Source organism: Nonomuraea sp. NPDC005501 (assembly GCF_040605905.1).
Taxonomy (GTDB): Bacteria; Actinomycetota; Actinomycetes; order Streptosporangiales; family Streptosporangiaceae; genus Nonomuraea.
The window spans coordinates 112,170-166,358 of record NZ_JBEXDT010000004.1 but is presented as its reverse complement, the minus strand read 5'-3'; the positions used below and the strand labels follow the sequence as shown (position 1 = coordinate 166,358).

The window sequence follows — 54,189 nt, the reverse complement described above, 5'->3', positions numbered from 1 at the left end:
AGCGGCTGCCCGACGGGGCGGGCGCGGGATGGGGCGACACGTGCCCGCCGGGCCGGTGGGTGGGGGGCGCGTCCGACGGCGCGTACGCGGCGGTCGGGCAGCACCTCAACGGGCTGGACAGCACGATGGAGGCGTTCAAGTCGTGGTTCTTCCTGGACGACGCGGTGCTGTGCCTGGGGGCGGGCATCAGGAGCGAGGACGGCGTCCCGGTCGAGACGGTCCTCGACAACCGCCGCACCGGCGCGCCTCTCACGGTCGACGGCACCCGGGTGGTCGCCGATGACCTTCCGGAAGACACGGGGGTCGCGCGCTGGGCGCACCTGGACGGGCACGGCGGCTACGTCCTGCCCGGTGGCGGTCCCCTGCGGGTCCTCCGCGAGCGGCGCGCCGGGGCAGCAGGGGCGGACGCGGCGGGCGCTGTGGCGCGCGACTACGTGACGCTCTGGCTGGACCACGGCGCCGACCCGCGCGACGCCGCGTACGTCTACCTGCTCCTCCCCGGCGCCACTCAGGAACGCACCCGGGCCCGCGCCGCCGACCCGGGCTGGGCCCGCGTCCTCGCCAACACCTCCCGCGTGCAGGGCGTCCACGTCCCGTCACTCGGGCTGACCGGTGTCAACTTCTGGAACCCGGGCACGGCCGGCCCCCTGACCGCCTCCGCGCCCTGCGCCGTCCTGCTCCGCGAGCTGCCGGACGGCACCGCGACCCTCACCGTGGCGGACCCCCGCTGCGACCTGGACGAGCTGACCGTCACCTGGCGCCGGCCGGTGACGGCCCTGGTCCAGGGTCACCCCCGGCTGGCCGGGGCCACGACGGGCCCGGCGCTCACCGCCCGCTTCGACGGCCTCGCCGGCCACCTCGGCGCCTCCTGCACGATCACCCTCCGCCCCGCTTCGACCTGAAGCTATTCATGGCATGTATACATTCCATGTATAGTCGCGGCCATGTCGACAGGACATGTCATGCTCGGGCTGCTGACCGAACGCCCGAAGCATGGATACGAGCTCAAGCGCGAGCACGACCGGCGCCTGCCCGGCGCCAAGCCGCTCGCGTACGGCCAGGTGTACGCGACGTTGCAGCGCCTCCAGCGCGACGGGCTCGCCGAGGTGGCGGAGACGGCGCAGGAGGCCGGCCCTGAGCGGACGGTCTACGCGATCACCGAGCGGGGCCGCGCCGAGCTGGCGCGCTGGCTCGAACAGACGGAGCCGCCCGCCCCGTACGTCTCCAGCCCGCTCTTCTCCCGCGTCGTCGTCGCCGGCCTGGCCGGTGGCGCCGCCGACGGCTACCTGCTCAGGCAGCGGGCCGCGCACCTGGCCCGCATGCGGGAGCTGACCGCCGAGAAGGCCGCGGGCTCACCCGCCGAGGCGCTGGCAGCCGACTACGCGCTCCAGCACCTCGACGCCGATCTGCGCTGGATCGAGACGGCCCTCGGCCGCCTCACGGACCTGAAGGAGGGCGGCGATGCTTGAGGCACGCGCGCTGCGTAAGACGTTCGGCCGGACCGTCGCGCTGAACGAGGTGTCCCTGACGATCGGCGACGGCGAGATCGTCGCGATCACCGGGCCGAGCGGGTCCGGCAAGTCCACGCTGCTGCACTGCCTGGCCGGGATCGTCCGGCCGGAGTCGGGAGAGGTCGTCTTCGACGGGCGGCGCGTCGACGCCCTGGACGAGGCGGGCCGCGCGAGGCTGCGCAGGGAGAGCTTCGGCGTCGTCTTCCAGTCCGGCCGGCTCGTGCCCGAGCTGACGGCGGCCGAGAACGTCTCCTTACCCCTGCTGTTCGGCCGCCATCCGCGCCAGGAGTCGCTGAACACGGCCCGGTCCTGGCTGGAGCGGCTGGGCGTGGCCGGCTGCGCCGACCACCGCCCCGGCGAGCTGTCCGGCGGCGAGGCTCAGCGGGTCGCGGTGGCCCGCGCGCTGGTCACCGGCCCGCGCGTGGTGTTCGCCGACGAGCCGACCGGCGCCCTCGACTCCCTCGGCGGAGAGCGGGTGCTGGACGAGCTGGTCCGTACGGCCCGCGGGAGCGGCGCCGCCCTGGTGCTCGTGACCCACGACAACCGCGTGGCCGCCTACGCCGACCGGGAGGTCGTCCTGCGTGACGGCACCGTCGCCGCGGAGGTGACCACGTGATCGCGCTGGCCCGGATGCTGGCCCGGGGTGGCTCCCCGAGGGAGCGGGCGCGCGGGCGCCTCATGGCCGCGGGGGCGGCGCTCGCGGTGCTCCTGCTCTGCTCGGCGGTCAGCCTGCTCACCTCGGCGGTGAGCGCGCTCGACCGGGGGACCCGGCTGGGACTGGCCGACGCCGGCTCCGGCGAGCCGGTGCAGGTGCATGGGGTGATGGCCGCGTTCGCCACCCCCGACCGGCGGGCGGTCACCGCCCTGGTCCTGGCGCTGCTGGCGGTGCCCGCGGCGGCCTTCGTCCACCAGGTGAGCCGCCTGGCCGCGGCCACCCGGGAGAGGCGGCTGGCCGCCCTGCGGCTGGCGGGGGCCACGCCGGGCGACGTCCGGCTGCTCGGTGCGTACGAAGGAGGCCGGCAGGCCCTGGTGGGAGGGGTGTGCGGCGCCGCGGTGTACCTGGCGGGGGCCTGGGCCCTCGGCGGCGCGTCACCGCTGACGGCGCTCGGCGTCCTGCTGGGGGTCGCGCTCTGGGGGATGCTGTCGGGGCTGCTGGCGGGGCGGCACGTGATCGCCTCACCGCTGGGCGTGACGCGGCGGTCCCGGCCGGCTCAAGCTCACGTCCGCGACCTGGTGATGGTCACGGTGGGTGGGGGGCTCATGGTGGCGATCCTGACCGGGAAGGGCCGGCTCCTGCGGCTGGACGCGTACGGGATGTCGGCGGTCCTCGTGACCGGAGCGGTGCTGCTGCTGTTCGGGCTGGTTCTCAGCGCGGCCTGGCTGATCGGGGCCGCCGCCCGCCGGGTGGGGCACCGCACCGGGGAGGCGGAGACGCTGCTCGCGGCCCGGATGCTGGAGGCGGACCCTCGGGGGTGGGCCCGCGCGCTGTCCGTGGTGGGGCTGACCGTGTTCTTCGGAGCCATGGTGGGCGCCCAGCAGGGGCCGGGGATCGTGAAAGGCTACGTGGCCGAGTCGCCGTTCGCCGTCACGGCGTACGCGCTCGTGGACCTGTCGTTGCTGTTCGCGCTCGTCGTCTCGGCCGCCGCCCTCGTGGCGCACCAGGCCGAGGCGCTGCTCGACCACCGCGGCTCGTTCGCCGCCCTCGCGGCCTCCGGCACCGAGGCGCCCTCGCTGGGCCGGGTGCTCGCCCGGCAGGCGCTCATCGCCTCCCTGCCGGTGTGCGCCGTCGCGGCCGTCGCCGGGGCGGCGGTCGTGATCGCGACGGTGCCGGAGGTGTACGCCGAGACGCCCGCGGCGCTGGCCGTGGCGGGCGGGCGGGCGGTGGTCATGGCCGGGATCGGGATCCTCGCCGCCCTGGTGGTGGCCCGGCTCTCCCGTCCCCTGCTGCGCCGGACCGCCGCTCCGGAGCGGCTCCGGGACGAGTGACCTCGCCGGAGTGTGAGCCCGAGCGCGGGAAGGCGCGGCGGTAGTCGCCGGGCGAGACGCCGACCTGCCTGAGGAAGTGGTGGCGCAGGTTGTTGGCGGTGCCGAGGCCGCTCAGCTCCCCCACCCTCTCGATCGGCAGGTCCGTCGACTCCAGCAGGCGCTGCGCCAGGCCGAGCCGCTGGTTGAGCAGCCACCGCAGCGGCGTTGTGCCGGTCGCGGCCCTGAGGCGCCGGTAGAAGGTGCGCGGGCTCATCGCGGCCCGGCGAGCCAGATCCTCGACCGTGAGCGGCTGGTCAAGCCTGGCCCGAGCCCACTCCAGCACCGGCTCCAGCCCCGCGTCGTCGGTCACCGGGACGGACAGGTCCACGAACTGCGCCTGCCCGCCGGGCCGGTGGGCGGGCACCACCATGCGCCGGGCGAGCTGGTTGGCGACGTGCGCGCCGAGGTCGCGGCGCACCAGGTGGAGGCAGAGGTCAAGGCCGGCGGTCACGCCGGCGCTGGTCAGCACGTCACCGTCGTCCACGTACAGCACGGAGTCGTCCACCAGCACCTCCGGGTAGCGGGCGGCGAGCTGGGCCGTGTGCATCCAGTGGGCGGTGGCGCGGCGGCCGTCGAGCAGCCCCGCCTCGGCCAGCGCGAAGGCACCGGTGCACAGCGACACCATGCGGGCGCCCGCCTCGTGTGCGCGGCGCAGCGCGTCGGCGAGGCCGGGGGGCAGCGGCTCACCGTCCTCGACGCACGGGTCGGGCACGGAGGTCACGATGACGGTGTCCGCGCCGGCGAGGCCGTCCAGGCCGTAGCGGGTCCGCACGCTCAGCTCGTACGGGGACCCGCCGCCGCCGGATCCGCCCGGGCCCACGGCGCACAGGCGCAGGTCGTACCAGGGGTCGGCCAGGTCGGGCTGTGGCTTGCCGAAAACCGTGCACGGGATGCTGAGCTCGTACAGATCCCAGGATGGGATCCCGATGCCCTCGGGCACGACCAGGGCGACGGTGCCGGCACTCACCCGACCGAGGATATGGCAGCTTTTTGTGGCAAACCGTCATTCCTGTCACTGTCCCCGTGCCTCTCCTCCTGTCAGCGTGTCGGTGGCCCAACGGCACCCGTACGAGGAGAGACCCATGAACCCCGCACCGACCCCCGCCGACCTCCTGGCCGCCACCGCGGAGGAATGCCTGGCGATTTTGGGCAAGGGGACCGGCCAGGACTGGTCGCGGCCCGCCGGCGACCTCGACTGGTCCTGCCGGACGACACTCGACCACCTCGCTCTCGGGCTGGTGGGGTACGCGGGTCTGCTCGTCGCCCGGCCGGCCGACCGCTACATCACCCTGTTCGCCTCGCTGGACCCGGCCGCGCCCGCCGACGCCTGCCTGGAGGGCGTCGGCATCGCCGCCACCCTTCTGGCCGCCACCGTGCGGACCACTCCGGCCGAGGCACGAGCGTGGCACCCGTGGGGACACTCCGACGCCACCGGCTTCGCCGCCATGGGCGTCGTCGAGCTGGCCGTCCACACGTACGACATCACCCGCACGCTCGGCCTGGACTGGACGCCGCCGGACGGCCCGAGCGCCGCGGTCGTCGCCCGGCTCTTCCCGGACGCGCCGGCGGGACACGGACCGGCGGAGACGCTGCTGTGGTGCACGGGCCGCACCACCCTCCCGGGGCTCTCCCGTCGCACGGCCTGGCAGTGGAACGGCTCCGTCCGGTGACCGGCCCCCGGTGTGGCGTGAGCGGTCAGGCGGGGGGTGAGGGGGTCGGGGACCAGAGGCCGGTGGCGGTGCCGTCCTCGACGTGCCGCTCGTAGGCGACCACCTTGCCGTGGATGACCTCCAGGCTCGCGGTCAGCTCGGCGATCCGGGCGCGGACGTCGCGCTCGTGCTCGCGCAGCAGCTCCAGGCGGTCGCGCTCGTTGCCGGGGCCTGAGCGCACCAGTCCGGCGAACCTCCTCAGCGTCGCGATCGGCATGCCCGACTCGCGCAGCCGGTTGCAGAGCAGCAGCCATTCCACGTCCGCCGGCTCGTAGACCCGGCGGCCCCCGGCGGAGCGCGGGATGAGGCGCAGGAGCAGGCCCTCCCGCTCGAAGAAGCGCAGCGCGTGCACGCTCAGGCCGGTGGCCGCCGCCGCGTCCCCGATGGACAGACCGTCCGCCACGCTTCCCTCCTCGGTTTGACCTAGAGCGAGCTCTAGATTCTAGCGTCGAGCCCATGATGAACAGGCAGCACAAGATCGGTAGTGGGTTCGGCGCGTGGAGCACGGCCGAGGAGGTGCTCGCCGGCCTCGACCTGACAGGACGGACCGCCCTGGTCACCGGTGGTTACTCCGGGCTGGGCCTTGAGATCACGCGGGCGCTGGCCGGGGCCGGCGCCCGGGTGGTGGTGGGCGCCCGCCGCCCGGACGCGGCCGGTGCGGCCCTGCGCGACGTGCCGCGTGCGGAGGTGGGCCCGCTCGACCTGATGGACCAGGCGGACGTGCGGCGCTTCTCCGGCGACCTCCTGGAGAAGGGCCGGGCGATCGACGTGGTCATCGCCAACGCGGGCGTCATGGCCTGCCCCGAGACCCGCGTGGGCCCCGGCTGGGAGGCCCACTTCGCCCTCCACCTCGGGCACCACGCGCTGGTCAACCACCTGCGCCCCGTCCTCGCCGCGGGCGGGGCGCGCGTGGTGGCGGTCTCCTCCTCCGGGCACTTCCTGTCCGGCATGCGGTGGGACGACGTCCACTTCCGGGGCGGGTACGACGGCTGGCTGGCCTACGCCCAGGCCAAAACCGCGGCCGCGCTGTTCGCGGTCCACCTCGACCGGCTGGGCGCCGCGGCCGGGGTGCACGCGTACGCCGTGCACCCCGGCAGCATCCTGACGCCGCTGCAACGACACGTACCTCTGGAGGAGCAGGCCGCGCTCGGCTGGATCACGCCGGACGGCACTCCGGCCGCCGGCTTCAAGACCCCGCGGCAGGGGGCGGCCACCGCCACGTGGGCGGCGACCTCGCCCCTGCTCGACGACCACGGCGGCGCCTACTGCCAGGACTGCGACGTCGCCGAGCCGGCCACGACCGACGACATGCTCGTCGGCGGGGTCAAGCCGTGGGCCGTCGACCCGGACGAGGCGGCCCGGCTCTGGGAGCTGTCCGGCGAGCTCACCGGGGTGGACGCCTTCTCCTGATCAGGCGCCCGGGGCGCCGGGAGCGCCGAGGGCGGCGTTGGCGGCCGACACGACGGCGTCCACGGCGGCGGTCAGGACCGAGGAGGCCAGGCCCACCCCCCACGCGGTCGCGTCGCCGGCCCGGCACTCCACGTACGCCGCCGCCACGCTCTCCGCGCCGCCGGGACCCACCGAGGCGGGGTGTGCGGAGGCGGGGACGGCGTGCTCGGTGTAGCCGGTGATCTCCACGTCGACCCCCAGCCCGCGCAGCGCCGCGGTGAGCGCCGCCAGCGGCCCCACACCCGTCCCCTCGCCCCGCGCCTCGCGCCCGCCGACGACGAAGTCCCCGGTGAACGCGTGCTCGCCGTCCGCGCCCTCCACCTTCCAGCGCAGCAGCTCCACGGGGCCGGTCCTGCCGGCGTACGTCGCCTGGAACAGCTCCCACAGCCGCTCCCCCGTCACCTCGCCGCCGCTCAGCTCGGCCTCGGCCTGCACCGCCCGGGAGAAGTCGGCCTGCAGCCCGCGCGGCAGGTCCAGGCCGTGCTCGGCGCGGAGCACGTACGCCACGCCGCCCTTGCCGGACTGGCTGTTGACGCGGATGACGGCCTCGTAGTCGCGTCCCACGTCGCGCGGGTCGATCGGCAGGTACGGGACCGCCCACGGCGCCCGGTCCGGCGTCACGCCCAGCTCCGCGGAGCGCCGTTCATGGTGGGCGAAGCCCTTCTTGATCGCGTCCTGGTGGGTGCCGGAGAAGGCCGTGTAGACGAGATCGCCCCCGTACGGGTGCCGGGGGTGGACGGGGATGCGGTTGCAGTGCTCGACCGTCTCGCGGATGACGTCGATGTCGGAGAAGTCGATCATCGGGTCTACGCCCTGGGCGTGCAGGTTGAGCGCCAGCGTGACCAGGTCCACGTTGCCGGTGCGCTCCCCGTTGCCGAACAGGCAGCCCTCCACCCGCTGCGCCCCCGCCAGCACGGCCAGCTCGGCGCAGGCGACGCCGGTGCCGCGGTCGTTGTGCGGGTGGACCGACAGGATGACGCCGTCGCGCCGGTCGAGGTGGCGGTCCATGTACTCGATCTGGTCGGCGTACACGTTGGGCGTGGCGACCTCGACGGTGGCCGGCAGGTTGTGGATCACCGGCCGGTCGGGGCTCGCGTCCCACAGCGCCGACAGCCCGTTGCAGACCTCCAGGACGTAGTCGGGCTCGGTGAGGTTGAACACCTCCGGCGAGAACTCGAACCGCACCCCGGGCCGGCCCTCGGCCGCGCGGGCGACGTCCTCGGCGGCCTCGGTGATGAGCGCGCGCAGCTCGTCGCGTCCGTGCCCGAGGACGACGTCCCGCCAGGTGGGAGCGGTGGCGGTGTAGAGGTGGACGACGGCGCGCGGCAGCCCCTCGATCGAGGCGTACGTCCGCTCGATCAGGTCGCGCCGGGCGGCCGTGAACACGACCGGGGTGACGTCGTCGGGCACCAGGTCGTGCTCGACGAGCAGGCGGACGAAGTCGAAGTCCGTCCGGCTGGCCGACGGGTAGCCGACCTCGATCTCCTTGAAGCCCATGGCGAGGAACAGCTCGAACATGCGGCGCTTGCGCTCCGGGTCCATGGGGTCGGCCAGGGCCTGGTTGCCGTCGCGCAGGTCGACCGGCACCCACAGGGGGGCGGCGGTGACGGTTCGCGAGGGCCACCGCCGGCCCTCCAGGGGAACGGCGACGCGGTCGTGGACGGGCCGGTAGCGGAAGGACGGCATCGCGCTGGGCCGCTGGGGGTTCCAGCGCGGCTGCGCGGCGGGCACCGCGCCGGAGGGGGTGCGCAGGCCGGGGAACGACGTGGACATGGAGGTCCTCTTCTCTGGGACGGCCCGTTCTCCGGGATGACCCGTTCTGTGGAACGGGCCTGGAACGGGCCTGGCGACGGGGAACGGCAGGCGACCGGCGGCACGGGGTCCCGCGGCGGGGCGCCGATCGCGTCAGGCCCCGCCGCGGCGGCCGAGAAGAAGACCGGGCAGCGTCATGGGCGCTACACTAACCACACCACAGCTCCTCAGACAACCTGAGAGGTACGGATGACGTCGCCCGGTCTCGCCCCGCTCAGCCGCAGCCCCCTCGTGGACCAGGCAACCCAGCGGCTGCGCGAGCAGATCACCGGCGGCCACTGGCCGGTCGGCACCAAGCTTCCCGGCGAGACCACCTTGGCCAGGGAGCTGGGCGTGGGCCGCTCGACGGTCCGCGAGGCGATCCGCGCGCTCAGCGGTGCCGGCCTGCTCGCCGCCCGTCAGGGCGCCGGCGTGTACGTGATCGCCACCGAGCCGGCGGAGGACTGGCCTGCCCGTCTGCGCCGTGCCGCCGTGGTGGACCTGTACGAGGTGCGGACCATGGTCGAGGTGCAGTCGGCCCGGATCGCGGCGGCCCGCCGCACCGAGGAGGACCTGGAGGCGATGGACCGGGCGCTGGAGGAGCGGCGGCGGGCGGCCGTGGAGGCGGACGACGCCGGGTTCGTGGACGCCGACATCGCGCTGCACACGGCCGTGGTGGCGGCGGGCCACAACCCGCTGCTCGCCGGCCTGTTCGCGGACTTCGTCCCGGTGCTACGACGGGGGCTGACCGACCTGATGGCCCTGGTGGACCTGCGCGCCCACGACCCGGCGCTGGGCGACGACTCCCACGCGGCGCTGGTGGAGGCCATCCGCGCCGGCGACTCCGAAGCGTCGGGGCGCATCATCGAACGCGAGCTGAGCGACACCCTCCGCCTCTTCCAGCGGGAGGCCCGTCACTCCGGATGAGCCGACGCCCGCCCGTCGGAGGCGGACGAGGCGAGGACGAGAGGACGGGCGACCGCAGGACATGATCCGCCGTTCGGCTCAGGACGAGATGGCCACCGTGGTGCGGAAGGTCGCCGGGTCGTCGAGCCGGTCGAGGATGAAGGCCGCCAGCTCGGCCCGGGACGTGCGGGTGCCGACGCGCTCCGTGGCGCCGACGCTCACGCGCGGACGGCCCGTGGCGGGCCGGTCGGTCAGGCCGGTGGGTCGCATCGCGGTCCAGTCGAGGTCCGTGGCGGTCAGCAGCCGCTCCATCAGCCGCATGTCGGCGTACGGGTGGCGCATGACGCGGTGCAGCAGCCGGCCGGCGAGCCTGGTCACGGGGCCCGCGCCGGGCGGCGTCCCCAGCCCGGCCGAGGACAGGACGACCAGCCGGCGGCTCGTGCCCATGGCGGCGACGATGGCCGCGGTCCCGGCGGAGTAGACGGTGGTGGGGCCGCGGCCGGTCGAGCCGAGGGCCGAGACGACGGCGTCGTGCCCGGACAGGGTCCCGGCGAGGTCGCCGGGGCGCAGCACGTCGGCGGCGTGCGGGGTGAGGCGGGGGTGCCGCAGGCCCAGGGTCTCGGGGCGGCGGGCGATCGCGGTGACGTCGTGACCGGAGGCCAGCGCCCGCTCCACGAGGACGCGCCCGGTGCGGCCGGTGGCGCCGATGACGGCGATGGTCGCCATGTGTGTGTCCTGCTCCCGGGGGTCGGCGGGGTCGGGGTCAGCGGGGCTTGGTGGCGGGCTGGAACTTGAAGGAGACGGCCTCCATCAGGCGCTGCCGCTTGGTCTTCTGGATGGCCGCGATGCGCCAGCGGCCGTCCTCGCCGCGGACCAGCGTGTAGGTCTGGACCTTGCCGAGCTTTCCCGGCCTGCCCTTGTGGACGTCGCCGCGGCTGACGACCACGGCCGTGTCCGCGCCGTAGAAGCGGATGTCGAGGATCTCCATGGCGAGGCGGGTGTCCTTGAGGAAGCTGTCGAACAGGGCCTGGTGCGCGCGGCCGATCTCCTCGCCGCCCTGGTAGACGGTGCCGACGAAGGTGACGTCGGTGGCGTCGTCGGTGAACAGCTCGCCGTAGGCGGCGCCGTCGCCGCGGCCCCACGCCTCGCAGGACCGCTCCAGCAGGTGCCGGACGGCGGCGGTGTCGGCCTCGGTGGTGCGCTGGTGGTTCATGCCCCTGCTCCTCCATGGTAGCTTCACAGAAGAAGTTTCTTCTCCGAAGATTTCTCTTCTCTGAGGAAGAGATTAGACATGGAGGCGTGACGGTGTCAACACAGGGGATGCGACCGGACGCGGGCGCGGTCTACCGCCGCTACCTGAGCGCGGTGCTGCTGCACGGCCAGGCCGGCGCGCGGGCCTGCGACCTCGGGGCCACCGACCTGTACGCGCTCAACATCCTGGAGCTCAACGGCCCGATGACCCCCGGCGAGCTGGGCGAGCGCGCCGGGCTGACGACGGGGCCGACCACGCGCCTCATCGACCGGCTGGAGCAGGCGGGGTACGTACGGCGAACCCCGTCGCCGGACGACCGCCGCAAGGTCATCGTGGAGACGGTCGGCAAGCCCGCCCGGCTGGACGAGGTCATGGCGCCGGCCCGCGAGAAGGTGGGCGAGATCCTCCGCGGATACTCGCCCGAGCAGCTCGACGTGCTGTTCGACTACTTCACCCGGGCCGCCGCGGCGTACCAGGAAGCCACGGACGACCTGCGCGCGTGACCGGGCTCATCGCGAGATCGCATGCCTCGGCGCCCGGTGCCGGGACACCGGGACGCTGAGGCGTCACATCCGGCCGGGGTGGACGAGCGGTCAGCGGCGCCGTACGCACCTGTCCCAGCGGTCGCTCCAGTACCAGCCCTCCCCACACCGAGGACCGGCGCGGTCTCCGGCCGACGGTCCACTGATCGTCTGCTGCGTCGTGTCGGTGGTCTGCGCGCCGGCTGCGCCCGCCGACGCGACGAGCGTGGCGGCCAGGCTCAGGGAGCCCAGCAGGACGGCGCATGCCTTGCGGATGCATGTTCTCTCCATGGCCTCATCATCGAGGGCGTGCCGTGACCGCAGCGTGACGTCCGAAAACCGCCGGGATTCCGGGGCCCTCCGGTGTTGAAGAGAGGGAAAGGAGAGACGCCATGCACACATCACAGCTCACCTCACAGCTCACCTCACCCGAACGGGTCGGGCGGGCCGACTGGGGACGGCTGGCCGGGGAGATGGACGCCCACGGCTGCGCGCTGACCGGCCCGCTCCTCACGGCCGAGGAGTGCCGGGGGATCGCGGAGCTGTACGAGGAGGCCGCGCTGTTCCGCTCGACCGTCGACATGGAGCGGCTGCGCTTCGGGCGCGGGCAGTACCGGTACTTCGCCCGGCCGTTCCCCGCTCTGGTCGAGGAGCTGCGCCAGGCGCTGTACCCACGCCTGCTGCCGATCGCCCGGGACTGGGCGGCCCGGCTCGGCAGGCCCGCGCCCTGGCCGGACACCCTCGACGCGTGGCTGGCGATGTGCCACGAGGCCGGCCAGACCAAGTCCACGCAGATCCTGCTGCGCTACCGCGAGGGCGACTGGAACGCCCTGCACCGCGACCTGTACGGGGACCTGGTGTTCCCGTTGCAGGTGGTGATCGGCCTGGACGAGCCCGGATCCGGCTACGGCGGAGGGGAGTTCCTGCTGGTCGAGCAGCGGCCCCGCGCCCAGTCGCGCGGCACGGTGACGCTGCTGCCGCAGGGCCACGGCCTCGTGTTCACCACCCGGGACCGGCCCGTCGCCTCGGCGCGGGGCTGTTCGGCCGCCCCGGTACGGCACGGCGTCAGCACGGTGCGGCACGGTCTGCGGCGCACGCTCGGCCTGGTCTTCCACGACGCCGCCTGACGCCCGATCGGTGACACAATGCCCGGCATGACCAGCTACGACCCCAAAGCGGACCTCCACCGTTACCTCCAGACCGCCCGCGAGGCCGTGCTGTGGAAGCTCGACGGGCTCTCCGAGTACGACGCCCGCCGCCCCCTGACCCCGACCGGCACGAACCTGCTGGGCCTGGTCAAGCACCTGGCGAGCGTCGAGCTCGGGTACTTCGGCGAGGTCTTCGGACGGCCGTCGGCCGAGCCGCAGCCGTGGTTCGAGGAGGGCGCCGAGCCCAACGCCGACCTGTGGGCCACCGCCGACGAGTCCCGCGAGCAGATCATCGCGCTGTACCACCGCGCGTGGGAGCACACGGACGCCACGGTCGGCGCGCTCACGCTGGAGTCGACCGGGCGCGTGCCGTGGTGGCCGGAGCACCGGAACGAGGTCACGCTGCACAAGATCCTCATCCACGTGACCGCCGAGACCAACCGGCACGCCGGCCACGCCGACATCGTGCGCGAGCTGATCGACGGCGCCGCCGGCCTGCGCGCCGACGCCGGCAACCTGCCGGAGGCCGGCCCGGAGTGGTGGGAAGAGTACCGGAGCCGCCTGGAGCGCGTGGCCCAGGAGGCGGCCGGAGAATGAGCCACATGCCAGACTCCTGACCATGGACGCTCCTGTACGGGTCACGCTGGCGGGGGCCGGTAACGCGTTCGGCGACGGCGGCATGCTGCAGACGTGCGTGCACGTCCAGGCCGCGGGGAGTGACGGGGCGCTGCTCGTCGACTGCGGCGCCACGGCTCTGACCGGGCTGAAGCGGCTCGGGCTGCAGCCGGGCGACGTCTCGGTCGTGGCGGTGTCGCACCTGCACGGCGACCACTTCGGCGGGCTGCCGTTCCTCATCCTGGACGGCCAGTTCACGCGGCGGGTGCGGCCGCTGCACCTGGTGGGGCCGCCCGGCCTCCAGGCGCGGCTGGAGCGGGCGATGGAGGTGCTGTTCCCGGGCTCTGCGTCGGTGAGCAGGCGGTTCCCGGTGCACGTCCACGAGGTGGCGCCCGGCTCGTCCGCGCTGGTCGAGGACGTCGAGGTACGGGCGTACGAGGCGGACCACGCCGCCGGGGCGGCCGCGCTGGCGCTGCGCGTGAAGGTGGGCGGCCGCACGATCGCCTACAGCGGCGACAGCGCCTGGACCGACACCCTGATCGACGTCGCCGACGGGGCCGACCTGTTCCTCTGCGAGGGCTACACGTTCGACCGGGCCGTGCGCCACCACCTGCACGTGCCGGAGCTGATCGCCCGGCTCGACCGGCTGCGATGCCGGCGGCTGCTGCTCACCCACGCGGGGCCGCAGGTCCTGGCGCGGCGGGCGGAGCTGGACCTCGAACTCGCCGAGGACGGCATGGTCCTGGAGGTCTGACGGACCGCGCCGGCGGGCGAACAGCTCAGTGACGGCCCGCCGGCCCCGCCGGCTCGGCGACGGCCAGCGGCGACTCCTCGCATGCGATCAGGCGCACGCCCATGCCGCCGCACGCGCAGCGGACGGGGAGGACGTCGGCGCTGCGCGTCCACGGGATGGAGGACTCGCTCCTCGGGATCTACGTCACCTTCGGCGTCTTCGCCGTCGGCGGCCTCGGCAACTACACCGGCGGCCTGCTCGGCGACCGCTTCGGCCGCGAGCGCACCGCGATCGGCATGATGGCCGTCTCGGCTGCCTGCGCCGCGTTCATCGGGCTGCTCATGGGGGCGCCGCTCTGGCTGCTGGTCGTGGTCGGTCTGGTGTGGGGGTACAGCGTCGTGGGCGACTCGGTGCAGTTCTCCGCGCTGGTCACCGAGCTGGCCGACCAGAGCTACGTGGGCACGGCGCTGACCCTGCAGATGGCGTTCGGCTTCCTGCTGACCGGCGCGACGATCTGGCTGGTCCCGGCCGCCGAGCAGGCCGTCGGCTGGCGGTGGGCGTTCGCCGTGCTCGCCGTGGGGCCGCTGGCGGGCATCGTGGCGATGCGCCGCCTGCTGCGCCTACGCCGCGAGCACGCTCCGGCGTCAGCCGGAGCGGCCCAGCCGTCCCAGTGACGCCGCCATGAGCAGCGCCGCCAGAGCGCCGCACACCATCACCGCCGAGACGGAGACCGCGTCCACGACGACCCCGCCGAGCAGCGCGCCGAGCGCGAACGTGGCCTGGAACGACGAGGTGAACACGACCGTGGCGGCCTCCGGAGCGTGGGGCGCGGCCCTGGCGAACCACGCCTGGGAGCAGACCGGCACGGCCCCGTAGGCCAGCCCCCAGAGCACGAGCAGCGCGAAGGCGCCGCCGGCCCGCGTACCCACTACGGGCAGCAGGAGCGTCACGGCGGCGATCAGGCAGCCGGCCGCGGCGAACGTGCCCCGCGGGGCCACGGCGACGGCCCGGCCGGCCACGAAGTTGCCCGCGATGCCCGCCACCCCGTACGCGAGGAGGGCGGCGCTGACGGAGGCCGGGTCGAGCCCGGTGACCTGCTCCAGGAACGGTGTGACGTAGGTGTAGGTGCCGAAGTGGGCCAGGACGACGAGGGCGGTGGCGAGCAGCGCCACCCTGGTGCCCCGCCCGCGCAGGAGGTCGCGCAGCACCCGGGCGCTGGTTACCTGCCGCGCGGGCAGCGGGGGCACCAGCACGAGCAGGGCCGCCAGGACGACGGCCGACAGTGCGGCCAGGGCCACGAAGGCCGTCCGCCAGCCCGCGACGTGCCCGATGAGGGTTCCGGCCGGCACGCCGAGCACCGACCCCAGCGGCACGGCGGAAAAGATCAGGGCCGTGGCCGTGCCGACCGACCGGGCCGGCACCAGCCGGGCGGCCAGCCCGGCGCCGATGGACCAGAAGCCGCCGATGGTGAGCCCCACGAGCACCCGGGAGACCAGCATCACCCAGTAGGCGGAGGCGACCGCCGCCAGCACGTCGGCCAGGGCCAGCACCACCATGAGCGCGCACAGCATCACCCGGCGGTCCAGGCGCGCGGTGGCCAGGGTGACGGCCGGGGCGGCGATCGCAGCGACGACGCCCGGCAGGGTCATGGTCAGGCCCGCGGTGCCCTCCGAGACGCCGAAGTCCGCCGCGATGGTGGTCAGCAGGCCGATGGGCAGGATCTCGCTGGTGACGATGGCGAAGATGCCGAGGGTGAGCGTGGTGACGGCGAGCCAGCCGACGACGGGCGGGCGCGAGCGGGTGAGGACTGCCGTGGACATGGGTTTCCGTTCGGACGTTGATGGCTGCTTCGGGGAACGACTCAGCCAAACAGTCACGACACGTCTGACACCGGCGGCTTTCAGACCTCACCGGCATCGCCGGAACCGGGGCGCCGCGGCGGGCGGGTGGTCAGGCGGGCGGGTGGTCAGCGGAAGTCGGCGGCGTGGTCGGCGGCCCACCGGGCGAACGTGCGTGCCGGCTCGCCGGTGAGCTGTTCGACCGTGGTGGTGACCACTCCTGACCGCGCTCGCGTCCCGGCGGCGGACAGCAGGGCCTCCACCAGTGCGGGAGGCCGGCCGTCGGCGAGCATCCGGGCCCGCGCCTCCTCCACGGGGACCTTCTCGAAGCGCAGCGGGCGCCCGACGGCCTCCCCGATCGCCCGTACCTGATCGGCCCGCCCGATCACCTCGGGGCCGGTCAGCACGTACGTCCGCCCCATGTGCCCCCCACCGGCCAGCACCAGCGCCGCCACGGCCGCGACGTCACGCGGATCGACCACCGCCGTGGGGGCGATCTCGGGACCGCGCACGACGCCCGCGTCGCGGATCTGGGCGGCCCAGCCGCGCGTGTTGGAGGCGATCGTGTCGGCCCGCAGGACGGTCCACTCCATACCGGACCCGGTGATCAGGCGCTCCATGTCGGCATGGAGCTGATTGATCGGGTCGGTCTGCCGCCCGGAGGCGCTGCCCACCCCTGACGCGTTCACCCCTGCCGCGTTCACCCCTGACGCGTTCACCCCTGCCGCGTTCACCCCTGCCGCGTTCACCCCTGCCGCGTTCACCCCTGCCGCGTTCACGCCTGACGAGGACAGGTAGACGACGCGCCGGATGTGGCGCTCCAGGACGTCGAGGACGGGTGGGGCGCCTTCGGCGGTGAGGAACGGCCAGATCAGGAACACCGCCTCCACCCCGGCCAGCGCCGGCTCCAGCGTGGCCGGGACGGCCAGGTCCCCCTCCACCGCATCGACGCCCTCCGGGGCCCGCCGCGCGTCCCTCACGAGCGTCCGGACGGAGACGCCGGCGGCCGCCAGCCGGGCGACGACCTCCCGGCCGACGTTGCCGGTGGCACCGGTCACGAGAATCGTGGTCACGCCACGGGTCAGCCGTGACACGGGGGGCGTTATTCCGCGCCGGTTCGTCGGAGGCCGTGCCGATCCGCCCAGGACGAGACGGCCGCGGCGATCAGGGCGGGCTGGTCCTCCGGCGTGTGGTGCCCGGCGACGGCCTCGGAGCGCTCGATCTCCAGGCCCGCCATGGTGGCGGCGCACCACGCGACCATGCCGTCGTGCATCATCGCCCCCGGCCCGGGCGCGAACGTGAGCAGCAGCTTGGGCACGTCGGGGCTGTCCGCCAGCCACCGGTCGTACGCCTCGATCCTGGCCACGACGTCGGCCGGCTCGCCGCCCAGCGGCATCGACCGCGGCCAGCGCAGGAGCGGCAGCCTGCTCTCGCGCGTCGGGTACGGCTTGCGGTAGACGTCCAGGTCCCCCTCGGAGAGCGGCGTCGCGACGGTGCCCGGCAGGGCCTGCTCGATGAAGGTGTTGTCGTCCAGGATCATGGCCTCGCCGACGCCCTCGGTCTTGATGGCCCGGAACAGCTCGCGGCCGCCCTCCGGGAACTCCTCCCAGGTCATCGGCTTGACGATGGTCTCCGTGAACGCGATGCCGCGTACCCGATCCGGGTGGCGGGCGGCCCAGTCGAAGGCCAGGGCGCCGCCCCAGTCGTGCCCGACCAGCACCACGTCCTGGAGGCCGAGCGCGTCGAACCAGGCGTCGAGGTAGCGGGCGTGGTCGGCGAAGGTGTACTCGATATCGGGTTTGCCCGACTCGCCCATGCCGATGAGGTCGGGTGCCAGGAGCCGTCCGGCGCCCACGGCCGGCATGACGTCCCGCCACAGGTAGGACGAGGTCGGGTTGCCGTGCAGGAAGACGATCGGCGTCCCTGCGCCGGACTCCCGGTGGTGCATGGTGGAGTCGAGGATGTGCTGAACGGGCATGATCTGGTGGTCCTTCGTGTGGAGTCCGGGTTCAGACGTTGAGCCGGGTGACGCGGTCGACCGCGATCTCGATGACCACGCGGCCGGGCGGGTTCGGCGGCGGCGCCCCGTAGCGGGCGGCGTAGCGGCGTACGCCCTCGGCCACCCGCTCGGGCGCGTCGTGCACCGTGGCGGCGCCTTCGAGCGTCACCCATCGGAACCCCACCGCCTGGCAGAGCGCCACACGCCCGCCCGGCCGGGCGAGGTTCCTGGACTTGCGGGTGGCGCCGGTGGTCAGGACCCGGGCCAGGCCCGCGGCACGGTCCCAGGTGAAACGCACCGCGACCACGTGCGGCGAGCCGTCCGGGCGCAGGGTGGTGAGGGTGGCCACGTGCGGCTCGGCGAGGAAACGCTCGACCGCGGCGCTCATCGGTCCGCGTACATCGGCCGCACTCATCGGTCCGCGCTCATCGGTCCGCGCCCATCGGTCCGCGCCCATCGGCCGGGCTCATCGGAAGGCAGGCAGGTTGCGGGCGGCCCAGTGGGCGAAGGTGCGGGGCGCGCGCCCGAGCACGAGCTCGACGTCGGGGCTGACGGCCCGCTCGGCCGCGGTGGGCTCGCCCAGGATGGTCAGCGTGCCCTCGACGACGGGCTCGGGCATCACCTGGAGCATCTGCGCCCGCGCCTCCTCGCGGGTCTGCTCCACGAACCGCACCGGCTCGCCGAGCGCCTCGCCGATCGCCGCCGCCCGCTCGCGCGGGGTGGTGAGCGCGGGCCCGGTCAGCTCGTACGTACGGCCGGCGTGCCCGGACTCGCGCAGCACCACGGCCGCGACCTCGGCGATGTCGGCCGGGTCGATGGTCGGCAGCCCGACGTCCCCGAAGGGTGCGGCGGCGGTGCGCGTGGTCCGGATCGACTCGGCCCAGGCGAAGGCGTTGGAGTCGAACCCGCCCGGCCGCAGGATCGTGAAGTCCAGCCCCGACTCGCGTACGGCCTGCTCGAACATGACCGGGTGCCGGTAGACCTCGGGCCGGGTGCCCGCACCCTGCGAGGACAGCAGCACGACGCGCTTGACGCCCGCGGCCTCCTTGAGGATCGCGTGCGGGTCGTCCCCGGCCACGAGCAGGAAGACCGCCTCGGCGCCGTCCAGCGCGGGGCGCAGGCTCACGGGGTCGTTCAGGTCGGCCCGGTGGTGCAGTGCTCCGTCGGGGACCTCGGCGGAGTTGCGGGACACGGCCGTGACCCGCTCGCCCGCGGCGACGAGGGTGTTGACGAGCTCGCGGCCGACGTTGCCGGTGGCTCCAGTGACGACGATCATGGCTGTTGCCCTTCACTAAGTTAGTTGGCTGACTTAAAAGGACTCTAGCGTGTCCCCGAGGGACATGTCCACTGGAAGCGTGCGCAGGAGAAGATCACCGGTCTTGGCGCCCCGGGGTTCGTTACGCTCGAAGATCCACAAGCAAGGGATGGACGTCGTGCTGATTCGACTGCTCGGACCTGTCGAGGTGGAGCGTGAGGGCCGGCTGCAGCCGGTGCGCCCTCCGCAGGTCGCGCTCACGCTGGCGGCGCTCGCGTGGGAGGCCGGCCGGGTCGTGCCGGTCGAGTCGCTCCTTGCCCGCGTGTGGGGCGAGCAGGTTCCGACCGGCGCGCGGCGCACCCTGTACACCGTCATCACCCGCATCCGCCGCGAGCTCCTGAAGGATGACGGCGCCGTGGTCCACCGGCCCGGTGGCTACCTGCTCGACGTGGACGAGTCCGCGGTGGACGTGTCGCGGTTCCGGGGCCTCACCTTCCAGGCGATGGCCGAGCCGGACCCGGCGCCGCTGCTGGGCGAGGCTCTCGCGCTGTGGCGCGGCGACCCGCTGACCGGGCTGCCGGGCGGATGGGCCGAACGGGCCCGCCACCGTCTGCGCGACGAGCGCAAGGAGACCACGCTGCGCTGGGCCCGGCTGGTGACCGGGCGCGACGCCGCGGCGGCCGTGGCGGCGCTGTCACCGCTGGCCGACGAGTACCCGCTGGACGAACTGCTGGCGAGCGCGCTGATCGAGGCCCTGCACGCCTGGGGAAGGACCGCCGAGGCCCTGGCGCACTTCGCCCGGGTACGGCAGACGCTCGCCGAGGAGCTGGGCGTCGAGCCGGGTACGGAGTTACGCCGCGTGCACCGGACACTGCTGCTGTCCGACGACGCGGCCGAGACCGTCCGCGGAGTGGTCCCCGCCCAGCTGCCGGTCGACCTCAGGTGCTTCGTCGGACGGGAGGCCGAGCTGGAACGGCTGGCGGCGGTCGCGACCGGCGACCCGGCCGGCACCGCGGCCGTCTGCGCCATCTCGGGACCGCCGGGCGTGGGCAAGTCGTCACTCGCGCTGCGCTGGGCGCACCTGCATCGCGGCCACTTCCCCGACGGGCAGCTGTACGCCGATCTCAGCACGGTCGGCTCCGTCGACGCGGCGATGATCCTGCCCCGTTTCCTCGTCGCGCTCGGGGTCCCGGAAGCGCAGGTGCCGTCGGGCGTGGAGGCCAGGATCGGGCTCTACCGCAGCGTGCTGGCCTGCCGGCGGGTCCTCGTCGTGCTCGACGACGCCCGCGGCGCCGACCAGGTACGCCCGCTGCTGGCCGCCGCGCCGGGATGCCTGACGCTGGTGACCAGCCGCTCGGAGCTGTCCGGTCTCGCGGTCGCCGCGGGCGCCTCCCTGGTCGGGCTGGACGTCCTCCCGGATGACGACGCCTACCACCTCCTGGCCGCGAGGCTGGGCGAGCAGCGCCTGATGGCCGAGCCGGAGGCCGCCGCGCTGATCATCCGCCAGTGCGGCCGGCTACCGCTCGCGCTGGCGATCGTCGCGGCGCAGCTCGCGCAGCGCACCGAGCTGCCGCTGGCCGAAGTCGCCGCGGACCTCTCGCGGGCCGGCGCGGATCTGGAGCCGTTCGCCCACAGCGACCCGGCGATCGACCTGCGCACCGTGTTCGGGCGGTCGTACCGGGACCTGCCCGAGCCCGCGATCCGGCTGTTCCGGCGCCTGGGGCGGCACCCCGGACCGCATGTGCCGCTCGCGGCGGCGGCGAGCCTGGCCGCCCTGCCGGTGGACCGGGCCAGGGAGCTGGCCGTACGGCTCGACCGCGCCAGCCTGGTCGACATGCGTACCCCCGGCCGCCTGCGGTTGCACGACCTGCTGCGCGTGTACGCGTCGGAGCAGGAGCGCGCCGCCGACAGCCGGGCGGTGCGGCGTGGGGCGACGCGGCGGCTGCTGGACTACTACCTGCATTCGGCGTGCGCCGCGAGCGAGGCGTGCTACCCCCATCGCGAGAAGCTGGACCTACGGCCCCGGGCGCGAGGGGCAGCGGTGGAGCGGTTCGCCGGGCAGGCGGACGCCCTGCGGTGGTACGCCGACGAATGCGTGGCGCTCCCGGCGCTGCTGGCGGAGGCGACCGAGGCCGGGCTGGACCGGTACGCGTACGAGCTGGCGTGGGCGTTCGCCGAGTTCATGCAGCGCCGCGGTCCGTGGGAGCAGATCCTGCGCGTGCAGGCCGTGGCGCTGGACGCGGCCGGCCGGGCCGGCGACCTGCTGGCCCAGGCCCGCTGCCACAACAGCATCGCGCGCGCCCATGCCAGGCTGGGCGGCCACAAGGAGGCGGTCGGGCACTTCGATCAGGCCGTCGGCCTGCACCGGCTCCTCGACGAGCCGGTCCTGGAGGCGCACGTCGAGCTGGGCCTGACGGTCTCGCTGGCCCAGATCCGCCCCGCCGAGGTGCTGGAGCACGCGGTGCGGGCGCGGGAGCTGTTCCGGCGGGCCGGCGACGTCATCGGCGAGGCGAGGGCGCTGAACAACGCGGGCTGGTGGCGGGCCCAGGGCGGCGACTACGACGAGGCGCTGGCCGACTGCCGCAGGGCGCAGCGCATCCTGGCCGAGTTCGGGTACGCCCAGGGCGAGGGGCACGCCTGGGACAGCATCGCGTACATCCTGCAGGTCAAGGGGGACTTCGCGCAGGCGGTGGCGGGCTACGAGCGGGCGGCGGAGTTGCTGCGCGGCTGCGACGACCTGCACCCGGCCGCCGAGACGCTGGTGCGCCTGGGCGAGACCCAGCTGCGGGCCGGTGACACCGCGGCCGCCCTCGCCGCCTGGGAACGAGCGGCGGAATGCTACGACGCCGTCGGCGACGCGCAGGCCGGCAAGGTACGCGAGCGCATCGCCGCCCACGCCCCGCCCCCGGCGGCAGGCCGTTGAGAAATCATTGAGAAATCGCTGAGATCCCCGGCGCAGGCTGCGACGTGCGGCGGGACGACGGCGCAGGACGGCCGTGGCCCTGCCGCGCCGGGTGAGGGAGGGCCCACCCGGAACCATGACAGGGAGGTTCAATGCGCGTCGTGACCAGAATGGCGGACCGGCTCCTGGAGCTGATCGCGCCGCACACCGCGGCTCGGGCGACCGACTGCGACTACCAGTGCTGCAACAGCTCCACCTGGAAGTACTGCTGCTACTACCCGAACGGCAGCCACCACTGCGGCGGCTGCGTGGCCACCAAGTCCTGCCGGTAACCGGCACTTGTGATTGAACGGTGCCCGGCCGCGGACGGCCGCGGCCGGGCACATTCATGCCCTTTTCCACACGGAGGTGTCTTGTGCCCTACCTGGTCGCCATCATGGTCCTCGTCGGCGTCCTGTGTCTGGCGGACCTGCTGCTCACCCTCGGCGTGGTCCGGCGGATCCGGGAGCACACGAAGCTGATCGACGCGCTGTACGAAGTCGTCGGCGCGGGCGGCATGCCCGGAGCGGGCGCGAGCCTGCCCATCGGTGAGGCCGTCGGCGACTTCGACGCGACGACCGTGGACGACGTGCGCGTGACGCGGGACGGCCTGCCCGAGGGGACGGTCGTCGCGTTCCTGTCACCGGACTGCCGGGGCTGCCACGAGCAGCTTCCGGAGCTGACCTCCTGGGCGGCACGCCATGACCGGTCACGGGTGCTCGCGGTGGTCGACGGCCGCTCGGGCGACCCCGCGGAGCTGGTCACGACGCTGTCACCCGTGGCGCAGGTGATCGTGGAGAAGACGTCGCCGCCGCAGGTCGCCGAGGCGTTCAAGGTGCAGGCCTTCCCGACCTTCTTCCAGGTGGCCGCGGGCGGCAAGCTCCTCGCCACGGCGCCTCGGGTCACTCGGCTGCCGGCCGGGGCGCCGGCGTGACCAGCCGCCGGCCGGGCGCCGTACCGACGCCCGCCGGCCTGGCGGGATGCGCGGCACGCGCGGCCCGGACGGTGTGGCGCTCGGCCCCGGCCCACGTCCTCGGATACCTGGCGGTCACCCTCGTGGGCGCCGCCACCCCGATCGCCCTGGCGTGGCTGACGAAGTCCGTGCTGGACGGACTGGCGCACGGGCGGACCACCGCGCTGCTCGGCCTGGCGGTGACGATGGCCGTCGTGACGACGGCCGCCGCGGCGGCGGCGCACGCCGCGCAGTACCTGCGTGCCGAGGTGGACCGGCGGACGGCGCTGCGGGCCAAGGACGAGCTGTTCGAGGCGGTGACCGGCTTCGCCGGACTGGCCGGCTTCGAGAGCCCCGCGTTCCTCGACCGGCTGCGCCTGGCCCAGCAGAGCGCCACCAACCCGGGCAGGCTGGTGGACACCGCGCTGTCCGCCGCGCGGAGCACGGTGACCGTCGCCGGGTTCGTCGGCTCCCTGTTGCTGATCAGTCCCTGGTTCACCGTGCTCGTCGTGCTGTCGGCCGTACCCGCGCTGCTCATCGAGCTGCGCATGTCGCGGCAGCGGGTCGCCATGCTGTGGCGGATCGGGCCGGCCGAGCGCCGGGAGCTGTTCTACGCGCGCCTCATGTCCACGGCGGAGGCCGCCAAGGAGATCCGCCTCTTCGACCTCGGCGCCTTCCTGCGCCTTCGCATGCTGACCGAGCTGCGGACGGCCAACGCCGCGCGCCGCCGGATGGATCGGCGCGAGTTCGCCGTGCAGGCCGGCCTGTCGGGCGCCTCGGCGGGCGTGATCGGCGTGGGACTGGTCTGGGCGATCCTCGCCGCCGGCCGCGGCGAGCTCAGCGTGGGCGACGTGTCGATGTTCGTGGCGGCCGCCGCCGGGGTCCAGTCCGCGCTCAACATCATGGTGTCGGCCGGGGTGATGGCCTACGAGCAGCTGCTGACGTTCCACCATCACGTCTCGATCGTGACCGCCGGCCCCGACCTGCCCGTGCCACGCTCCCCCAGGTCGCTCCCGCCTCTGCGCCTGGGCATCGAGCTGCGCGACGTCTGGTTCCGGTACAGCGAGGATCATCCGTGGATCCTGCGCGGCGTCGACCTGTTCATCCCGCACGGCTGCACGGTCGCGCTCGCCGGCCTCAACGGCGCCGGCAAGAGCACGCTGGTCAAGCTGCTGTGCCGGTTCTACGACCCGACGCGCGGTGCGATCCTGTGGGACGGCGTGGACATCCGCGACGTGCCGCCGGAGACGCTGCGCGCCCGGATCGGGGCGGTGTTCCAGGACTTCGTGGCGTACGAGCTGACCGCCGCCGACAACATCGCGGTGGGCGACCTGGGCGCCGCCCAGGACCGGACACGGACCGAGCGGGCGGCGCGGGACGCCGGCGTCCACGACGCGCTCGCGGCTCTGCCGCGCGGCTACGACACGCTCCTGAGCCGCGAGTTCGCCCAGGACGCCGCCGACGATCAGGAGGACGGGGAGGGGGACGGCGTGCTGCTCTCCGGCGGGCAGTGGCAGCGGCTGGCGCTCGCGCGGGCGTTCCTGCGCAGCGACCGGGACCTGATGATCCTCGACGAGCCCAGCGCGGGCCTGGACCCCGAGGCCGAGTACGAGATACACAGCCGGCTCGCGCGGCTCAGGTCCGGCCGCACCAGCGTGGTGATCTCCCATCGCCTCGGCGCGGTCCGTGACGCCGACCGGATCGTGGTGCTGGCCGACGGCGTCGTCACCGAGGAGGGCACGCACGCCACGCTGCTGGCGGACGGCGGCACGTACGCCCGGCTGTTCACCCGGCAGGCCAGCGGCTACCGGGACGACGCCCGACCGGCGGAGGCCGCTCGATGACCGGCGTGCCGGCCGGTGCGCTGGCCGGTGCGCTGGCCGGTGCCGTCGTCCTCGCCGTCGTGCTCGCCGTCGCCTGGCTGCGCAGGCGGTACGTGGTGGTGACCGTTCAGGGGGAGAGCATGCTGCCGACGTACCGGCCGGGCGAGCGCCTGGTGGTCCGGCGGACGTCGGCCCGCTCCCTGCGCAGGGGGCAGGTCGTGGTGCTCACCGGCCTGAGCCACCGTCCGGCGCGCGGCCGTGTGGGCGGGGTGCCCGCGCCGCGGCCGGCCGGGGACGAGCAGGGCATGGGCCCGCGCTGGATCATCAAGCGGGTCTCGGCCGTCCCGGGTGACCCGATCCCGCGGGACACGGTGCCCCCGCTGCGAACCGCGCCGGGCACACACGTACCCGCCGGGCACCTGGTCGTGCTGGGCGACAATCCAGACCGTTCACACGACTCCCGCCATTCCGGATATATGACCACGGACCGCCTGCTCGGCGTGGTGCTGCGCAAGGTGGGACAGCCCTGATCGCTGGGTGTTCCGGCCATTCATCCACGGGTAGCCCCAGGTCATGACCAGTAAGCGCAAGAAGGATGAACTCTCGGCAGGCGACGAGGTCACCTGGAAGAGCCACGGCTCCTCCACCTCGGGCAAGGTCGAGAAGGAGATCACAAAACGGACCGAGGAGGCGGGACGTACCGTGAACGCCTCGCCCGACGACCCGCAGTACCGCGTGCGCAGCGACAAGAGCGGCCGGACCGCCGTGCACAAGCCGTCGGCCCTGCAGAAGAAGGACCGCCATGACTGACGACGAACGGGCGGTCAGCGCGGACTTCGACGAGGCGGTCAACATGACCGCTGCGGAGCTGGAACGCTGGCTCGGCACGAAGGAGAGCAGAAGCGTGGGCGACAAATCCGGGGGCGGCGAGTCGACGGGCCACGCCTCCGGCCGCCGGATCGTCGAGATCCTGCGGACGAAGAAGAGCGACCTGGGGAAGGACGACTACGCCCACATGCGGAAGGTGACGGGTTACGTGCACCGCCATCTGGCGCAGCGTCCGTCCGGGGACGTCGAGAACACCGCCTGGCGGTACTCCCTCATGAACTGGGGCCACGACCCGCTCAGGTAGACGTTCCGGAGGTGCCGGAGGTCACCGGCAGGTGCAAACAAGCGGCAGCCTCTTCCAGGGGGTCCCACAACCTCGGACATGCAACGCCGGCCGGCTCGGCGATCTGCCGGATGGCCGCGTTGATCCGCTTCCAGGCGTTGACCGAGGCGCTCCGACGACCCCCGAGGCGGCGACCTTCGACTCCCGCAACCCGAGCACTCTCGCAACCCCCAGCACTCCCGCAACGCCGAGCACTCCTGCAAACCCAGCAGTCCCGCAACCCCCAGCCGGCCGTCCGTCCTCCCTCGACATGCACGGCACAATGACGGCGTGACCCCCTTTGACGCTGTGCTCTGCGATCTCGACGGTGTGCTTCGCCAGTTCGACCATGCCGTCCAGGCCGACATCGAAGCCCGCTACGGCCTGCCTCTGATGCGGACCGCCTTCGACCCGGCCCTCATCGGCCCGGCCGTTCTCGGCGTGACGACCGAGCGGGAGTGGGCGGAGGCGATCGCCGTGGCCCTGGGCGACGACGAGCGGGCCAGGCAGGCGGTGGCCGAGTTCATCGAGGTGCCGTTCTGGGTGGACGAAGAGGTGCGGGCGTTGCTGGCGAAGGCGCAGGAGCACGTGCCGGTGGTGCTGGTCACGAACGCCATGGACACCGTGGAGGAACACCTCGACCGGATGGGGCTGACCTACTTCGCCGACGCCGTGGTCAGCAGCGCGCGCGTCGGGCTGGCCAAGCCTGACCGCCGCATCTACGAGCTCGCGGCGGAGCTGGCCGGGGCCGCACCCGAGCGGTGCCTGTTCGTCGACGACCGGCTGGAGAACGTGGAGGGGGCCAGGTCACTCGGCATGACCGGAGTGCATTTCCGCACGGCCGCCGATCTCGCGGCAGCGCTTGGCCGGTAACGAGCCCAGCGCCAGGAACACCGGAACGCGCCGCTCCGCGGCGAGCCTGTGCGGGGACGCTGGGGCAGGCCGGTCTCACCGCGTGGCCGAGGCGAAGGAGGCGCCGGTGTTGAGGCGGTCGATGAGGGACATGAGGCCCTGTCTGCCCCCGTGGGCCCGCAGCCAGCGGTTCACCTGGCAGGCCGACCGGGCGTACGTGGTGACATCCTTGCTCGCCGCGGCCAGCCACTCCCCCAGCGTCACGGGCAGCGGCCCCGCCGGAGGCGTCGTGCAGCGGTCGCCGGAGCCCGCCGGGGCGAGGTAGCGGGGATCGTCCGAGACCACGACCGCCAGACCCTCGTCGAACCACTGCGGCACGTCCACGCCGGAGGAGAGGCGGGCGTGCAGCTCGACGTGGGACATCTCGTGGGAGGCGATCACGGCGTCGAGGCCCCGGGGTGACAGCATCACCGACCGGTTGAGAATCGCGATGCCGCGCTCCTTCTTCCCGCCGATGCGGGAGTAGCAGGCGTCGGTCACGCAGACGAGCAGGCGCGGAGAGCTGAGCGGCGTGCCGTAGAAGGACCCGATCCGGTCGCGGGCGCTCGCCACGGTGCGGCGGATCTGCTCGCGCTGCGCGTCGGACACGTCCTTCTCGGCGTACACGCCGGGCTCCAGCTCGGTCAGGCCGTAGCAGCCGGGGCAGGTGGTCGCCGCGACGGAGGGATAGGCCAGTGCGACTCCGGCGACGGCGGCCACGAGCAGCGCCGCCAGCGCCGCGACGAGCCGAGCCCACCACTTGCGGGATCTCTTGCGCGGGGCGTGCACGTCCAGGTCCTCCCTGCTTGCCGAGCCGGTCTACCGGAGACACTTTGGCGGATCGCCGCGGCCCCGCGCGTCAGACCACGGTTTGATATCCGGCCCGGACCCGCCACACCGCCGGGACCAGCAGGGTCGCGACCGTGAAGAGGACGCCGAGCGCCGCGCTCATCGCGAGCACCGTGCCGGCGCCGCCGTCACCGGGGGTCCATGAGAAGGACACGTGGCGGGCTCGATCCGGTGGACTCAGTACGAGGCGGACTGATCCGCAGGGCGGTCACGTGCTGCGATGGCCAGGGCGATGAACGAGCGGAAACGCGCGTACTCCTCTTGGTCCATCTTGAGTTTCACCCCGCCGTGGATGTCGTCGTCGCCCTGCCTGGCACCCAGGTGGACCTTGAAGCCGTCACCGTGCGGCCGGGCATCCACGCCGAGGAACGCCACGTGGTAGCGCATGCCCTCCACGGCCCGGTGAAAGACCTCCAGGGTCCTGCCGTCCTGCACCAGGATGTAATCGCCGAGCTCGAACTCCGCCGCCATGGCTTCTCCTTCGTACCGTGCGGATGCACAACCCGCGCCTGCACGGTCAGGGCGAGTGCCGGTTTCCACTGCCGGGGATTCTCGTCGCATCCGGCGCTGGACCGATACCCCAGTTGCTTCTCAGCTGCTGGGGGACAGCGCGTTCGCGCCGGGCGCAGGCCTGAACCCCTTGGCGATGAGCCAGACGGCGAGCGCCACCTCCCAGGCGAACACCGGGACGGCCGCGATCACCCCCCACACGGAGACCTGCTCGTACAGCCCGAACATCACCGCGGTCGCCGAAGCGAAGATGATCGGGCCTCCGGCGAGCCCCAGTACGGCGATGGGCCGCGGCACGCGCGCGGACCGGTACATCAGGTACGCCAGCAACAGCGTGTTCACGCCCAAGGCGATGTTGGGCCCGAACAGGAACGTCCCATCGTGAAGGGCCACCAGGGACTTGCCGACGGTGACGAGAGAGGCCGTGTCCATGTCCGCGGCCCCCGCCAGGTCCTGCCTCAACGTCACGACCGAAAGGACGCTGACGATGCCGACGGCGATGGCCGCGGCTTCCATGAGACGGCCGCAGACATAGCCGAGGGCGACGGCCTCGTTCTGCGCCTTGAAGATGGGGAACAGCGTCACTCCGGTGCCGATGACGGCGATCACCAGGATCACCTCGGAGAACGCCCCCAGGAGCACGCGGGTGTCGGCGCCGGAGCCGATGATGTAGTCGGGCGTGCTGACGACCGGGGCGTAGAGAGCCAGTGCCGCGATCCCGGTGATCTCGGTGAGGACGAAGAACACACCCGCGACTAACGCGGCCTTTCTGGTCGAGCTCATCCGGACTCCTTTGTTCATGGCGGCCGCTCGGCGACCCGCTCAGGTGGACGGTGTACACCCACGCCGTCACGGTATGGTGTACGGCGTACGCTCGTCAAGGGGAAGGCGTCGGTCGATGCCTGTACGCGAGGAGGATGATCGAGACGGCTGAGCACCTGGACGTCGCGCGAAGGGCCCCCCTCAACAGGGACCGCGTGCTGCGAGCAGCCGTCGCGCTTGCCGACGACGTCGGGATCGAAGCCCTCAGCATGCGCACTCTCGCCCGCGAGCTCGGTGTCGTGCCGATGGCGCTCTACAAGCATGTGGCCAACAAGGAAGAGCTCCTGGACGGCATGGTCGACATCGTCGTCTGCGAGATCGACCCGCCGGTCCACGACGCCGACTGGAAGAGCGCGGTCCGGCAGAGGATCCTCTCGGCCCGACGAGTGCTGCGACGTCACCTCTGGATGTCTCGGGCGATCGAGTCGCGGGCCAAGGCGACACCGGTCGTGCTGGAGTACATGGACTCGATGATCGGACTGTTCCGGGCCGGCGGCTTCTCCGTCGATCTCACCCATCATGTGATGCACGCCCTGGGCAGCCGCATGCTGGGGTTCAGCCAGGAGTTGTTCGACGACTCGCAGAGCGAACCGGAGAGCGCCGACCCGGACGCGCAAGCCGACATGCTGCGCGAGATGGCAGGCAGATACCCCCACATCGCGGAGGTGGCGATGGCGGCGGCTCACGACGAAGAGTCGGTCGTGGGCCAGGGGTGCGACGATCAGTTCGAGTTCGAGTTCGCACTGGATCTGCTGCTGGACGGATTCGAGCGGCTCCACCGGCAGGGGTGGGGGCCCACCGGCCGTTCCCGGGACGACAGCGCGGCCTTCCCGGCCCAGGAGTGAAGGTCCCGACCGCCGCGCGCGCCGGCTGACCGGGCCCCCCGTCAGCCGGCGGGCAGTCCGGTCGAGGGGTCGATGGTGGTCGCGAAGACGTCGCCGTTGCCGGGTGCCGTGCCGTCCGCCGGGGTGCCGTAGGTCAGGCCGGAGACGGCCACCTTGCCCGAGGCGGTGGCGGCGGCGTACAGGTTGGGCTCGGCGAACGGGTCCACGGCGTCGTCCCTCGCCGTGCCGAACTGCGCGGCGCCGCGCTGCTCGCCCTTGCCGTCCAGCCGGACCGTCAGGACGTCGGCGCCGCCCGCCATCACGCCGACCCGGCCCCTGGTGTAGCCGACGACCTCGACCTCGCCGCCCGGCAACGGCGCCACGGCGGCTCCCTCGTCGGCGGCCGGGGTGGTGAGGGCGGCGTTCCAGCGCTGCCGGCCCGCGCTGGTGTAGGCGGCGGCGAGCAGGTCGCCGCCGCTCGTCCCGGTGGTGACGGCCAGGCCCGCCGTGGTGACGGTCACCGCGTTCAGCCGGTCGTCGCCGGGTCCTCCGGCGCTGGTGGCCCACCGCCTGGTCCCGTCGGCCGCGTACCCGGCGATCCAGCCGTCGAGGCCGCCGAGGGCGTTCGTCCCGGGCAGGGCGGCGGTGGTGCTGCCGGTGACGTAGAGGTTCGTGGCGTCACCGGCCACGCCGTATGCCTTGTCCTCGCCCGCGCCGCCGTACTGACGGACCCAGGAGAGCGTGCCGTCGGCGGCGAGGCGCGCCACCAGGGCGTCCTTGTCGCCGCTGTTGGGGCCGTCGAGCGACCCCTTGGTGTAGCCCGTCACGTAGGCGCCGCCGTCAGGAGCGGCGGTCAGGCCGTAGAGGCGGTCGGCCGCGCCGGGATCACCGAACTGGGTGATCCACCGGACGGTCCCGCTCGCGTCGAGCCGGGCCACGAACGCGTCGTCGGCGGCGTTGCCGGGGTGGCGGCCGTCCAGATCGCCCTTCGTGTACCCGGCGGCGAGCACGCCTCCGTCGGGCAGCGCCGCCACGCCGTACAGGCGCTCGTCGGCCGCGGTGCCGAGCTGCCTGGTCCAGGTGCGGGCGCCCGTGCTGGTCAGCACCGCGTCGAGGCGGCCCGCGTACGGTTGGCCGGCCACCGGACCGCCGGCCGCGAACCCGGTGGTGACCGTTCCGTCGGCGTGGGCCGCGACGCCGCCGGCCCAGTCGGCGGCGGCCGTGCCCAGCAGCGGAGCGGGCAGGCCGGCGGGCGGAGTGACGCTCAGGCCGGGGCCGAGCTCGGCCATCGCCTGTTCGAACGCGGGTGACCAGACGGTCCAGTCATGGCCGCCGTCGAGGACGCGGAGCTGCGCGGAGACCGCCTGCGACCGCCGGGCGGCGTTGTAGAGCGCCGCGGACTCGAAGTCCAGGTCGTGGTGCGCGTCGGCGGGGGCGGGGTTGGCGTACTCGTCGTCGCCGACGGCCACGAAGAGCCGTACGGGCCGGTCGGCGTCGAGCTTCGGCAGCAGGGCCGGATAGTTCAGCTCCTGGTACACGTCGTCGGCGAACTTCTGGGCGCCGCTGCCGAACGCCCCGTAGTCGCGGGCGGAGGAGTCGGACGGGGGCAGCGGCGTGTAAACGGCCGGACTGAGCACGACGGCGGCGCTGAACAGGTCCTGGTGGACGAGCGCGAAGCGCAGCGCGCCGGCCCCGCCCATCGAGTAGCCGCCGATCAGGCGGGCCTCGCGGATCGGCGCCGTGCGGTAGGTCGCGTCCACGTACGCCACCAGGTCACGTGTCAGCGCCGTCTCCACCGGGCGGCCCGGCAGGTCGGCGCCGGTGTAGCGGGAGTCGACGTACCAGCTTCCACGCTCGCTCCACGGCGCGTCCGGCATGACGGCGATGACCGGCGGTATCCGTCTGGTCCGGATCATCTGGTCGAGGGTGTCCTTGACGCGGGTCCATGCCTGCATCGTGTCGCCCCGGCCGTGGAGCAGGTACAGCACCGGGTGGCGGTTCTTGCCGGTCTCGTACCCGTACGGCAGGTAGAGGTTGAACGCGATGTCCTCCCCCAGCGCCTTCGAGGGTGCCGAGCCGGTGGTCAGGGTTCCGCCCTTCGGCGCCCGCACGACCGCCTCACCCGGCACGGCCAGCAGCAGGACCATCGCGAGGGCGGCGAGCAACCCGGCGCCACTCCACCTGGGCATGGGCATCGGCACTCCCGTAAACGTTTACAGCTTGGACGTTCTTGTTTCAGGAGAGTTTCATGGTGCGGAAGGTACGGTGTCAACGGTCCGTATGTCACGAAAAGCCCGAGTTCCTGGACGGGACTCGGGCTTTCTGCGACGGCCTGGCTTCACGCGGCGGGCAGGCTCTTCCAGAAGCGGTAGTCGTGGTCCTCGGCGAACGCGGTGCGGCGCCAGGCGCCCGACGTCAGCGACTGCACGTACTGTCCGTCCCGGAACGAGGGCCAGCCGGTGCGGCCGTCGGCGGCGAAGCCGGTCCACACGCCGATCAGCCGGTCACCGAGCCGGGCCTGCGCGGGGGTCAGCTCGCCGAACAGCTTCATGTCGAAGAGGTAGGGCAGCTCGGCCATGTGCTGGGCGCGGGCGGGGAAGCTCGAGGCGGGGTAGCCGGCGAACCAGGGCGTGTCACGCTCGGCGAACTCGTACATCCGCGTGGGCGTCCAGCGGGCCAGCAGGCGGGCGGTGTCGAGCGACGGGACCGACCACGCCGAGTCGGTGCCGAGGGCGGCCAGCGCCTGGCCGGCGGAGTCGTACCTGCTCAGCGGGTACCGCCGGAGCACCTCGTCGGCGCGCTCGCCGAACCGCTTCCTGACGGCCGGCGCGTACTCCTCGTCCTTCATGGGCGCGCCGCCCGGGGCGAGCTCCAGCCCGAGGACCATGCCGTTCTCCTCGTCGTGGTTGACGCCGACGAGGACGGGCACGCGGTTGAACCGGCCGGTGCGCAGGGCCTCGGCCGGGCTGAGCGGCAGGACGGCGGTGCCGGAGACGGGGCGGGGCTCGTTGAAGGAGCCGTAGGCCTTCAGCAGGGTCGCGGCCGGGACGCGGCGCAGGCACCCCGCCACGTCCTCCTTCCCGTCGCAGCCGACCGCCTCGACCACGCGGTCGCTGTCGGCCTTCGCCTCGGCCATGGTGCGTGAGCCGCCGGTGGCGCACGGCGAGCTCTGCACGATCGCCCGATCGAACAGTCCGGCCGACCGCGGTGACGCCAGGTGGTCGCAGACCGCGTACCCGCCGCCGGACTGGCCGGCGATGGTGACGTTCCGGGGGTCGCCGCCGAAGGCCGCGACGTTCTTGCGGACCCAGCGCAGGGCCGCCTGCTGGTCCTGCAGGCCGAAGCTCCCCTCGCCGCCGACCGCGTCGTTCGCGAGGAACCCCATGACGCCGAGGCGGTAGTTCATGGACACGACGACGGCACCGCCCGCGGCCAGCCGTTGCGGGCCGTACATGTCGCCCGTGCCGTACATCAGGCTGCCGCCGTGAATCCAGACGATCACCGGCAGCCGGCCCGTGGCGCGGGTGGGGGCGGTGACGTTGAGGTACAGGCAGTCCTCGTTGTCGCTGGGCACCCCGATCGGGTAACCCGCCGGCTGCGCGCAGGCCCCGCCGGGGGACGTGGCGTCGCGCACGCCGCTCCACGGGGTGACGGGCGCGGGTGACGTCCAGCGCCGCTCACCCACGGGCGGCGCCGCGTACGGGATGCCCTGGAAGCTGCGCACCCGCGCTCCGGCCACCCCTCTCACCAGGCCGTCCGCGGTCTTCACCACCGGTGCCGCTGCTTGGACGGGGGCGGCGATCGCAGGCGCGGCCGTCACCAGCCCGCCGACGAGCCCGAACATCACGATCATCTGCTTGCGCACGGTTCTCTCCTCATTCCGATCATTCGGATCTTTCCGACGACGCATCTCGCTGATCGCTGACCGTACACGGTTTTTATGCGATCGCATAATGCGTTCGCATGAATAAATTCGCTGGTATGCTCGGGCGCATGGGGAACCGGGAAGATCTCTTCGCCGCCGCGAAGCGCTGCCTGCTGGAGAAGGGCTACGACCGCTCCAGCGTCCGCGACATCGCCTCGGCCGCCGGGGTGAACATGGCGGCCATCGGCTACCACTACGGGTCGCGGGAGAAGCTGCTCAACCAGGCGCTGTTCGCGCTGCTCGACGAGTGGGGCGACGCGATGGGCCGGGTGCTCGACCCTGACGTCGGCCTCGTCGGCATGTGGGAGAACCTGCTCGGGCGATTCGCCGGCGACCAGGCCCTCTGGTTGGCCTCCGTGGAGCTCTTCCTGCAGGCCCAGCGCCGCCCCGACCTCCGCGACCAGCTCGCCCAGGGCACCAGGGAGGGCCGCCGCGGCATGGCCGCGATCCTGGAGAACGTGCCGGAGGACGAGGTCCCGGAGCGGGCCGTCCGCACCGTCGGCATGGTGCAGATGGCACTGATGTCCGGTCTGATGATCCAGAGCCTCAGTGACCCGGACAACGCCCCCACGGCGGCCGAGGTGCTGGAGGGCCTGCGAGCCCTGGCGGCTCTCGCCGAGAAGTGACGGGCCGGCGCCTCAGCCGGCGCCTTCGCGCAGGACCTCCCAGTCGAGCTCACCGGCCACGGCCCTGGGCTTCCAGTAGCCGATGGAGCCGCCCGTCTCCAGGGCGTCGGCGGTGGCCTTCAACAGGGCGTGGTACGAACGGATCCGGACCCCTCCCGGTCTGAACCTCATGCTGCCCTCGTGGTCGGTCTCGCCGACGTCGCCCTTCACCGAGTCGATCACGAGGTGGTCGCCCGTCCCGCTGGCGCCGAAGGGCAGCATCCGCCCGTCCCACCAGTCCGTACGCGGATCCGCGAACTCGGCGTCGCCGTCGATCTCGCACAGCCCCCGCCACGTGTCGCGGATGTCCAGGACGGCCATGTTCGAGTTGCCCAGGAAGCCGAAGCCCCACGTGCTGTTCGTCATGACGGCCCCGTCGTGCCGCAGGAGCGAGGCCCGCAGGTCGTCGGGGAACCGCAGGCCCGTCGACGCCTCCGCCGCCGCGACGGCCTCGGGCTTCGCGGGCCTGCCGAGCGTGCGGTAGCTCCGGGGGGCGTTGGCCTTCAGCCACACCTCGATCCGCCGCCACTGCCGGTTCACCGCCCGGGCCACCTTCGGGTCGGGCTTCCGGACGCGCGGGCGGGCGTCCCCGGGCAGGCAGTCCGCGTCGGGATCCGACGCGTCCTCAGCGACCGCGTCCTCAGCGACCGGGTCCTCCGTGACCGGGTCCTCCGTGACCGGGAGCTGGTCGCCGGTCGGCGCGTCCTTCGGCCGGACCGTGGCGAAGAAGCAGGCGACGTGGCCGTCCGGGGAAGTCTCGTCACACGACTCGTCCCCGTACTCGGGCCCGTACTCCCACCCGAACGCGGCCTCGACGGTCGTCTCCTCCCGGGTCCCTCCCCCGGTCTCCTTGGAGAACACCGCGAACTCGAGGACCTGACTACCGGCGGCGAGCAGGAGCAGCGCGAGTCCGGCCACGCCCCAGCGGGCCAGGCGACGCCGGGCCGCCTCGCTCAACGGCTCCCTCGGCTCACCTGCCGCGAAGAACGAGGTGAACGCGGGACGGTCGAAGAGGGACGGCCGGCTGGCGTACCGCGCGAGGTCGTCGGCGGTGGGGGTGCCGAGGACCGGCACCGGGGGCCACCGGACCACGGCCGCGGCCGGAGGAGCGGCCGGAAGAGGGGGCTCGTCGCCCTGCCGGGCCGCGCGCCGCCCCCCGGGCCGGCGGCGGGAGCGCACGATGACCACGATCGCCACCGCTGCCACCGCGGCGGCCAACAGCGCACGCCATAACCCGCGAGAAGTGATCATTCGCCGCACGTCCGGCAGAGTACCCGCGATCAGCCCGAGCCGGGCGCCATAACGCGTCTGCCGGTGAGAACCACGATGCCGCCGATGACCGCGAGGCCCGTCAGCACGGAGCCGAAGACGGTCGCCCCGGTGGTCAGGCCGGCGGCGTCGCTGAGGTAGCCGGCCGCTACGGGCAGGGCACCGGCGGGCAGGTAACCGCCGACGTTGAGGGCGGCGTTGGCCTCGGCCAGACGCCGGGGCGGGATGGCGGAGTTGAGCAGGGACAGGCCGCCGAGCTGTCCCATGCCCTGGCCCGCGCCCGCCAGCAGGGCGGAGGCGATGAGCGCCGCGACCGAGGAGGCGTGCACCGCGACCACCAGGGTCACCATGCTCGCCGTGGTGCTCGCGGCGCCGGCTGTCAGGATGACGTGCCGGTCCAGCCGCTGGACGGCGAACTGGATCCCCGTGGCGGCGAGGAACATCACGAACGCCATGGCCCCCGCGACGATGCGGCTGGTCGTACCCAGCAGAGCGGACAGCAGCGAGGGTCCCAGGGACAGCACGAACGAGGTGGCGGTGATGCCGGGAGCGAACACGGCGATGCCGGGAACGAGCCGCGCCCCGGCGCCGCGGGGAACGCGCGGGACGCGTACCCAGGCGCCGGAGCCCGGCCCGGCCGGGCGGGGCACGGGCATGCGCGACACCGCGAGGACGGCGGTCACCAGCAGCGCGGCCTCGACGACGAAGACGGTGACGGTCGGGCCCGGCACGGTCTCCGACAGCACACCCGCCAGCAGCGGCCCCAGTCCCGCGCCGAACACCATCGAGCAGGAGGCGAGCAGCGCGGCCGGCCGCCTGCGCTCCGGTCCGGCCACGTCGGTGACCGCGGCCATGCCGGCCGAGACGACGGCGCCGACGGCGACGCCGGTGAACAGGCGGGCCACGATCAGCGCGGCCACGCTCTGGGCGGTCGCGAAGATCGCGCAAGCGGCGAGGGCGAGACCGAGCGCGGGCAGCAGCACGGCTCTGCGTCCGAGCCGGTCGGAGAGCACGCCGGAGACGAGCAGGGACCCGAGCAGCCCGACGATGTAGAAGGCGAAGACGACGGTGAGCGTGCCCTTGGAGAAGCCGATGTCGCGCTGCCACAGCACGTACAGCGGGGTCGCCGCGTTGGACAGCACGAAGACGGCGGTGACGGGCCAGGCGGCCAGCCATATCCACCAGGCCGGAGCCGGGCGGGGGTGACGGGCACCGGCCCGCCGCCGCCCACGGACCGCGATCGAACTCTCTGACACGGCGCTCTCCCATCAGTACGAAAAAAGTCGAACCAGTACGAATGGAATCGAACCTAACATCCAGTACGATTGGAGTCGAACTACGGGATCCCGTCACGAGGAGTCGCCCGTGCCACCGACCGTGGCCACCACACCCGCCACCACACCCGCCACCACACCCGCCACCGCGCCCCCCGTCACGGCCGCCATCAAGGAGCTGCCGGAGCCACCCGGCCTGCCCGAACCGCTGCCGGAGCCGGCGCTCCATGACCTGCGCCTGGAGGTGGTCCTCGGCGCGCTGAGCGACCCGCTGCGCCTGCGCATCGTGCGCAAACTGCTGCTGGAACGCGAGCGGTTCGACCACCCCTGCGGCTGGTTCGGCCTCGACCGCCCCAAGTCGTCGCTCAGCCACCATTTCAAGGCCCTGCGCGAGGCCGGGATCATCAGGCAGCGCCAGTACGGTCTGGAGCGCCGCAGCCACGTACGCACGGCCGACCTCGAAGCCCGCTTCCCCGGCCTGCTGGACCTGGTCGCGGCCTGGACGCCGGCTCGCTGACGTCCACCGGCGGGAGCGGGCGTCTTGCCGCCATGCCGGGCTTCTGGCACGTTGTCCGCCATGCCCGCCGCATCACCGACCGCGTCTCCGGGGTGCCCTCCACCGGCTTCCGTCCCGCCGCCCCGGGCGGGCGGCCGCGCGTCCCGGACCGCCGGCTACCTGCTCGCCTTCCTCGTCCACCTTCTGGCGCCGGCTTTCCTGGTCACCGGCATCTACCTGGTCACCCGCCTGACCATGGGCGGCATCCTGTTCGGCCTCGTGGCGCTGGACCTCGCCTGGCTGCTGCGCCCCCGCCCCGCCCCCTTCCCCGCCTCCGCCGTCCCCCTCGCCCGCTCCGACGCCCCGCGGCTGTACGCGCTCGTCGACCGCATCGGCGCGGACCTGGGGGCGCCGAGAGCAGACCTGATCGCCCTCAGCGGCGCGGTCAACGCCTCGTTCCGCACGTACGGCTGGCGGCGCACCCACCTGGTGGAGATCGGCTACCCGCTCTGGCTGCTCCTCGGCCCGCAGGAACGCGTCGCCCTCCTGGCCCACGAGATGGCCCATTCCAGCAACGGCGACGCCAGGCACGGCCTCGTCATCGGCAGCGCGCTCCACTCGCTCCACGAGCTCCGCCTGTTCGCGAGCTTCGCGTGGCGGCCCGGTGACGGCGTGTCGGCCTTCATCACCGAGTGCCTCCACGCCCTCCTGGGCATCCCGGTCCGCGGTGTCATCCTCCTGCAGGAGCTCCTGCTGTACCGCTCCTCCCAGCACGCCGAATACCGTGCCGACGAGATGCAGGCCCGGACAGCCGGCACCGAAGCCGCCGTCTCACTCCTGGACGTCCTGACCACCCGAGCCGAATCCGTCGGCCGCTTCCTCGGCTCCAGCGCGGTGGCCGTCGGCACCGCAAACCTGTGGACGGCCCTCCGGTCCACCGTGGACGCCGTCCCGGACGCCGAGCTCGAACGACGCCGCGAGGCCGCCCGCGTCGAGAGGACCCGGCTGGACACGACCCATCCCCCGACGCACCTACGCGTGCGACGCCTCCTGGCCCTGCCGTACACGCAGCCCCGGGTGTCCGCCCCGCCCATGGAACAGATCGAGGAGGAACTGCAGCAGGCAGCCGAAAGCGTGGCCCGGAGTCTGCGGGAGAACGCCCAGGCCGCCCTCTACCGATGAGGCGTCACAGGCGTGTGGCGGCGTGGTACTGGTTTATGAGCCAGGTGCCCTCTGCCTGTTCGGCCACGACGGACAGACGTACCAGATGGGTGCCACCCGTGGGCGCGGTGAACGTCACCTCCGCGAATCCGTGCACGACGGCCTGCCCCAACCGGGCGGCGGACACCACCGTGACCTGCGCCGTCGTACCGATAGCGGCCTTGTCGTAATACTCGAAGATCTCGCCCGGACCATGTCGCAGCCGTGGACTGATGCCCTGAAAGAGTGCGTTCCGGCTGAACAGGGCGACCATCTCGGCCGGCCGGTGTCCGTTGAAGGCCCGCCGCCAGTCGTCGAGCAGCCCGGCGAGAACGTCGGCGGCCACGACGCCGGTCATCGCGAGCGCCCAGCGTGCAGAGCCTCCTCTTCCCATTCCTGCCGTGGCTGCGTGTGCAGCCGCCAGTAGTGCTCGGCGATGTCGTCCGGGTCGAAGTCGGTACCCGGGGCGACGGGGCCGGCCACGGTGACGCTCGCCACGTGCACCCCGGCGGGTCCGTACGCCTGGTCGAGCAGCGTGACCAGGGTCCGGACGCCTGCCTTGCCCAGCGAGAGGCTCACGTACTCCGGCTTGGGCTCGGGCATGCCCCCCGTGACGAGGAACGTCCCGCTGCCGCGTGCCGCCATGGCGGGCGCGACGTGAGCCGCGGCGTTGAGCGCGCCGACCACGTTGACCGCCCATGCCTCCATGTGACCGCGTACCGACAGCTCACCCGGCGCGTCCGCCCGGATGATCGCGGCGTTGTACACGACGACGTCCGGCACGCCGTGCGCGCCGGCAGCCTTGTCCAGCGCGGCGGTCAACCCGGCCTGGTCGGCGCTGTCGGCCTGCAGCACGACCACCGGGACACCGCTGGGAGCCACCGCCTCGGCCGCGGCACGCAGCGTCCGCTCGCTCCGGGCGATCAGCGCGATCGGCAGGCCCTCCCGGGCGAACCGGCGGGCCACCGCCTGCCCGATCCCGGGACCCGCACCGATGATCACTGCACCTGACATCGACAGCTCCTCATTTCTCGTCGATCAGCGATACTGGGGACGGTAAGGCGTCACACCATGTGAAGGTCAAAGGGATGCGGATCGGCGACCTGGCCCGTGAGACCGGGGTGAACAAGCGGCTGCTGCGCTACTACGAGGAGCAGGGGCTGCTCAGGCCGCTCCGGCTGGACAACGGCTACCGCGAGTACTCCGAGGCCGACGTCGCGACGGTGCGCCACATCCGCGCCCTGCTCGCCGCCGGGCTCTCCACCGCGGTCATCGCCAGGGTCCTGCGCTGCGTACACGGCGAGGACGAGCTGATCGCGCCCACCGGCTGCCCCACCTTCGTCGACGAGCTGCGGCGCGAACGCGTCCACGTCGCCCAGCTGATCGCCCAGCTCCAGGGCTCGCAGCGGATGCTCGACACGATCCTCGACGCGGCGCTGCGACAGCCCTGACGCTGCGCCGGTCCGAGGCGGGAGCCCCTTATGGCCCGCCTCCCATGAAAGTTTCACAGACAGCCTCATGCCCGTTTTGTCGCCGGCCAGCGGCGATGCCTTATGCCCCCACGATGACACCCGGCGCCCATTGACCCGAGGAAAGCGCTTTCCTACGCTGACCTCGGTTTCATCGATGTCTCCATGCTTTGCCCGGCCAAGGACACAGACGGCCGGCGCCGGAACCCGCGCCCGCGCCGCCGTACCGAACACCATGGGAGCAGCATGATGCGCCTGAAAGCCGTCCTCGCGTGCGCCAGCCTGTTGGCGGGCGCGTTCGTCGCACTGTCACAGACCGCCGCGCACGCCGCGCCGACGAGGTACGAGGCGGAGAGCTCGCCCGCGGTCTGCACCGGCACCATCGACAGCAACTGGTCCGGGTACTCGGGCAGCGGCTTCTGCAACGGCACCAACGCCACCGGCGCCTACGCCCAGTTCACCGCCAACGCCGGCGCGGCCGGGACGGCGACGCTGGGCCTGCGGTTCGCCAACGGGACGACGAGCACCCGGTCCGCCGGCCTCATCGTCAACGGCTCGACCGTCCAGAGCGTCTCCTTCGAGACCACCGGCGCGTGGAACACCTGGGTCACCAAGACGCTCACCGTGCCGGTCAACTCGGGCAGCAACACCATCCGGTTCAACCCGACCACCTCGAACGGCCTGCCCAACATCGACTACATCGACGTCGACGCGGGCGGCACGACACCCCCGCCGGGCGGCACGCTGTACGTGGCGCCGAGCGGCAAGGACTCCGCGACCGGGACGCAGTCGGACCCGACGACCCTCACCTCGGCGATCACCCGCATCGTCCCCGGCGGGACGATCTACATGCGCGGCGGGACCTATCCCTTCTCGCAGACCGTCACCATCGCGCCGGGCAACAACGGCACCTCCAGCGCCCGCAAGAAGCTGTCCGCCTACCCGGGCGAGACTCCGGTGCTGAACTTCGCGGCGCAGAGCGAGGACCCGGCCAACCGCGGGCTCGCCGTGAACGGGTCGTTCTGGCACGTCTACGGCATCGTCGTCGAGCGTGCCGGCGACAACGGCATCTTCGTCGGCGGCAGCAACAACATCTTCGAGCGCACGGTGACGCGGTTCAACCGTGACACAGGGCTGCAGCTCTCGCGGATCGTCTCCGACACCCCCCGCGACCAGTGGCCGTCCAACAACCTCGTGCTGAGCGCGGAGTCGCACGACAACGCCGACTCCGACGGCGAGGACGCCGACGGCTTCGCCGCGAAGCTCACGGTCGGCTCCGGCAACGTCTTCCGCTACGCCGTGTCCCACAACAACATCGACGACGGCTGGGACCTCTACACCAAGACGGACACCGGCCCCATCGGCCCCGTGACCATCGAGGACTCCCTCTCCTACGACAACGGCACCCTCAGCGACGGCAGCCAGGCCGGCAACGGCGACCGCAACGGCTACAAGCTCGGCGGCGAGGACATCGCGGTCAACCACGTCATCCGGCGCAACATCGCCTACCACAACGGCAAGCACGGCTTCACCTACAACCGCAACCTGGGCACGATGTCCATATCGAGCAACGTCAGCATCGACAACACCGAGCGCAACTACTCGTTCGACGGCGGCACCTCGGTGTTCCGCGACAACGTCTCCTGCCGCAGCGGCAGCGGCAGCAACGACCGGATCATCGGCGACGCCGACAGCTCGAACCAGTTCTGGAACGGCTCGAACGGGTCCCGGTGCTCCTCCTACACCGGCGCCCTGAGCTGGTCGTTCGCCGCGGACGGCCGCCTGGTCGTGACCTTCGGCGGCAGGACGGCAACGCCGTAGCAGACCCGCCCATCGTGCTCGCCGGGCCGGGCCGGTACCCCGCCGTACCGGCCCGGCCCGCAGTGCTCGCTCGTGGGACCGAGGTCGTGCCCCGGACGGTCCGCCGCTCAGGAGGTGGCCGTGACCCTGCCGAACAGCCGGCCGGCGAGGTCGACGCCCACGACCGCGCCGCTGTCGTCGCGGGTGAAGAAGCCACGCTGCCCCTTCAGCCCGCCCTCGGTGACGATGTACTCGTCGCCGTCCCCGGGCAGGAACCCGATGCCGGCCGGCACGTAGTCCGGGGGCATGTCGGCCTCCGACGCCTGGCGGATCTCCGGCTTGATCCCGACCTCAAGGGTGAGCCGGGATCCGTCGGTGGCGATGTCGAGGTTCATGGCGTCGATCTCGTAGTGGCCGGCGACCTCCCGCGCCCGCGCCTGGTCGTACGGGATCGGCTCGGGGTCCCGGTCGACCACGCCGAGATAGTGCTCCAGCGCCCAGCGGACGACGGCCTGGTTGAAGGGGTACCCGTCCGGGCCGGCGTTGGCCAGGGAGACGACGGCGAGGTCATGTCCGGGCACGATGAGCAGCTCGGCGAACTGGCCGTTGCCCGATCCGCCGTGCCCGATCGTGCGCACTCCGTCCACCTCGCGCAGGAACCAGCAGATGCCGAAGCCGTCGCCGAGCGTGCTGGCCCGCAGCTCGACCGTCTGCTCCCGCATGCGGTGCAGCATCTCGGCCGGCAGGACGCCGTCACCGCTGCCCAGGTGGAACCGGGCCCAGCGCAGCAGGTCGCTCACCGATGACGCGATGCCGCCGCCGGGGTTGTTGCCGTGCGAGCCGGCCGGGAACGACGTCCACGGCCGGGCCAGGCGCATCGTGCCGTCCTCGCCGCGGTTGTGGCCCACGGCGAACCGCCGGACCATGACCTCGTCCAGATCGAAGAAGGTGTTCGACAGCCCCGCCGGCTCCAGGACCAGCGAGGCCACGGCCTTCTCGAACGGCAGGCCGGTGACCTTCTCGATGACCCGCCCGGCCAGGTTGTAGCCGGCCTGGCTGTAGGAGGCCCGGGTGCCGGGCGGCGCGATCACCGGCAGCTCGGCCATCTTCGCCACGAACGCGGCCAGGGAACCGTCGCCGTTCTCGGTGTCGATCAGGTTCCAGTCCAGCCCGGCGGTGTGGTTGAGCAGGTTCAACACGGTGATCTCGGCGGCGGCGCCCGCATCGGCGAGCATGAGCTCGGGCACGTAGCGGCGCACCGGAGCGTCCAACTCCACCTTCCCTTCCGAGACCAGGCGCATCAGCGCGGTCGCCGTGAAGGTCTTGGTCACCGAGGCCAAGGGGAAGAGCGTCCTGTCATCGACCGGCAACGGGTTGTGGAGGCTCGTCACGCCGTGCGAGGCGAAGAACTCCTGACCACCGGCCAGCACCCCGACGGCAACCCCCGGGATGCCGAACTCCTTGGCCGTCATCTCGACGAAATCGGACAGCTGCTCCTGCGACATGTGATTTCCCTTTCGCTGCTCGGGCTGTTCCACGCCGGGGTTCTCGCGTTCGAGATCTCGTACGTTCTCCCGTACGTCCTGGCGTGCACGTACGACGATGGACGCCGCCACTGACGCGGCCCTGACGCCGCGCTAACACGCCCTCTCAGCCCCCCCTACACCCGCACAGCTGCGTGTCCTCCCACGCGCGCCAGTCGCATGGACGTGGTTGCCGTCGAGCAGACTACGAGTGGTACCTCTCGAACCTGTCGAACTCGTCCTTCATGAGATCCCAGAAGGAACGAAAGCGCTGAGCGCCCGGCAACCAGGGCGCGAAATACCACGCTTTACACGTCCAAGGAGGTCGGGGCAGGGGTGGCGAGAAGTGTCAGGAGCGCTCATGGCGGCGACCCTGGCGACTGCGCACGAGGATGGCGCTCCGCTCAGGCGGCCCGGAGCGTGAACGGGTGGTACGCGGCGTTCCACCTGCCACGACCGATTCGGCTTGACAGTCGATCTTTTGTGCACATGATTAGTGCGTCTTTCCGCACTATCTCAAGGAATCGTCATGAAGCGGACCGTCGTGGGCGTGGCCCTGATCGCGGGCCTGGCGCAGTTGACCGCCACCCCCGCGCAGGCAGCAGCCGGGACCGACCCGGCGAAAGCCCTCCAAGCCGTATGGACACGCGGCATGGGCGTGAACATCGTGTCCACCGCGAAGGTCGATCACGGTAGCGGCGTGTTCTACACCTCGTACGTGGACGGCACGGTCGGGTTCGGCCCGCGAGGCGAGCTCGCCTCGGATACGTCGCAGCGTGTGCAGTTCAGCAAGAAGGCGATGAGCGGCCTGAAGAAGTCCGGCATGGCGGAGGACGCCGCCCTGGAGGAGATGCCTCTGCAGGTGATCTCGTCAGGCCACGACGACTACGTCTCAGGCCCGCGCTTCGCCGAGGCGTTGCCGCAGGACACGAGCTGGGTGCGTTACCCGCATACCGACCTGCCGGCCAGCAATCTGCTGCTGGAGGTCCTGGAGCCCGCCACGCTCAAGGCGCTGCTGGCACACCGCACCTCCTGGCAGGGCGGGGTGCTCAAGGGGACGATCAAGACCGACAAGCTGGCCAAGGCGTCCCCCTCCTTCGCCTCGCGCTTCAGTGCGTACGCCGGAAGCAAGTCCGTCGGCACCGTCTCCTACACCCTCCGGCTGAGCTCGTCGGGGCTGGTGCAGCGGGTGTCGGCCCAGGGGGTCCTGCACTCACTCAAGGGCTCACTCCGGGTCGCCTCGGACACCCGCTACTCCGCCTGGGGACGGCAGGTCACCGTTCTGCTGCCCCTGAGAGGCGATGTTCTCGACCAGGAGCAACTCCAGGACAAGGTGCCGTACCAGGTGCCCGGCGCCTGGAACTAGCTGTGGTCCCGGACGGCGACCGAGTGGTCCCCGTCCGGGTCCATGGAGTCCGGCGGCGACGGCGGCTCGTCGCGCGCCTCGCTCGAACGGCACTACCGACATGTCCCCCTGGCCTTCCGCGCCGCGGGCCTCGCCCTTCACCCGGCACGCTGCTCCGCTGACTTGCGGCCAGTTGGAGGAGGCGGCTTCCTCCTTGTGGAGGATCGATCTCCGTGACGTCCTGGATACCGTTGACGCATGCGACGGCGTGGTCAGGCTCTGGACGTTCTGCTGGTGGCGGCCGCCATCGGCTTCGACGTCATGACCACCTGGCACACCTGGGGCACCTCCTCGGCGCCCGCGGTGGTCTGCGCCGGGTTCTCCGTACTCGCCGGGGTTCCCATGGGGTTCGTACGGCAGTGGCCGGTACCGGTGGCCGGCTACCTGTCCGGGCTGCTCATCCTCACCGACCAGATCAGCGCCTTCACCGTCAACACCGTGCAGATCCTCCTCCTGGCCTGCCTCGGCGTCGTCGCCTACAAGGCGCGCCCGCTCGCCGTCCTCTGCTCCGCCGCGCTCGGCGCCGTGGCCACCGGCTTCAACCTCGCCGATCCCGGCCTCGCCTTCACCGCCAACTCGTGGTGGTACTCCGCCGGCGCCGCCGTCGTGCCCGTCCTCATCGGCGCCTACCTGCGCGGCCCGGCCGGGCGCCTCACCGAGCGCGACATCACCCCCGACGTGCTGCTGGCCGGCGGCGGCGTCGCCCTGACCGTGCTGAACACCTGGACGGAGTGGGACGCCTCCGGCCTGCCCGTCTGGGTCGTCGGATCGCTGGTGGTGCTCGCGGGCCTGTCCCTCGGCGTCGCGCGGCGTCTGCCGGGGCTGGTGTTCGTCCTGCAGGTCGCCCTCATGCTGCTGGCCGACCAGTACTTCGAGGCGGCGACGGCCACCTGCGTCATGCTCGTCCTCATCGCCGCCGGCGTGTTCGCCATGCGCGTGGCCTCCTGGCTCTGGACGCTCGTCGTCTACCTCGTCGCCGTCCTCACTGTCGCCCTCTTCACCGTCGCCATCGGCATTGTCGGGCCGGGCGCCGAGGTCGAGCCGATGCGCGTCGTGGTGCTGATGACGCTCGTCGTCGCTCCCGTGGCGATCGGCCGCTACCTGCGGGTCAGGCAGGCCGCAGGCGAGGCGGAACGGCTGCGCGTACGCGAGTCGCAGCGGCTGGCGCTGGCCCAGATGCGAGCCGACCAGCTGGCCGAGCGAGAGAGCATCGCCCGCGAGGTGCACGACATCGTCGCCCACCACGTCGGCGCCATGGCCCTGCGAGCCGGCGCCGCCCGCTACGCCGACCCCGCCGGGCCCTCCGCTCAGGCGCTCACCGACATCCGCGACACCGGCCACCAGGTGCTCGAAGACCTGCGCGGCCTGCTCGACCTGCTGCGCGATCCCGGCCAACGGCCCGACCCGCCTGCCGACCCGGCCGATCCCGCCGACGTGGTGCGCGAGTCGGCGGAACGCATGGCCGCGGCAGGGCTGCTCGTCGAGCTCGACGTCGGCCCGGAAGTGGAGCAGGCACCTCTCGTTGCCCGCGCCTCCGCCACCAGGATCATCCAGGAAGGTCTTACGAACGTGCTCAAACACGCGGGCCCGGGCACGAAGGTGCGGGTAAGCCTCACCTCGGCCCCCGACGGGCTGGCCGTCGAGGTGCGCAACGGTCCCCCGCCCACCGCCTGGCGCAGCCTGCCCTCCTCCGGGCAGGGGCTGCGCGGCATGCGCGAACGCGCCCGCGCGCTCGGCGGCACCCTCTCCGCCGGTCCCGACGAGGACGGCGGCTGGCTGCTGACCGTCCTGCTGCCCACCAGGGAGACGGCGTGATCCGCGTCGTCGTGGCCGACGACCAGGCTCTGGTGCGGGCGGGCGTGCGCATGCTGCTGCAGGCGAGCGGCGACATGGAGGTGGTGGGCGAGGCGGATGACGGGGCCAAGGCCGTACGGCTGGCAGAGCTGCACAAGCCCGACGTCATCCTCATGGACCTGCGCATGCCCAGGGTCGACGGGCTCGAAGCCATCAAGCGCGTCCTGTCATCCAGTCCCGCGGCCAGGATCGTCGTCCTGACCACCTTCGCCGAGGACGCCGACGTGTACGCGGCGCTGCGGGCGGGAGCGATCGGGTTCCTGCTGAAGGACGACGAGGCCGAGCGAATGGTGGAGGCCGTACGGCGGGCCGCGGCGGGAGAGCAGCTCCTGGCGCCGTCCGTTCTGCGCCGGGTCGTGGAACGGGCGCTCGACGCCCAGGCGCACGCGGACCTGCCCACGCCGGCGGGGTTGACGGAGCGGGAGCTGGACGTGCTGGCATTGCTGGGGACGGGGTTGTCGAACGCCGAGATCGCCGACGAGCTGCACATCGGGGTGACGACGGTGAAGACGCACGTGGCGGGGGTGATGGAGAAGCTGGGACTGCGCAACCGCATCCAGGCGGCGGTGGTCGCACACCGTGTGGGCCTGGTCGACGCCGCCTTCAGAACCGTCCGCAGAGACTGAGCCCCCGGACCGTCGGCCACCACCTCTACAAGGGGTCAGGCATTCAGCGATCTTCGCACGGCGGCGTCCACCAGCTCGTGGATCTCCTGCTGGGTGAAGATGTCGGGCAGTGTCAGCCGCTCCACGATGAGCCAGTTCAGTGCGAGATAGAGGAGCACCACCGAGGTCGAGTCGCCGGGCAGACCTGAGGCGGCGTGGTAGCCGATGTTGGCGTCGATGTCCTCGCGGATGCGCTTGGTCAGCACGGCGCGCAGCTCAGGGCGCCGAGTGGACTCCAGCCGTAGCTCGAGGAGCGCCAGGTAGCCGGAGTTGAAGGCGGCGACCCGATCCACCAGCTCGTGCATGAGCTCGGCATAGCGGGTTTCGTCCTGCACGCCCTCCTGGTGCCGGGCGATCGTGGCCTCGTCGGGCAGCAACCGCTCGTAGATGCGCCCACCGACCTGGGTGAACAGGTCGTCGCGGTTGGCGAAGTAGTTGGAGGCCGTACCCGCGGGGACGGCGGCCTCCGCATCGACGGCCCGGAAGGTCAGCCCTCGCGCTCCCTCCCTGGCCAGCACCTCGATGGCCGCGTCGATCAGCGCCAGCCGCCGCGCAGGATTCGTCCGCACTTGACACCACTCCATGTGTAGTACTACGTTCTGATCACTTCGTTCAGAGTACTACATATGGAGTTGATCGGGTATGCGAAAGCTTGTGTACTACATCGCTGTGTCTCTCGACGGCTACATCGCGGGCCCCAACGCCGAGTTCGACTTCTACCCGTTGTCGGACCAGATGGCCGCCTGGATCAACGCCCGTTATCCCGAGACGCTCCCCACCCACATCCGCAAGCTCGTCGGTCTCGACGGCGTGCCCAACAAGGTCTTCGACACCCTGGTGATGGGCCGCGGCACCTACGAGCCGGCCCTGAACGTCCCCACCACCAGCCCGTACTCCCACCTGCGCCAGTACGTCGTCTCCCGAACCTTGCAGATCGACGACCCGACGGTGCAGGTGGAGACCGGCGACCCGATCGAGCTCGTCCGGCGACTGAAGGCGGAGGACACCGGCCTGGACATCTACCTCTGCGGCGGCGGCAAGCTCGCCGCCGCCCTGCTCCCGGAGATCGACGAGATCATCCTCAAGAGCTACCCCGTGGTGGCGGGCACGGGCATCCCCATGTTCTCCGGACAGTTCCGCCCCACCCTGTTCGCCCCCACCCGACGCGAGTCCTTCGACAACGGCGCCCAGGTCACCTGGCTCACCAGGGCCTAGAACCACAAGGAGGAACCATGCATATCAAACTCCCAGCCGCGATCAACCAGGCCAAGACCGACCACCTGCCCCGGTCGCCGCACCAGCACGAACACCCGGCGCGCGACCTCAAGCCCACGGGCCGGACCAACCTCTCCCGCCGCCCGACCGCCGCCCCTCGCCGCAGCGGGTATTGACAGGACCGGCACGGCACGGCCTTGGCGCAAAACATGCCGGTGCAAGCGGCGATCAGGAAAGGTGTCAGTAGCATGAGCACATGACGCCGATTACACCTCCCTACTATGCGGTGATCATCACCCAGAAGCTGAAGGACACGGGCCTGGAGGGATATGACGAGATGGCGGCCCGGATGGTCGAGCTCGGCACCAAGTGGCCGGGCTACCTGGGCCGCGAGTCCGTCGCCAGAGCCGATGGCCACGAGCTGACGGTGATCTACTACGCCGACGCCGAATCGATCGCCGGCTGGAAGGCCGATGTCGAGCACCTGGAGGCGCAACGACTCGGACGCGAGCGCTGGTACGAGTACTACGACATCCAGATCGCCCGCGTCGAGCGCGCCTACAGTTTCCGTTCAGACGGCGCACCTGCTTGAGAGAAGGCCGGGAAGATCGCTTCCCGGAGTGCCTTGCGCTCAGCCGGATGTCGTCGCGGAGTGTCCGGACGGGATCAAGCGGTCGGCGAGGAAAGCGATGATCTCGTCCCTGGCCTTCAGCGTGGGATGTCCGTCCTCGTCGACGAGGTGGGCGGTGACCACGCTGTGGGGGGTCTCGACCACGTCGCCGAAGAACGGTGGCGGGCTGGTGTTCGCGGAGCTGCCCGGAAGGACACGGCCGTCGAAGGCGTCGCCGAGGAGTGCCCGGTAGGCGGCGAAGCGCCGGCCGGTGCACCAGCGGTCGTCGTCGAAGCGGTAGGCGAGAACCTTCAGCCCGTCGCGCGCGACGCGGTCTCGGACCGCGCGCGCGTCCTCGTCGCTGATCTCGAGTCCGGCAGGGTCGTCCAGCGGCAGCGACGGGTGGTTGACCACTGGCGCGATGACAGCCGGCTCAAGCGCCATGGTCAGGGCGAAGTTCCCGGTGAAGCACAGCCCGATCGTCCCGACTCCCGGGCCGCCGCATTCGGCATGGGCCTGGCGCGCGAGCCCACGCAGCCATGCCGTGACCGGGCTGGTGCCGCCCCCGGCGAACGCTCGGAACTCGGCACTGACACACGCGCGCCGGACGACCTCCGTACCACCCTCGACCGTGGGATAGGCGCCGTCGACGCCGAAGAGTGAGGGGACATGGACGGTGAAGCCCGCATCCCGCACCCACCGCGCCAGTCGAAGGACGTCAGGACTGATGCCGGGCATCTCCGGCATCAACACGACGGCCGGCCCGGAGCCCGCGACGTAAACCGTCTTCACCACCCCCTCCACGTCCACGAGCCGGCGGGAGAAGTCCGTGATCATGTCGTCAAGTCGTCCGCTGGGAGCGCTCATGGTCACAGCGTGGACCGATGCCCCGCACAGGGCGAGAGGCCGGATCGCCATGTATGCGGGTAATCTCGCCGTTGGCGGTGGTGAGGAGGCGAGCGTGAGCGCGCTCCGGGTTGGTGTCCTGGCCTATCCAGGCTGCTTCGCGTCCGAGGTGTTCGGCGTACCCGACCTCCTGACGATGGCCACGCACGTCGCCGGACCGGGCGGCCCCGGATACGAGGTGTCGATCGTTTCGCCTCGTCGTCGTGTCGCCGCATCGGGCGGTGCGGCATTGGACGTCGCTCCGCTGCGCGAGGTGGATGTCCTGGTCGTGCCCGGGTTCGAGCTCCTGCCCAGCCTGGATGTGGACGCGAAGCTCGCACCCCTGGCCCCGGAGATCGCGGCGATCCGCTCACACGCTGCTGCGGGCACCGTCGTCGTCTCGATCTGTGTCGGTGCGTTTCTGCTCGCCGAGGCCGGACTCCTCGACCGACGCCGGGCCACGACAGCCTGGCTTCTCGCGGACGAACTGGCTCGACGCTGCCCGGACGCTGACGTCCGACCCGAGTGTCTGGTCGTCACCGACACGGGGGTGACGACGACGGCGGCCTTCAGTGCCATGTACGACTTCGCGCTGGATCTGATCCGCCGGCACAGCGGTGCCGGCGTGGCACGGACCACCGCGCGGGTGGCGCTCGTCGACGATGCGCGATCGTCCCAGACTCCGTACGTGGACGCGCGACTTCTTCCGCAGCCCGGGAACGCGTTCTCCCACCAGGTCATGCGACGGCTCGACCAGGACCTCGCCGCGCGATACGACCTCGCAGCGTTGTCGGACACGTTCAAGGTCAGCACTCGGACACTGCTGCGGCGCTTCGCGGAGGAGACCGGCCAGAGCCCGCTGGAGTACCTGCAGTCGTCGCGCGTCCGCCGCGCCCGCCATCTCCTTGAGACCACGAACCGCACCGTCGCCAGCATCTCCGCCGCGGTCGGGTACAGGGACCCCAGCACGTTCGCCGCCCTCTTCGCCAAGCACGCCGGACGACGTCCGAGGGACTACCGCGCGGCCTTCCGCCGGGCCGACTGATCATCCTCGGCCGTTCAGGCACAGGGCGCCCAGACACTCACCTCCGGTCTTCTGCGAGGGCTCGCGACGGCGTGAGCAGTGCGGACAGTGCCCAGCGGCCGGGTCCGAGGACGGCGACGAGCAGGAAACCCCAGCAGAAGAGCGCGGCCTTCTCACCGCCGTTCTCGATCGGGAACAACGCCTGCGGCTGGTGGACGATGAAGTAGGCGTAGGCCATGGTGCCCGAGCAGATGACGGCGGCGGCGCGGGCGGCCAGCCCGAGCAGGACGAGGGCGCCGCCGACCAGCTCGATGACGGCGGCCCACCATCCGGGCCATTGTCCGAAGCCGGGTGCCTGACCCTCCGGCCCTCCCAGCACGTCGAAGAGGGTGGCCGCGCCATGGCAGGCGAACAGCAGTCCGATCACCGACCGGTACAGGGCCAGGAAGAGGTCCTGATGCTTCTTCAACAGATCCACTGCCCTTTCTCAGAAACGAAGCCAGGATTGGGAGCGCTCCCATGCAGGTTCTCCAGCCCTGCCGGACCTGTCAACGCCGCCCGCTTCGGGGGACCGTTCCAGCAGCACGTCAGGTGCACCACAGGGCCGAACTCGCAGGCATGAACGTGCACTTCCGTGAAACTTTCATCAGCTGACGAGCCGGCACGACCCCTGCAGTGAAACGACCAGACCCCAGATCCCAGTACCGGGATCGGTCAGTCGTTGCGAGGTCTGCTGAATTCTTCGATCAGCACGGGATACTGCTCCCCACCGTGTCCGGCGGCGATCGAGCGGTCGGCCATCGCCTTGATCAGCTTCGGCAGTTCGGCGTTGACGCCCACCGCCTCGCTCTCCTGGATCAGGTGTGCCATCGCCCGCGCGTCGGTCTCCAGGGCCGACACCTCGGCCGGGAAGGAGCCGCTGTCGATCTGCTCGGCGTACCCAGGCAGCCATTCGGCGACGCCGGCAGCGATCTGCCGCGCGAACGGCGCGAACGTCGCGGCGTCCACACCGGCGGTCCTGAGCAGAGCGGTGCCCTGGAGCCAGGCGTTCAGGACGCTCCACATCATGGCGAGGCCGGCCACGTCGTACAGAGACGCCAGCCCATGGTCCGCACCAAGGTAGGTGACGGTGCCGAGCGCGTCGAGCGTCGACCGGTGCTCCTCGAAGTCCGGCTGCGGCCCGCTGTGCAGAATCACAGCTTCGGCGGTTCCGATCGCGGGCGGGATGGCCATGATGGCGCCGTCCAGGTAACGGGCGCCGCGTTGCTCGGCCCATCGAGCGGCTTCCCGGGCCTGGGCCGAGTCGCCCGAGGTCAAGTTGATCAACATCTTGCCGTCCGGCTCGACATCGCTCGTGCCGAGCAGTTCGTACATGGCCTGGTAATCGGTGACGCAGATGATCGTCAGAGAACTCGCCTCAAGCGCGTCGCGGACCGTTGGGGCCGGCCGTGCACCCTCGGCCAGCAGCTGGTCGGCCTTGGAGGTGGTGCGGTTCCACACGGTTGTGGGATGCCCGGCTTTCAGGAACGCGCCGGCGAGCGCGCGGCCCATCAGTCCGAGTCCGATGACTGTCACGGGTGTACCGGTTCTGCTGTCCATGGCAGCATCGTCAACGTTGATACCGGTATGAAGGTCAAGTGAGGTTCGATGCTGATCGGGGAACTGAGTCGCCGGACGGGCGTGAACGCCCATCAGTTGCGCTACTACGAAGCCCAGGGCCTGCTGGAGGCGGACCGCGGCGCGAACGGTTACCGCGAGTACAACGAAGACGCCGTGCTGCGGGTGAAGCAGATCCGGCACCTGCTCGGTGCGGGTCTGTCCTCCGAGGACATCGCGTACCTGCTGCCTTGTGCGGTCGGAGAGGCCCCGGAGCTACTCGGATGTCCCGAGCTGCTGGCCGCGATGCGGTCACGGCTGCGGCGACTGGACGATCAGATGGACAGGCTCGCTCGATCCCGCGACGCCCTTGCCGACTACATCGCCGCGGCCGATCGCATGGCCGGCGAGAGCTATCCCCCCTTCGACGATGCCGACCAGGAGCCCGTGCCCGCCTGAGCGAAAGCCTGGTTAGGTCTCCCCCAGGATGCGCTGACCGACCAGGCGTTCGAGCTTGGCGCGGTTCAGTCATCGGACTGAAGCGACCCGTGCCGCGCCTTCCGCGTGGAGGCCAGTGCTCCGGCCAGGCCGCTCACGACGCAGACCAGCACCAGCCCTGCGTACTGCGGCACCGAGTAGGCGAACCACGACCGGCCGGTCGCGGCCTTGCCGAGCGCGGTGAGGGACGCGGCGGCGATGCCCGTTCCGAGCAGCGTCCCGGCGCACGTCACGGTCAACGTCTCCCAGCACACCATCCTGGTGAGCTGCTGCGGCTTGGTCCCCAGGGTGCGCAGCAGCCGGATCTCCTCGGTCCGCTCGGCCATCGTCATGGCCGTCGCGTTGAGCACCGAGATCACGGTGTAAGCCACTGCCGATCCCACCAGCATCGGGGCCGCCCACGCCGCCGGCCCCGTGCGCGTGACGCCCGTCGCCGCGTCGGTGGTCGCCACGGCGAACAAGAAGGTGCAGGCGAGCGCGATGGTCAGCATCACCGGGGACGCGGCCGCCATCGCCCGGCGTGGCTGGGTGACCAGCGAGGACCCGGCCAGCATCCCGGCGCCTGGGTCGAACCGGGCCGCTGCGGCCCCGAGCAGCCAGCCCATCCCTCGCAGCGCGACCGGGCCCACCGCCGATGCGCCTGCGCAGAGCGCCATCGTCGCCCCCAGCCCGGTCGGCACCGCAGCCGTCGCCTTCACCTGCGGCACCAGGTACAACAGCACGATGCCCCCGGCCAGCGCCACCCCTCCGAAGACCGCCCTGGGCCAGGACAGCAGCAGCCCCTGCGCCGCGCTCTCCCGCAGCACCTCCAGCGGTCCCACGCCTACCGCCTTGCGTGCCGCGGCCCGGGCCGCCAACAGCGTCACCGCCAACCCGACCACCAGCGCCAGGATGAACGGCCCCGTCGTGATCTCCACCGGGACGCCCGCCGGCGCCAACCCGGTCATCCGCATGAACGCCGCCATCGCCGCGGCGTACGGGACGGCCAGCACGCAGCCCGCCGCGCTCGCCAGCACGGCCACCACCAGCGCCTCCGCCGTGATGAGCCGGCTCACCTGCCGCGGCGTCATGCCGACCGACCGCAGCAGCGCCCAGGTCCTGCGCTGGCGCAGCACGTGCAGGCTGAGCACGCCCGCGACCACGAAGACCGACACGAACCCCGACACCGCGGCCGACAGCACCAGCAACCCCACGACGCCGTTCGACTCGTCATGCGCTCCGGCGCCGGCGACCACCATGCCGCTGCCGGCCACCAGCATCACGCCAAGACCACCGCCGCGAACGAAGCGGCGAAGCCCATCC

General features: G+C 72.3%; 61 protein-coding genes (1 of these 61 cut by a window edge). 34 read left to right on the top strand and 27 right to left on the bottom strand.

Annotated elements, in window-relative coordinates; genetic code table 11:
* The 4 genes in view from ABZS51_RS04780 to ABZS51_RS04765 are tightly spaced (at most 42 nt apart) and all read left to right on the top strand, a layout consistent with a single transcriptional unit that may run on beyond the window.
* Positions 1 to 902, top strand: the end of a protein-coding gene (locus tag ABZS51_RS04780; protein WP_355436331.1) for a polysaccharide lyase 8 family protein. It extends 1,429 nt beyond the left edge of the window; the window shows 902 of its 2,331 coding nt (coding positions 1,430-2,331); its start codon lies off the left edge, out of view; the stop codon is at positions 900 to 902.
* Between the two features lie 42 nt (positions 903 to 944).
* On the top strand, positions 945 to 1,469 hold the full coding sequence (locus tag ABZS51_RS04775) for a PadR family transcriptional regulator (RefSeq protein WP_310709620.1): 525 nt from the start codon (positions 945 to 947) through the stop codon (positions 1,467 to 1,469).
* On the top strand, positions 1,462 to 2,127 hold the full coding sequence (locus tag ABZS51_RS04770) for an ABC transporter ATP-binding protein (RefSeq protein WP_355436327.1): 666 nt from the start codon (positions 1,462 to 1,464) through the stop codon (positions 2,125 to 2,127). The genes ABZS51_RS04775 and ABZS51_RS04770 overlap by 8 nt, the downstream gene beginning before the upstream one ends.
* Positions 2,124 to 3,497, top strand: coding sequence for a hypothetical protein (locus ABZS51_RS04765; RefSeq protein WP_355436325.1), 1,374 nt, complete (start codon positions 2,124 to 2,126; stop codon positions 3,495 to 3,497). Before ABZS51_RS04770 ends, ABZS51_RS04765 begins: the two co-directional genes overlap by 4 nt.
* On the opposite strand, the gene ABZS51_RS04760 is transcribed toward ABZS51_RS04765, so the two are convergent.
* Positions 3,397 to 4,503, bottom strand: coding sequence for a helix-turn-helix domain-containing protein (locus ABZS51_RS04760; protein WP_355436322.1), 1,107 nt, complete (start codon positions 4,501 to 4,503; stop codon positions 3,397 to 3,399). The genes ABZS51_RS04765 and ABZS51_RS04760 overlap by 101 nt on opposite strands.
* 115 nt (positions 4,504 to 4,618) lie before the next feature.
* Between ABZS51_RS04760 and ABZS51_RS04755 the strand changes: the two genes are divergently transcribed.
* Entirely contained in the window at positions 4,619 to 5,206 is a 588-nt protein-coding gene (locus ABZS51_RS04755) for a maleylpyruvate isomerase N-terminal domain-containing protein (protein ID WP_355436319.1), read from the top strand.
* Between the two features lie 25 nt (positions 5,207 to 5,231).
* Here ABZS51_RS04755 and ABZS51_RS04750 read toward each other — a convergent pair whose 3' ends face one another.
* On the bottom strand, positions 5,232 to 5,648 hold the full coding sequence (locus ABZS51_RS04750; protein WP_355436316.1) for a MerR family transcriptional regulator: 417 nt from the start codon (positions 5,646 to 5,648) through the stop codon (positions 5,232 to 5,234).
* Between the two features lie 53 nt (positions 5,649 to 5,701).
* On the opposite strand from ABZS51_RS04750, the gene ABZS51_RS04745 reads away from it, so the two are divergent.
* Positions 5,702 to 6,655: an oxidoreductase gene (locus ABZS51_RS04745; RefSeq protein ID WP_355436312.1), complete on the top strand. Its 954-nt coding sequence runs from the start codon at positions 5,702 to 5,704 to the stop codon at positions 6,653 to 6,655.
* On the opposite strand, the gene leuA is transcribed toward ABZS51_RS04745, so the two are convergent.
* Entirely contained in the window at positions 6,656 to 8,467 is a 1,812-nt protein-coding gene (gene leuA, locus ABZS51_RS04740) for a 2-isopropylmalate synthase (protein ID WP_355436309.1), read from the bottom strand. It lies immediately after the preceding gene.
* Between the two features lie 228 nt (positions 8,468 to 8,695).
* On the opposite strand from leuA, the gene ABZS51_RS04735 reads away from it, so the two are divergent.
* Positions 8,696 to 9,412 carry an FCD domain-containing protein gene (locus tag ABZS51_RS04735; RefSeq protein WP_355436305.1) on the top strand — a complete coding sequence of 239 codons (717 nt, stop codon included), beginning with the start codon at positions 8,696 to 8,698 and terminating at the stop codon, positions 9,410 to 9,412.
* A gap of 78 nt (positions 9,413 to 9,490) precedes the next feature.
* On the opposite strand, the gene ABZS51_RS04730 is transcribed toward ABZS51_RS04735, so the two are convergent.
* Both ABZS51_RS04730 and ABZS51_RS04725 read right to left on the bottom strand, forming a co-directional pair.
* Positions 9,491 to 10,117 carry an NAD(P)H-binding protein gene (locus ABZS51_RS04730; protein ID WP_355436302.1) on the bottom strand — a complete coding sequence of 209 codons (627 nt, stop codon included), beginning with the start codon at positions 10,115 to 10,117 and terminating at the stop codon, positions 9,491 to 9,493.
* Positions 10,118 to 10,154: 37 nt separating this feature from the next.
* A complete protein-coding gene (locus ABZS51_RS04725) occupies positions 10,155 to 10,604 on the bottom strand; it encodes an SgcJ/EcaC family oxidoreductase (RefSeq protein WP_355436300.1) in 450 nt (149 codons plus the stop codon).
* An 86-nt stretch (positions 10,605 to 10,690) separates the two neighbouring features.
* On the opposite strand from ABZS51_RS04725, the gene ABZS51_RS04720 reads away from it, so the two are divergent.
* A complete protein-coding gene (locus ABZS51_RS04720; protein WP_355436297.1) occupies positions 10,691 to 11,146 on the top strand; it encodes a MarR family transcriptional regulator in 456 nt (151 codons plus the stop codon).
* A gap of 90 nt (positions 11,147 to 11,236) precedes the next feature.
* Here the strand turns inward: ABZS51_RS04720 and ABZS51_RS04715 are convergent, their stop codons facing one another.
* Complete coding sequence (locus ABZS51_RS04715; protein WP_355436295.1) at positions 11,237 to 11,455, bottom strand: hypothetical protein; 219 nt, start codon at positions 11,453 to 11,455, stop codon at positions 11,237 to 11,239.
* Positions 11,456 to 11,556: 101 nt separating this feature from the next.
* Between ABZS51_RS04715 and ABZS51_RS04710 the strand changes: the two genes are divergently transcribed.
* From ABZS51_RS04710 to ABZS51_RS04695, 4 genes are all read left to right on the top strand, one after another.
* A complete protein-coding gene (locus ABZS51_RS04710) occupies positions 11,557 to 12,291 on the top strand; it encodes a 2OG-Fe(II) oxygenase (protein ID WP_355436292.1) in 735 nt (244 codons plus the stop codon).
* 27 nt (positions 12,292 to 12,318) lie between these two features.
* On the top strand, positions 12,319 to 12,909 hold the full coding sequence (locus tag ABZS51_RS04705) for a DinB family protein (protein WP_355436288.1): 591 nt from the start codon (positions 12,319 to 12,321) through the stop codon (positions 12,907 to 12,909).
* Positions 12,910 to 12,931: 22 nt separating this feature from the next.
* Entirely contained in the window at positions 12,932 to 13,681 is a 750-nt protein-coding gene (locus ABZS51_RS04700; RefSeq protein ID WP_355436286.1) for an MBL fold metallo-hydrolase, read from the top strand.
* 101 nt (positions 13,682 to 13,782) lie between these two features.
* Positions 13,783 to 14,334, top strand: coding sequence for an MFS transporter (locus tag ABZS51_RS04695; RefSeq protein ID WP_355436282.1), 552 nt, complete (start codon positions 13,783 to 13,785; stop codon positions 14,332 to 14,334).
* Here ABZS51_RS04695 and ABZS51_RS04690 read toward each other — a convergent pair.
* The 5 genes from ABZS51_RS04690 to ABZS51_RS04670 form a co-directional block, all read right to left on the bottom strand.
* Positions 14,305 to 15,480, bottom strand: coding sequence for an MFS transporter (locus ABZS51_RS04690; protein WP_355436279.1), 1,176 nt, complete (start codon positions 15,478 to 15,480; stop codon positions 14,305 to 14,307). The genes ABZS51_RS04695 and ABZS51_RS04690 overlap by 30 nt on opposite strands.
* A gap of 146 nt (positions 15,481 to 15,626) precedes the next feature.
* Positions 15,627 to 16,571 (bottom strand): NAD(P)H-binding protein, encoded by a 945-nt coding sequence (locus tag ABZS51_RS04685; RefSeq protein WP_355436276.1) that lies wholly within the window; start codon positions 16,569 to 16,571, stop codon positions 15,627 to 15,629.
* Between the two features lie 29 nt (positions 16,572 to 16,600).
* On the bottom strand, positions 16,601 to 17,476 hold the full coding sequence (locus tag ABZS51_RS04680) for a haloalkane dehalogenase (protein WP_355436273.1): 876 nt from the start codon (positions 17,474 to 17,476) through the stop codon (positions 16,601 to 16,603).
* A 31-nt stretch (positions 17,477 to 17,507) separates the two neighbouring features.
* Positions 17,508 to 17,912 carry a TIGR03618 family F420-dependent PPOX class oxidoreductase gene (locus ABZS51_RS04675; RefSeq protein ID WP_355436270.1) on the bottom strand — a complete coding sequence of 135 codons (405 nt, stop codon included), beginning with the start codon at positions 17,910 to 17,912 and terminating at the stop codon, positions 17,508 to 17,510.
* Between the two features lie 51 nt (positions 17,913 to 17,963).
* Positions 17,964 to 18,773, bottom strand: coding sequence for an NAD(P)H-binding protein (locus ABZS51_RS04670; RefSeq protein WP_355436267.1), 810 nt, complete (start codon positions 18,771 to 18,773; stop codon positions 17,964 to 17,966).
* A 157-nt stretch (positions 18,774 to 18,930) separates the two neighbouring features.
* Between ABZS51_RS04670 and ABZS51_RS04665 the strand changes: the two genes are divergently transcribed.
* The 8 genes from ABZS51_RS04665 (at position 18,931) to ABZS51_RS04630 (ending at position 26,491) form a co-directional block, all read left to right on the top strand.
* On the top strand, positions 18,931 to 21,675 hold the full coding sequence (locus ABZS51_RS04665; RefSeq protein WP_355436265.1) for a BTAD domain-containing putative transcriptional regulator: 2,745 nt from the start codon (positions 18,931 to 18,933) through the stop codon (positions 21,673 to 21,675).
* Between the two features lie 140 nt (positions 21,676 to 21,815).
* Positions 21,816 to 21,986 (top strand): hypothetical protein, encoded by a 171-nt coding sequence (locus ABZS51_RS04660; RefSeq protein ID WP_355436262.1) that lies wholly within the window; start codon positions 21,816 to 21,818, stop codon positions 21,984 to 21,986.
* A gap of 83 nt (positions 21,987 to 22,069) precedes the next feature.
* Positions 22,070 to 22,627, top strand: coding sequence for a hypothetical protein (locus ABZS51_RS04655; RefSeq protein WP_310709597.1), 558 nt, complete (start codon positions 22,070 to 22,072; stop codon positions 22,625 to 22,627).
* Complete coding sequence (locus ABZS51_RS04650; protein WP_355436259.1) at positions 22,624 to 24,489, top strand: ABC transporter ATP-binding protein; 1,866 nt, start codon at positions 22,624 to 22,626, stop codon at positions 24,487 to 24,489. Before ABZS51_RS04655 ends, ABZS51_RS04650 begins: the two co-directional genes overlap by 4 nt.
* The gene (locus tag ABZS51_RS04645; protein WP_355436256.1) at positions 24,486 to 24,998 is read left to right on the top strand and encodes a S26 family signal peptidase; all 513 of its coding nucleotides are present in this window, start codon (positions 24,486 to 24,488) and stop codon (positions 24,996 to 24,998) included. Before ABZS51_RS04650 ends, ABZS51_RS04645 begins: the two co-directional genes overlap by 4 nt.
* A gap of 43 nt (positions 24,999 to 25,041) precedes the next feature.
* Complete coding sequence (locus tag ABZS51_RS04640) at positions 25,042 to 25,278, top strand: DUF2945 domain-containing protein (RefSeq protein WP_355436253.1); 237 nt, start codon at positions 25,042 to 25,044, stop codon at positions 25,276 to 25,278.
* Positions 25,271 to 25,600, top strand: a complete 330-nt coding sequence (locus ABZS51_RS04635; RefSeq protein WP_355436250.1) for a DUF3140 domain-containing protein — start codon at positions 25,271 to 25,273, stop codon at positions 25,598 to 25,600. The genes ABZS51_RS04640 and ABZS51_RS04635 overlap by 8 nt, the downstream gene beginning before the upstream one ends.
* 309 nt (positions 25,601 to 25,909) lie before the next feature.
* Complete coding sequence (locus ABZS51_RS04630; protein WP_355436247.1) at positions 25,910 to 26,491, top strand: HAD-IA family hydrolase; 582 nt, start codon at positions 25,910 to 25,912, stop codon at positions 26,489 to 26,491.
* A gap of 75 nt (positions 26,492 to 26,566) precedes the next feature.
* Here ABZS51_RS04630 and ABZS51_RS04625 read toward each other — a convergent pair whose 3' ends face one another.
* The 4 genes from ABZS51_RS04625 to ABZS51_RS04610 all read right to left on the bottom strand — a co-directional run bounded on the left by ABZS51_RS04625 (position 26,567) and on the right by ABZS51_RS04610 (position 28,651).
* A complete protein-coding gene (locus ABZS51_RS04625; protein ID WP_355436244.1) occupies positions 26,567 to 27,298 on the bottom strand; it encodes a hypothetical protein in 732 nt (243 codons plus the stop codon).
* 70 nt (positions 27,299 to 27,368) lie between these two features.
* Entirely contained in the window at positions 27,369 to 27,512 is a 144-nt protein-coding gene (locus tag ABZS51_RS04620) for a hypothetical protein (RefSeq protein WP_355436241.1), read from the bottom strand.
* Between the two features lie 23 nt (positions 27,513 to 27,535).
* Positions 27,536 to 27,829, bottom strand: coding sequence for a hypothetical protein (locus tag ABZS51_RS04615; protein ID WP_355436238.1), 294 nt, complete (start codon positions 27,827 to 27,829; stop codon positions 27,536 to 27,538).
* Between the two features lie 120 nt (positions 27,830 to 27,949).
* Positions 27,950 to 28,651 carry a DUF4386 domain-containing protein gene (locus tag ABZS51_RS04610; RefSeq protein ID WP_355436236.1) on the bottom strand — a complete coding sequence of 234 codons (702 nt, stop codon included), beginning with the start codon at positions 28,649 to 28,651 and terminating at the stop codon, positions 27,950 to 27,952.
* A gap of 134 nt (positions 28,652 to 28,785) precedes the next feature.
* On the opposite strand from ABZS51_RS04610, the gene ABZS51_RS04605 reads away from it, so the two are divergent.
* The gene (locus tag ABZS51_RS04605; protein ID WP_355436233.1) at positions 28,786 to 29,535 is read left to right on the top strand and encodes a TetR/AcrR family transcriptional regulator; all 750 of its coding nucleotides are present in this window, start codon (positions 28,786 to 28,788) and stop codon (positions 29,533 to 29,535) included.
* Between the two features lie 41 nt (positions 29,536 to 29,576).
* Here ABZS51_RS04605 and ABZS51_RS04600 read toward each other — a convergent pair whose 3' ends face one another.
* Both ABZS51_RS04600 and ABZS51_RS04595 read right to left on the bottom strand, forming a co-directional pair.
* Positions 29,577 to 31,703, bottom strand: coding sequence for an alpha/beta hydrolase-fold protein (locus ABZS51_RS04600; protein ID WP_355436229.1), 2,127 nt, complete (start codon positions 31,701 to 31,703; stop codon positions 29,577 to 29,579).
* A 149-nt stretch (positions 31,704 to 31,852) separates the two neighbouring features.
* Positions 31,853 to 33,379 (bottom strand): carboxylesterase family protein, encoded by a 1,527-nt coding sequence (locus ABZS51_RS04595; RefSeq protein ID WP_355436226.1) that lies wholly within the window; start codon positions 33,377 to 33,379, stop codon positions 31,853 to 31,855.
* A gap of 128 nt (positions 33,380 to 33,507) precedes the next feature.
* On the opposite strand from ABZS51_RS04595, the gene ABZS51_RS04590 reads away from it, so the two are divergent.
* On the top strand, positions 33,508 to 34,065 hold the full coding sequence (locus tag ABZS51_RS04590; protein WP_355436223.1) for a TetR family transcriptional regulator: 558 nt from the start codon (positions 33,508 to 33,510) through the stop codon (positions 34,063 to 34,065).
* Positions 34,066 to 34,077: 12 nt separating this feature from the next.
* Here the strand turns inward: ABZS51_RS04590 and ABZS51_RS04585 are convergent, their stop codons facing one another.
* Together ABZS51_RS04585 and ABZS51_RS04580 are read right to left on the bottom strand one after the other, a co-directional pair.
* Positions 34,078 to 35,301, bottom strand: coding sequence for an SMI1/KNR4 family protein (locus tag ABZS51_RS04585; RefSeq protein WP_355436220.1), 1,224 nt, complete (start codon positions 35,299 to 35,301; stop codon positions 34,078 to 34,080).
* A gap of 83 nt (positions 35,302 to 35,384) precedes the next feature.
* Positions 35,385 to 36,629 carry an MFS transporter gene (locus tag ABZS51_RS04580; RefSeq protein WP_355436216.1) on the bottom strand — a complete coding sequence of 415 codons (1,245 nt, stop codon included), beginning with the start codon at positions 36,627 to 36,629 and terminating at the stop codon, positions 35,385 to 35,387.
* Positions 36,630 to 36,825: 196 nt separating this feature from the next.
* Here ABZS51_RS04580 and ABZS51_RS04575 point away from each other — a divergent pair, with 196 nt between their 5' ends.
* Positions 36,826 to 37,164: an ArsR family transcriptional regulator gene (locus tag ABZS51_RS04575; RefSeq protein WP_355436364.1), complete on the top strand. Its 339-nt coding sequence runs from the start codon at positions 36,826 to 36,828 to the stop codon at positions 37,162 to 37,164.
* A gap of 60 nt (positions 37,165 to 37,224) precedes the next feature.
* Positions 37,225 to 38,325, top strand: coding sequence for a M48 family metalloprotease (locus ABZS51_RS04570; RefSeq protein ID WP_355436213.1), 1,101 nt, complete (start codon positions 37,225 to 37,227; stop codon positions 38,323 to 38,325).
* 4 nt (positions 38,326 to 38,329) lie between these two features.
* Here ABZS51_RS04570 and ABZS51_RS04565 read toward each other — a convergent pair whose 3' ends face one another.
* Together ABZS51_RS04565 and ABZS51_RS04560 are read right to left on the bottom strand one after the other, a co-directional pair.
* A complete protein-coding gene (locus ABZS51_RS04565) occupies positions 38,330 to 38,701 on the bottom strand; it encodes an SgcJ/EcaC family oxidoreductase (RefSeq protein ID WP_355436210.1) in 372 nt (123 codons plus the stop codon).
* Entirely contained in the window at positions 38,698 to 39,357 is a 660-nt protein-coding gene (locus ABZS51_RS04560; protein WP_355436207.1) for an SDR family NAD(P)-dependent oxidoreductase, read from the bottom strand. Before ABZS51_RS04560 ends, ABZS51_RS04565 begins: the two co-directional genes overlap by 4 nt.
* A 74-nt stretch (positions 39,358 to 39,431) precedes the next feature.
* Here ABZS51_RS04560 and ABZS51_RS04555 point away from each other — a divergent pair, with 74 nt between their 5' ends.
* Both ABZS51_RS04555 and ABZS51_RS04550 read left to right on the top strand, forming a co-directional pair.
* Positions 39,432 to 39,794 carry a MerR family transcriptional regulator gene (locus ABZS51_RS04555; protein WP_310709579.1) on the top strand — a complete coding sequence of 121 codons (363 nt, stop codon included), beginning with the start codon at positions 39,432 to 39,434 and terminating at the stop codon, positions 39,792 to 39,794.
* A 267-nt stretch (positions 39,795 to 40,061) separates the two neighbouring features.
* Complete coding sequence (locus ABZS51_RS04550) at positions 40,062 to 41,633, top strand: carbohydrate-binding protein (RefSeq protein WP_355436361.1); 1,572 nt, start codon at positions 40,062 to 40,064, stop codon at positions 41,631 to 41,633.
* Between the two features lie 107 nt (positions 41,634 to 41,740).
* Here ABZS51_RS04550 and ABZS51_RS04545 read toward each other — a convergent pair whose 3' ends face one another.
* Positions 41,741 to 43,117, bottom strand: coding sequence for a serine hydrolase domain-containing protein (locus ABZS51_RS04545; RefSeq protein WP_355436204.1), 1,377 nt, complete (start codon positions 43,115 to 43,117; stop codon positions 41,741 to 41,743).
* A 547-nt stretch (positions 43,118 to 43,664) separates the two neighbouring features.
* Between ABZS51_RS04545 and ABZS51_RS04540 the strand changes: the two genes are divergently transcribed.
* From ABZS51_RS04540 to ABZS51_RS04530, 3 genes are all read left to right on the top strand, one after another.
* Entirely contained in the window at positions 43,665 to 44,501 is an 837-nt protein-coding gene (locus ABZS51_RS04540) for a hypothetical protein (RefSeq protein WP_355436201.1), read from the top strand.
* Between the two features lie 237 nt (positions 44,502 to 44,738).
* Positions 44,739 to 46,355, top strand: coding sequence for a histidine kinase (locus ABZS51_RS04535; protein ID WP_355436197.1), 1,617 nt, complete (start codon positions 44,739 to 44,741; stop codon positions 46,353 to 46,355).
* Positions 46,352 to 47,020 carry a response regulator transcription factor gene (locus ABZS51_RS04530; protein ID WP_355436195.1) on the top strand — a complete coding sequence of 223 codons (669 nt, stop codon included), beginning with the start codon at positions 46,352 to 46,354 and terminating at the stop codon, positions 47,018 to 47,020. Before ABZS51_RS04535 ends, ABZS51_RS04530 begins: the two co-directional genes overlap by 4 nt.
* A 35-nt stretch (positions 47,021 to 47,055) precedes the next feature.
* On the opposite strand, the gene ABZS51_RS04525 is transcribed toward ABZS51_RS04530, so the two are convergent.
* Positions 47,056 to 47,628 carry a TetR family transcriptional regulator gene (locus tag ABZS51_RS04525; RefSeq protein WP_355436193.1) on the bottom strand — a complete coding sequence of 191 codons (573 nt, stop codon included), beginning with the start codon at positions 47,626 to 47,628 and terminating at the stop codon, positions 47,056 to 47,058.
* Positions 47,629 to 47,701: 73 nt separating this feature from the next.
* Here ABZS51_RS04525 and ABZS51_RS04520 point away from each other — a divergent pair, with 73 nt between their 5' ends.
* The 3 genes from ABZS51_RS04520 (at position 47,702) to ABZS51_RS04510 (ending at position 48,866) form a co-directional block, all read left to right on the top strand.
* A complete protein-coding gene (locus ABZS51_RS04520) occupies positions 47,702 to 48,274 on the top strand; it encodes a dihydrofolate reductase family protein (protein WP_355436190.1) in 573 nt (190 codons plus the stop codon).
* A 17-nt stretch (positions 48,275 to 48,291) separates the two neighbouring features.
* On the top strand, positions 48,292 to 48,450 hold the full coding sequence (locus ABZS51_RS04515) for a hypothetical protein (protein ID WP_355436187.1): 159 nt from the start codon (positions 48,292 to 48,294) through the stop codon (positions 48,448 to 48,450).
* Between the two features lie 80 nt (positions 48,451 to 48,530).
* The gene (locus ABZS51_RS04510) at positions 48,531 to 48,866 is read left to right on the top strand and encodes an antibiotic biosynthesis monooxygenase (RefSeq protein WP_355436184.1); all 336 of its coding nucleotides are present in this window, start codon (positions 48,531 to 48,533) and stop codon (positions 48,864 to 48,866) included.
* A gap of 39 nt (positions 48,867 to 48,905) precedes the next feature.
* Here ABZS51_RS04510 and ABZS51_RS04505 read toward each other — a convergent pair whose 3' ends face one another.
* Positions 48,906 to 49,694, bottom strand: coding sequence for a dienelactone hydrolase family protein (locus ABZS51_RS04505; protein ID WP_355436181.1), 789 nt, complete (start codon positions 49,692 to 49,694; stop codon positions 48,906 to 48,908).
* Between the two features lie 151 nt (positions 49,695 to 49,845).
* Here ABZS51_RS04505 and ABZS51_RS04500 point away from each other — a divergent pair, with 151 nt between their 5' ends.
* Positions 49,846 to 50,814 carry a helix-turn-helix domain-containing protein gene (locus ABZS51_RS04500; RefSeq protein WP_355436177.1) on the top strand — a complete coding sequence of 323 codons (969 nt, stop codon included), beginning with the start codon at positions 49,846 to 49,848 and terminating at the stop codon, positions 50,812 to 50,814.
* Positions 50,815 to 50,851: 37 nt separating this feature from the next.
* Here the strand turns inward: ABZS51_RS04500 and ABZS51_RS04495 are convergent, their stop codons facing one another.
* Positions 50,852 to 51,271 carry a DoxX family protein gene (locus ABZS51_RS04495; RefSeq protein ID WP_355436175.1) on the bottom strand — a complete coding sequence of 140 codons (420 nt, stop codon included), beginning with the start codon at positions 51,269 to 51,271 and terminating at the stop codon, positions 50,852 to 50,854.
* A 236-nt stretch (positions 51,272 to 51,507) separates the two neighbouring features.
* Positions 51,508 to 52,392, bottom strand: coding sequence for an NAD(P)-binding domain-containing protein (locus tag ABZS51_RS04490; RefSeq protein WP_355436172.1), 885 nt, complete (start codon positions 52,390 to 52,392; stop codon positions 51,508 to 51,510).
* 48 nt (positions 52,393 to 52,440) lie between these two features.
* On the opposite strand from ABZS51_RS04490, the gene ABZS51_RS04485 reads away from it, so the two are divergent.
* Positions 52,441 to 52,848 carry a MerR family transcriptional regulator gene (locus ABZS51_RS04485; RefSeq protein WP_355436169.1) on the top strand — a complete coding sequence of 136 codons (408 nt, stop codon included), beginning with the start codon at positions 52,441 to 52,443 and terminating at the stop codon, positions 52,846 to 52,848.
* Between the two features lie 65 nt (positions 52,849 to 52,913).
* Here the strand turns inward: ABZS51_RS04485 and ABZS51_RS04480 are convergent, their stop codons facing one another.
* Positions 52,914 to 54,146 carry an FtsX-like permease family protein gene (locus tag ABZS51_RS04480; protein ID WP_355436357.1) on the bottom strand — a complete coding sequence of 411 codons (1,233 nt, stop codon included), beginning with the start codon at positions 54,144 to 54,146 and terminating at the stop codon, positions 52,914 to 52,916.
* Positions 54,147 to 54,189 lie beyond the last annotated feature (43 nt).

Coding starts and splice junctions, on each gene's coding strand:
- ABZS51_RS04775 (WP_310709620.1), top strand. CDS start 945: ATGTCGACAGGACATGTCATGCTCGGGCTGCTGACCGAACGCCCGAAG.
- ABZS51_RS04770 (WP_355436327.1), top strand. CDS start 1,462: ATGCTTGAGGCACGCGCGCTGCGTAAGACGTTCGGCCGGACCGTCGCG.
- ABZS51_RS04755 (WP_355436319.1), top strand. CDS start 4,619: ATGAACCCCGCACCGACCCCCGCCGACCTCCTGGCCGCCACCGCGGAG.
- ABZS51_RS04745 (WP_355436312.1), top strand. CDS start 5,702: ATGATGAACAGGCAGCACAAGATCGGTAGTGGGTTCGGCGCGTGGAGC.
- leuA (WP_355436309.1), bottom strand. CDS start 8,467: ATGTCCACGTCGTTCCCCGGCCTGCGCACCCCCTCCGGCGCGGTGCCC.
- ABZS51_RS04735 (WP_355436305.1), top strand. CDS start 8,696: ATGACGTCGCCCGGTCTCGCCCCGCTCAGCCGCAGCCCCCTCGTGGAC.
- ABZS51_RS04730 (WP_355436302.1), bottom strand. CDS start 10,117: ATGGCGACCATCGCCGTCATCGGCGCCACCGGCCGCACCGGGCGCGTC.
- ABZS51_RS04725 (WP_355436300.1), bottom strand. CDS start 10,604: ATGAACCACCAGCGCACCACCGAGGCCGACACCGCCGCCGTCCGGCAC.
- ABZS51_RS04715 (WP_355436295.1), bottom strand. CDS start 11,455: ATGGAGAGAACATGCATCCGCAAGGCATGCGCCGTCCTGCTGGGCTCC.
- ABZS51_RS04710 (WP_355436292.1), top strand. CDS start 11,557: ATGCACACATCACAGCTCACCTCACAGCTCACCTCACCCGAACGGGTC.
- ABZS51_RS04705 (WP_355436288.1), top strand. CDS start 12,319: ATGACCAGCTACGACCCCAAAGCGGACCTCCACCGTTACCTCCAGACC.
- ABZS51_RS04700 (WP_355436286.1), top strand. CDS start 12,932: ATGGACGCTCCTGTACGGGTCACGCTGGCGGGGGCCGGTAACGCGTTC.
- ABZS51_RS04695 (WP_355436282.1), top strand. CDS start 13,783: ATGCCGCCGCACGCGCAGCGGACGGGGAGGACGTCGGCGCTGCGCGTC.
- ABZS51_RS04690 (WP_355436279.1), bottom strand. CDS start 15,480: ATGTCCACGGCAGTCCTCACCCGCTCGCGCCCGCCCGTCGTCGGCTGG.
- ABZS51_RS04680 (WP_355436273.1), bottom strand. CDS start 17,476: ATGCCCGTTCAGCACATCCTCGACTCCACCATGCACCACCGGGAGTCC.
- ABZS51_RS04675 (WP_355436270.1), bottom strand. CDS start 17,912: ATGAGTGCGGCCGATGTACGCGGACCGATGAGCGCCGCGGTCGAGCGT.
- ABZS51_RS04670 (WP_355436267.1), bottom strand. CDS start 18,773: ATGATCGTCGTCACTGGAGCCACCGGCAACGTCGGCCGCGAGCTCGTC.
- ABZS51_RS04645 (WP_355436256.1), top strand. CDS start 24,486: ATGACCGGCGTGCCGGCCGGTGCGCTGGCCGGTGCGCTGGCCGGTGCC.
- ABZS51_RS04640 (WP_355436253.1), top strand. CDS start 25,042: ATGACCAGTAAGCGCAAGAAGGATGAACTCTCGGCAGGCGACGAGGTC.
- ABZS51_RS04635 (WP_355436250.1), top strand. CDS start 25,271: ATGACTGACGACGAACGGGCGGTCAGCGCGGACTTCGACGAGGCGGTC.
- ABZS51_RS04615 (WP_355436238.1), bottom strand. CDS start 27,829: ATGGCGGCGGAGTTCGAGCTCGGCGATTACATCCTGGTGCAGGACGGC.
- ABZS51_RS04610 (WP_355436236.1), bottom strand. CDS start 28,651: ATGAGCTCGACCAGAAAGGCCGCGTTAGTCGCGGGTGTGTTCTTCGTC.
- ABZS51_RS04605 (WP_355436233.1), top strand. CDS start 28,786: ATGATCGAGACGGCTGAGCACCTGGACGTCGCGCGAAGGGCCCCCCTC.
- ABZS51_RS04600 (WP_355436229.1), bottom strand. CDS start 31,703: ATGCCCAGGTGGAGTGGCGCCGGGTTGCTCGCCGCCCTCGCGATGGTC.
- ABZS51_RS04590 (WP_355436223.1), top strand. CDS start 33,508: ATGGGGAACCGGGAAGATCTCTTCGCCGCCGCGAAGCGCTGCCTGCTG.
- ABZS51_RS04570 (WP_355436213.1), top strand. CDS start 37,225: ATGCCCGCCGCATCACCGACCGCGTCTCCGGGGTGCCCTCCACCGGCT.
- ABZS51_RS04565 (WP_355436210.1), bottom strand. CDS start 38,701: ATGACCGGCGTCGTGGCCGCCGACGTTCTCGCCGGGCTGCTCGACGAC.
- ABZS51_RS04560 (WP_355436207.1), bottom strand. CDS start 39,357: ATGTCAGGTGCAGTGATCATCGGTGCGGGTCCCGGGATCGGGCAGGCG.
- ABZS51_RS04555 (WP_310709579.1), top strand. CDS start 39,432: ATGCGGATCGGCGACCTGGCCCGTGAGACCGGGGTGAACAAGCGGCTG.
- ABZS51_RS04550 (WP_355436361.1), top strand. CDS start 40,062: ATGCGCCTGAAAGCCGTCCTCGCGTGCGCCAGCCTGTTGGCGGGCGCG.
- ABZS51_RS04545 (WP_355436204.1), bottom strand. CDS start 43,117: ATGTCGCAGGAGCAGCTGTCCGATTTCGTCGAGATGACGGCCAAGGAG.
- ABZS51_RS04540 (WP_355436201.1), top strand. CDS start 43,665: ATGAAGCGGACCGTCGTGGGCGTGGCCCTGATCGCGGGCCTGGCGCAG.
- ABZS51_RS04535 (WP_355436197.1), top strand. CDS start 44,739: ATGCGACGGCGTGGTCAGGCTCTGGACGTTCTGCTGGTGGCGGCCGCC.
- ABZS51_RS04520 (WP_355436190.1), top strand. CDS start 47,702: ATGCGAAAGCTTGTGTACTACATCGCTGTGTCTCTCGACGGCTACATC.
- ABZS51_RS04515 (WP_355436187.1), top strand. CDS start 48,292: ATGCATATCAAACTCCCAGCCGCGATCAACCAGGCCAAGACCGACCAC.
- ABZS51_RS04510 (WP_355436184.1), top strand. CDS start 48,531: ATGACGCCGATTACACCTCCCTACTATGCGGTGATCATCACCCAGAAG.
- ABZS51_RS04490 (WP_355436172.1), bottom strand. CDS start 52,392: ATGGACAGCAGAACCGGTACACCCGTGACAGTCATCGGACTCGGACTG.
- ABZS51_RS04485 (WP_355436169.1), top strand. CDS start 52,441: ATGCTGATCGGGGAACTGAGTCGCCGGACGGGCGTGAACGCCCATCAG.
- ABZS51_RS04480 (WP_355436357.1), bottom strand. CDS start 54,146: ATGCTGGTGGCCGGCAGCGGCATGGTGGTCGCCGGCGCCGGAGCGCAT.